The sequence below is a fragment of the Jannaschia sp. L-14R genome, assembly GCF_056857695.1.
The window spans coordinates 110368-166060 of record NZ_JBSXNP010000011.1; the positions used below are offsets into that span (position 1 = coordinate 110368).

The window sequence follows — 55693 nt, forward strand, 5'->3', positions numbered from 1 at the left end:
GTAAAGGTTTCCGGCCAGCAGCGGATGGCCATCGCGTCGAAGCCATGCTCCGCTTTCAGCCCGGTCAATGCCCCGGCCAGGCGCAGGGACCGGTCCAGTTCGCCCTTGTCCAATTGCGCGATCCCTCCCAGACCTTCGGCTTTGGCGGCATAGGGCGCGACGGCCGCATCGGGCAAAGCGCGGGCACGGTCGAACAGGTCCGGCAGGTCCAGTTCGGTGACCTGCGCGCCGGTCAGCGCCTTAAGCGCGGGCGCGTCATAGGCGCAGGTGTCAAAGCCATCGGGCCGCTCCCCGATCCGCCCGATCCGAAGATCGCGGTTGATCGCGACCGGAGCGGCATCGCTGGCATGACCACGCTTTGGCGCGACCTCCGGCCCCGACAACAGGGCGTCCAGGTCGACGGTATCGCCATAGGCCCAGGTGAAACGCCGGTCGTTCAGGCCCAGTGCATGCGAAAGCAGGTTCAGCCCGCAAAACGCATTCAGCCGCAACCGTCCGCCGGTCCGCGGCTCCGGCACGGCCCAGATCGCGACGCGTCCCTTGTGGGCCACTGCGGCGCGGGTTGCGAAGCCGGCGTCGGTGAAGGTGATCTGAAGGATCAGCAGGACATCGGCGTCGGCGGTTGACTTCAGCGCAGCCTCGTCAGGGCCCATCAGCAGCCTGCGCGGGCCGACAATCTCATGCCCCGACGCATCCAGCTGCGCCAGCACTGCTGCCAGCTTTTCCTCGGCATAGGGCACGTCGAACGTGGGCCGCCCCAGAGGCAGGAGTCCAATGCGCATCAGATGTCCCCGTATCCGTGCCGGAACCCGGCCGTCGGATCGATAAAGGCCGATCCGTCGCCGCCATAGCAAGCATGCCTGTGCCACGGTGTCGCCTGCGCATCGGTCAGCGCGTTCAGTTCGGCCATGTATGGGACCGAGTCGCGTGTCAGCCCCGCCTGCATGGCGTCCCAATCCGGATAGGCATTGAACGCATCCAGCCAGATCGCGCGCCCCGCAAGGAAGCCAGAGGCCCCGGCGGCATAGGCATAGTCCAGCACCGTCTTGAAGTCAGGCTTGCCCGCGCCCGCAGACAGCATGACCCAAGGCCGCGCGGCCAGTTTGCCCATCTCGTCGAACAGCGTCTGAACAGCGGCATCGCCCCCGGCGATGCCCTTGGCCGGAACCGGGCTTTCCAGCTTGAAGACGTCGACGCCGTAATCCGCACCCGCGAAGGCCTCGACCGAGGCCAGCACATGGTCGGAATGCTTGGTCGCCATCTCGGTGTATTCGGAGGTCTGTTCCGCGTCAGTCTCGACTGGATGGACCAGCAGTTCGAACAGGAACGGGATGTCGTATTTCGCGCAGGCTTCGCCCGTGCGTTTGACGAAATCGTGCTGCGCCTTGCGCACGTCGTCCGAAATATCAGGCCTGTACCATGCCAGCACCTTCACGGCATCGCCGCCCATCCGCTTGATCTTGCCCACGGACCAATCGTCGATCTCGGCCGAGAAACGGCCCTGCCCGGTGTCGCGGAACAGGCTGTCCTCCAACGTCACGATCAATCCCTTCCGCGGGTCGAATACCTGCCAGCCATGCGGGATCGCGTAATGCGGGTCCAGCAGCATCGCCGTGGACGAGGGCTGCAACGCCTCGAGCAGCATCGTCTTGACGCGGGCCACATCGTCCCAGTCGGGCTTGCCGTGATGCGCCTCGACCGGGGTCTTGATCGGCGGGCGCTGATCGACGGCGGTCATCTTGAAGCGTCCGGCGGCATCGGCCATGCGGCGGAATCCCAACTGCTTGCCGGGGGTAAGGTGCAGGGTCATTCGGTCTCCAGTTCGATATGCGTCGGATATTGGTCCCAGCCACCCGCACGCGTGCATTTCGTGGCGGCGACATGGTTGGCGAAAGTCGATGCGGCAGTCAGATCGCGGCCCCGGGCCAGCGCCAGCGTGAAGGCCCCGTGCCAGACATCACCCGCGCCCAGCGTATCGACGGAAGCGATCCGCTGGGCGGGAATATGCGGGCCATCGGCCCAGGACACGCCGTTCGGTCCATCAGTATAGGCAACACGGCCCGGAAGGCGCGCGGCGGCGTCGGCCAGGGCCTGGGGCATGGCGTCGATGCCGGTGAAATCGCGCAGGCCCGGGGCGCTGAACACGACGTGGCTGGCCAACGCGGCCAGGGACTCGGGCGTGTATTTCTCGCCGTCCAGCACCGCGGGCATCCCGGCGGCGCGGGCGGCGCGCAAGACGGCCTCGGTCGCCTGGGGCCAACGGCAATCGCAGAGCGTGGCGTCGAATGTCGGGACGTCGGGCGGGGTATCAGGCAGGTCGGCGCCCGGAAAGTTCACGATCATCCGCTCGCCCGCCGGGTCCACCATGACCGATGACAAGGGCGTGCGCCCGCCGCGCGCGAAGGCCGGGACGATGTTCTGACCGGCCAGAAGTCCCGCCAGTTCGTCGCCCGTTGCATCCGCGCCCATCCGCGTCATCAGCGTCACTTCGGCACCCAGTCGCGCGGCGGCGACGGCGGCATTCGCGGCGCAGCCCCCGCCGATCCGCTCGAACGAGGTGCTGCGGTGCTTGCCCTCGGACACGGGCAAGGCCGCAACCCGGTGGACGTAATCCATCACGGAGATGCCGCAGACCAGAAGGCGTATCATCGCTCCACCGCCAGTCCCGACGGCACGGCATCGGGCACGCCCAGACGGCCATACCGGCTCTCGCCCCCTTCCAGCGCGCCCATGAATGCGACCAGATCGGCCACTTCAGCGTCCGACAGAACGACGGGCCGGATGTCCAGTTTGGCCGATACGCGCGCCATTTCGCGCGCATCACTGCGGATCACGAAGTCGCCCGACGCCAGCCACGGCGCGTCGGGCAGATTGGCCAGTTCGGGTGTCCAGCGGGCCGTCGCCGCAACCGGATCGGCATGGTGGCGGATGATCCCGGCCAGCGTCGGATATGCTCCGTTGTGCCCATACGGCCCCGTCAGGGTGACATTGCGCAAAGACGGGGTGCGAAAGCGGTAAGCATCGTCCAGATCGTCGGTTTCGGCCATCCGCCCGACGTCGCGCGGCATCGGGTCGAAACGTCGCGTCCGACCGGGGCCGAAGGGCGGAAGGGCCAGCGCGTAGAAGTTCTGGTCCGTAAACAGCGGGCCGGAGTGGCAGGACGCGCAACCACCCTTGCCGAAGAACAGCATGCGGCCCCGATCCTGCGCCGGGGTCAGATTGCCCTGTCCCGCCAGCCACAGATCATAAGGCGCATCCAGCGAACGCCATTCGGCATTCATGAAATCAGCCAGGGCGATGGCAATATGCCGAATGTCGATATCTTCGGGGCGGTTCAGAGCGAAAGCCTCGACAAGCGCATCGCCATAGGCGGGGATCGTGCGCACCCGTTTCGCCAGAATCGGCCAGCCCCCGTCGATGCGGTCGGAGACGGCGCCGATCACCTCGTTTTCGCCGACATTGCCCGCCATCTCGAACTGTGCGGTCAGCGGGAACAGGGCCTGAACCGCCAGCAGGTTGGGCAGACCGACCGGCAGCCATTCCTCCGCCGGGCTGTCGTAGCCTGTGTCATAGGCATCCGAAACCGATACGCGCCCGTCGTGGAAAAAACTGGTGAATTCCGTCGCGCCGATGTTCCACAGCCCCGGCGCGTTGCGTGGCACCCGCTTGGCGATGGCCCCGTCGGCGACGGTGCGGCGCGTGCCGATCCCTTTCCCGCCCTCGCCGATGCCAAGGCTCAGCGCATCGGCCGAGAACGTGTCGGCGTGGTGACAGGTGGCGCAACTGATGTTGCGGTTGCCCGACAGGATCGGATCATAGAACAGCAACTGTCCGATGGCGGCGCGGTCTTCGGAATAGTCGTTGAACACCACCTCTTGCGCTGGCGCGGGCGACACGGCCAAGCTGAGGCCGAGGAGGATCGTATGAAATTTCATGCCGCGATCTTGGCCACCCTGTTGTCAGTGTCCAGCCCCGCGACCGCAGATATCGAAGCGGCCCGCGATCTGATGGAGGCCGGGGCCTTCGCCGAGGCGCGCGCCGCGCTCGAACCGGCGGCCCGCTCCGGCAATGCCGATGCAGAGGAGTTGATCGGCGTGATGTATGCGATGGGCCTGGGGGTGACGCGCGACCCGGTGCGCGCCTTCGACTGGTATCTGCGCGCGGCGATGAAGGGGCATCCCGGCGCGCAATCCGGCGTCGGCTGGTATTACGAAGTCGGCCTGGGCATGCCCGCGCCCGACCTTGTGCGCGCCTATATGTGGTACGCGCTCTCGGCCATCGGAGGCGACCCGGACGCCGCGATTTCGCAGGAGGAGGTGGTGAAGAAAATGACCCCTGAACAGATCGCAAAGGCGCTGGAACTGGTAGGGGACTACAAGGTCTGGATGTATCCGTTTCGGTGAACGGAATGACCCGCCCGTGTTACCTTCGGCCTGCCTTAGAAACCGGCCTGGGGACAATCACATGACGGATCTTCCCGACAGCCGCGCAAGACTGGCGGCCATCAGACGTCCGCCACGACCTCGCCCCTCATCTCTCCCGTCATCCGCGTCATGTCCTCCTTGTGGACCTTCCTGCGAACCTCGTCGATCTTCAGCTCCGCCGCGTCCCTCGTGATCTTGTCCGGCCATTCGGTGATCGCGGCACTGGTCCGTTCGCTGGTCCGGATCACCGTGACGCGACTTGCGCCCAGGCCCTTCAACGCGGGCAGGCGTTTTTCCTCGATCGCGCGCAGGGATACGTTGTAATCGGTCCCGTCTGCGATTTCCCATGTGGTGATTGTGATATAGCGCATATCGACCTCCATCGGTTATCGCCTGAGTCTACCACAAAAACGAACGGACAGCTTGGCCGCGTTCCACCCCCCTCTCGGTGTGCCCGCAAAGCCGCGTCGGGCCATGGCCTAACCTATAGGACAAACAGCACTATTGCTTCATCATGGCATGGAGACTTCGCCCTCCCAGGCCGAAACTGACGCACCGCGCTGGCCACGCGTCGATTCAAATGTACCGCTACCGGTCAAACCTTCATATTTGCCGCCAGCCTGGAGAATCTCCCAAACGCCAGTTTTTGCACCTTTTTCGACCTTGTAGGACGAGAGGACGAAGTCTGTAGCATCACCGTAACGACATATGCCCTCACCCCAGTCGCCATTGGCATCCCAGTATCCAGCCCCGTTGCATTCGGTCGGCTCCGGCAATGCGTCAGGATCATCTGACACGCGAACACCTTTTGTCGAACTCATCCAGTAGCCGGTCGTTTCACCTGTAGGCCAAGCTTTTACGTCTGCCAGCATGTAGTTATTGCCTGAAACCTTCTCGGCTGCCACCGCCGTCGCAATAGTGGATGCGCCGATTAGTGCTAAGATCAAAACCTTCATCGAGTATACTCCTACAAAAACTACAAGTCGGCGCACGCCAATGATTGGTCCCACAGGTGTGATCCGGCTGAAATGGTAATTCATAATCGGCCTGGCATCCATTGGATGATGGTCCGGAGCGGTTGGACAGCGGTATTAGGGAAAAGCGTCCATCTGATTTTGACCCGATTTGGCCGGGGTCGAAGAAGCCGACATTCCTGCAATCAAGGCATCCTGCGCGCTGAACTCGAAGCAGCCATCGCCGATCCAGGCCGCTTGCTCGCTCACCTGCACCACGAAGTGAAAAGGGCGATCCACTGATCGCCCCCTCGCAGTCCTGATCCGGTGCCTTCAAATCATTCCAGATCGCGCGCGCGACGGGCGCCGACGTTCTCCTCCGCCTCGGCGATTGCCGTGCGGAAGTTGGCCAGCATTTCCTCGCCGCCGTCCACGTTGCCCGCGAACCAGTCATAGACCGGGGCCGCCGCATCCTGGAAGGCCTGCTTCTGCTCGGGGCTGGGCACATAGAGATCGCCTCCACCGGCCACGAAATCCTCATAGGCCTGGATCGACTTGCGCTTGGGCGAGGCGAAGGTCGCCTGCTGCAACGCCGCAAATCCATCGACGACAACGCGCTTCATGTCGTCGTCCATCGCCTGGAACTTCTCGTTGTTCATCACCCAGATCGCCGCCATGTAGGCGTGCCCGTCCAGCGTCATGTATTGCAGCCCCGCATCCGGGAACTTCATACCCATGATGTCGGTGATGCCGTTCTTCGACCCTTCGACCACGCCGGTCTGCAGCGAAGTGAACAGCTCGGGCCACGGGATCGGCGTGGGCGAAGCACCCAGCGCGCGCACCAACTCCTGCGGCAGGTCGGCGACCACGGTGCGGATCTTCATGCCTTCCAGATCGGTGGGCATCTCGACCCGGCGCTGGGTATTGGCGAAGTTGCGCCAGCCGCCGGTGTTGCCCACCGTCATGATACGGATCGCGTCGCCCGAATCTTCCAGCGCCTTGGCCCGCAGCTGACTGGTCAGCGCGGTGTTGGTCAGCACTTCCTCGGCGATGCGGTCGTCGGACATCAGGTACGGCAGGTCAAAGATCTGCACATAGGGGAAGATGCCGGCCGCGCCGCCCGAAGTCGTCACGAAGACGTCGATGGACCCGTCGGCCACGCCCTGCAGGCATTCCGCGCCGTTCGAGCAAAGCTGCGTGCCGATGAACAATTCGACCGTGATGGCACCGTTCGACGCCGCCTCGACATAGTTCTTGAAGACGACCAGTCCGTCATAATCCTCGTCGTTTTCGTTGGAGTTGGCGGTTGCGCGGATGTTGATGGCGTGGGCATCGGCAAAGGCCACCGACGGCAGCGCGGTAATCGCGGCCAGCGCGCCCGCCTTGAATATGTTGATCAGTTTCATGAGGTCTCTCTCCCTTTTGGACCGGTTATTTATAAGAACCCGAAGAAGCGCGGCACTGCCAGAGATATGGCAGGCACATAGGTGATCAGGAAGATCACGAAGACTTCGACGGCCAGGAACGGCAGAATCGCGCGGGCGATGGTTTCCACCCGTTCGCCCGACACGGAACTGGCCACGAACAACACCAGCCCCATCGGGGGCGTCGCCAGCCCGACGGTCAGGTTGACCGACATGATGATGGCGAAATGCACCGGATCGACACCCAGCGACGTGAAGATCGGCCCCAGGATCGGGCCAAGGATGATGATCGCCGGACCCGCATCCAGAAACATGCCGACGATGAACAGCAACAGGTTGATCAGCAACAACAGGACCAGCGGGTTTTCCGACAGCGACAGGATGAGCGCGGCCAGCGCCTCGGGCGCGTGGGACAGGGACACGACCGTTTTGAACGCCATCGCCGCGCCGACCAGCAACAAGACCACCGACGACATGATCGCCGCCCGCGACAACACGTTCGGCAGATCGCGCCATGTCATTTCACGCAACAGGAACAGCGAGACGATGACGGCATAGGCAACGGCCACGGCGCTGGCCTCGGTCGGCGTGAAGGCTCCGCCCAGGATGCCGCCCAGAATGATCACCGGCGTCAGCAGCGGGAAGAAGGCCTTCAGGGACGCCTGTCCCTTTTCGCCCCATGTCGCGCGGCGCTTCAGGTCCGGGAAACCACCGGGGTTGCGGCGCGCCATGACATTGGTGACAACCATCAGTCCGACGCCGACCAGAACGCCGGGAACGATACCGGCAAGGAACAGCGCGGCGACCGATTGCTCCATCACATAGGCATAGATGATCATGATGCCCGATGGCGGAATGATCGGCCCGATGACCGAGGATGCGGCGGTCACGGCAGCGGCGAATTTGCGGGTATAGCCCTCCCTCTCCATCGCGGGGATCAGCATCGACCCCAGCGCGGATGTATCCGCCACCGCCGACCCGGACAGGCCCGCGAACAGCATCGACGACAGGATATTCACCTGTGCCAGACCGGCGCGGAAATGCCCGACCAGGGCCTGACTGAATTCGACCAGCCGCATGGTGATGCCGCCGCGGTTCATCATCTCGCCCGCCAGCAGGAAGAACGGGATCGCCATCAGGGGGAAGCTGTCCATGCCGTTATAGACGTTCCGATACAGAAGGACGAAATCCTTCTCCTGTCCGCTCAGCCACAAAAGGATGCCCGGCGCGGCCAGCAGGGCAAAAAACACCGGCAGGCCAATCATCAGCAGCACAAGAAACGCAGGCAGGAACCAGACCAGCATCTATTCGGCCCCTACCATTTCGGTCTCGGGGATGACCGGCAGATCGTCGTCCCTTCCGGCCAATGTGGCGATCTGCCGCAGGATCAGCTCCACCGTGACCGAGGTCAGCATTATGAACCCGACGAGCAGCGACGCCATCATCCAGCTGCGCGGCACCTTTTCCCAGCCATCGACGGTCGGATAATACAGCGACGAAGTTGCGAAACGGCCCGAAAAGCCCGTGACCTCGGACCACCCGATCCTGACGGCGAAGACCAGCACCAGAAGCGCCAGCAGCAACAGGATCAGGTTCAGCACCCCGCCGACAAAGCGCGGCAGGGCCAGTTGTATCATGTCGATGGCGACGAACCCGCCCCGGCGCAGCGCCGTCGGGGCCACGACCATCAACCACAGCATCAGAAAGCGCGCGGCTTCTTCCGGCCAGGGCAGCGGATTGTTCAGCACATAGCGCCAGAAGACCTGCACCAGTATGAACACGACCATCAACGCCATGCAGGCGATGCCGACCCAGCGGCCCACGGCCAGCGCACCGGCGTTGACCGCTCCCAGTGTGCGGATGATCGTCAGAAGTCCTCCCACGTGCCCTCCCATGCGACGTGTCCCTGCCATGACGGGCAAGCGTGACGCCCATGTGAACGCGCTGACGAGGCCTGCGTCAATCGCTCAGTCTCGGTTTTGTGTGTCCGCACATGGCCGCGTCTGCTCAGCGTATGCGCATTTCACTGTCCGCGTCGAAGACCATGATCCGCGATGGATCGATCGTCAGCCCGACCCGATCGCCTTCGTTCGATCGGATGTCGCCCCGTTCCTCGACGATGATCTTCTCGTCCGTGTCCGTCGTCATATAGGCGAAACTGACACCGCCCAGCGCTTCGGTCAGGTCGATGCCAAGGGTGTCTCCCGCAACCACGTTCAGATGTTCGGGACGCAGCCCGACGATCACGTCATGCCCCTCCGGCGGCAGTTTGACCTGCGGCGTCACCGAAGTTTTCAATCCCGGCACATCCACGGCGCCGCCCTTCACCGTGCCCTTCAGAAAGTTCATCGACGGCGAGCCGATGAACCCCGCGACGAAGCGGTTGTCGGGGTCGCGGTATAATTCCAGCGGCGCGCCGACCTGTTCGATCACGCCCGCACGCAGCACGACGATCTTGTCGGCCATCGTCATCGCCTCGACCTGGTCGTGGGTGACATAGATCATCGTGGCGCCGATTTCCTTGTGCAGGCGCGCGATCTCGACGCGCATCTCGACACGCAATTCCGCATCCAGGTTGGACAGCGGCTCGTCGAACAGGAACACCTCGGGCCCGCGCACGATGGCGCGCCCGATGGCGACGCGCTGGCGCTGACCGCCCGACAGGGCGGCGGGCTTGCGCTTGAGGTAATCGTCCAGCTTCAGAATGCGCGAGGCTTCGGCGACCTTGGACTTGATCTCGTCCTTCGGATGGCCGTTCATCTTCAGGCCGAAACCCATGTTCTCGCCCACGGTCATGTGCGGGTAGAGCGCGTAGGTCTGGAACACCATCGCCACGCCGCGCTGCGACGGGTCTTCGCGGGTCACGTCGCGCGGCCCGATCATGATCTGGCCTTCGGTCGTCTCCTCCAGCCCCGCGATCATCCGCAGCAGGGTGGACTTGCCGCAACCGGACGGCCCGACGAAGACGCAGAACTCGCCCTCGTTCACCGTCAGGTCGACCCCGTGGATCACCTGCACGTCGCCATAGCGCTTGACCACATCCGTTAATTCGACGCCTGCCATCCGATCTATCCCTCTGTCTGATCGGGGAAGCGCCAGTCGCGGACTTCCCCGGCAATTCTGTCCACCGCCTGCCGCAAGTGCGGCAGATGGCGTGTCAGATCTTCCAACGCGCCCCGGTCCGTCGACGATGTGACCGATACCGCGCCCAGAACGCGACCGCCCTGCGACAGGACCGGCATGGCGATGCAATGAATGCCCGGCTCATGCTCTTCACGGTCGAAGGCGTTCCCCTCAGAGCGAATCACATCCAGTTCGGCCCCCAGCGCATCGGCATCCGTCAGCGTATTGGGCGTGAACCGGTGCCAGCTTTGCTGGTTCAGCGCCGCATCTCGCTCGGCCTCGGGCAGAAATGCCAGCATCGCCTTGCCGACCCCCGTGCAATAGGCCGGGCCGATCTTGCCGGCTTCGGAATACATCGGCACCGGGCGGACCGCGTTGCGTTTGTCGACATACAGAACGTGGCCGCCGTCCAGTTGCGCCAGGTGCACCGTCTCGCCGACCGCGCGGCTCAGGCGATCCAGATGCGACCGCGCGATCGGGGCCAGACTCGACTGCGCCCAGGCCGCATGCGCCATCCGCACCAGCCGCAACCCCGGCACATAGGTGCCCCGTTCGGGGTCGAACCCCAGCATCCCCTGTTTGGTCAGGGTCTGCAGCAGACGGTACAGCGTTGCCTTGGGTAACGGTGACGCCTCCAACAGCTCCGTGAACCGGACCGGACGACCGAAGGCCGCCACGCGATCGAGAACGCCAAGGGCCTTGCCCACGGTCCCGTCGCTGCTGTCGCGACCTGTGACGGTGCTGGTGTCTGTCTGGATGTTCACGCCGCCGGACCTCCCTCCGCAAAGCTGTTGACAGCCTAGGCAGAACGCCGCACAGTTTTCAACATAAGAAACTTGGTTTCATTAAATGGAACCATCAGGACGCAATTCGGGAGGAATTCATGCGATCCATTCTGACGGCTCTTGCCGCTTCCACCATCATGACCGGCGTTGCTTTCGCCAACCCCCTGTCCGGCGATATGCGGATCGTATCCGACATGTCGAACCCTGCGCCCCGCGCGGTGATGGAGGGTCTTGTCGCCGACTTCGGCGAAATGCACCCCGACCTGAACATCGAACTGGAAGTCGTCGACCGCGACGGCTGGAAAGGTCAGATCCGCAATGCGCTGACCGCCAACCCGCCCGACGTCATCAACTGGTATGCCGCCAACCGCATGGGCCCCTATGTCAATGCCGGTCTGTTCGAAGACGTGTCGGACCTCTGGGGCGATATCGAGGGTCTGGACGCCGTCAAGGGCGCGCTGACCATCGACGACAAGCAATGGGGCGTGCCCTATACCTACTATAACTGGGGCCTCTATTACCGCGAGGATATCTTCGCCGAACTGGGTCTGGAAGAGCCGGAGACCTTCGAGCAGGAGATCGCGAACTGCCAGGTCATCATCGATTCGGGCCGCTCCTGCTATGCCATCGGCACCAAGTTCCTTTGGACCGCAGGCGGCTGGTTCGACTATATGAACATGCGGACCAACGGCTTCGACTTTCACATGCAACTGGCGCAGGGTGAGGTCGAATGGACCGATCAGCGCGTCCGCGATACCTTTGCCAACTGGCGCAAGCTGATCGACATGGGGGCCTTCCTGCCCGACCATCAGAACTACTCCTGGCAGGAGGCGCTGCCCTTCATGGTCAACGGCGAAGCCACTGCCTATCTGATCGGCAACTTTGCCGTGGCGCCGATGCGCGAAGCGGGCCTGACGGATGATCAGATCGACTTCTACCAGTTCCCGATCATCACGGAAGGCATTCCGCAGGGCGAGGATGCGCCGATCGACACGTTCCATATCCCTTCGGGGGCCTCGAACAAGGAAGCCGCGCGCGAATTCCTCAAGTTCGTGACCACCGCCGACGTCCAGACCAAGATCAATGCGGGCGATGCGCTGGGCCAGCTTCCGGTCAACGCGGCCTCCTCGGTCGATGACGACGAGTTCCTGAATCAGGGCTTCGAGATGCTGACCAACAATGCCAAGGGCGGCATCGCCCAGTTCTTCGACCGGGATTTCCCGGCGGAAATGGCGTCGGTCGGCATGGAAGGTCTGCAGGAGTTCATGGTGTTCCCCGACAACCTCGACGACATCCTGCAACGTCTGGAACAGGCCCGTCAGCGCATCTACGCGCAGTAAACGACGCAGGGCGGGGTTTCTGCCCCGCCTCTTGCACCCACCTCTCGCAGGGTGGGTGCATCCCACCAGCCGACGTATCCGCAAGCTGACAGGCTTCCGAATGTGCCGCAGACACCACGCCCCTGACCCGGAGGCATCCATATGACCAACGCTCCCGTCGTCCCCGACCTCCACCCCCCGGCGGCAAAGCGTGGCTGGTACAAGCGCAACGAGATCGCGATCACCCCGTGGCTGTTCCTGCTGCCGGGCATCCTGTTCTTCTCGGCCTATGTCATCATTCCGATCTTCCAGTCCTTTCAGGTCAGTCTCTATCGCTGGGACGGTCTGGGCGACCTGTCCGAACAGGGGCAGTTCATCGGCCTCGGCAACTACCGAGAGCTGGCGACCGACCGGAACTTCGAGATCAGCCTGTGGAACAACGTCCGCTGGCTGTTCCTCTATCTTCTGGCGATCCCGATGGGCCTCGCCATCGCGCTGTTCCTGAACCAGACCGTGACCGGCATCCGCCTATACAAATCGCTGTTCTTCTTCCCTTTCGTGATCAGCCAGGTCGTCGTCGGCCTCGTGTTCTCGTGGTTCTATCTGCCCAACGACGGCCTTCTGGCGGTCATGCTCGGCTGGATCGGCATTGAAGGCGTCAACATCCTCGGCAGCCCGGAGACGGCGACCTACGGCATCATTGCTGCGGGTCTCTGGCCGCAGACGGCATATTGCATGATCCTCTACCTCACCGGCCTCAACGCCATGGACCCCGAACAGATCGAGGCGGCCCGGCTGGACGGCGCGAAACGCTGGAAGATGCTGTGGTACATCATCATTCCGCAACTCAAGCCCGCCACCTTCATCGCCTTCGTCGTCACCATCATCGGCGCGCTGCGATCCTTCGACCTGATCTCGATCATGACCAACGGCGGCCCCTTCGGATCGACCCGCGTGCTGTCGTTCTACATGTTCGAGAAAGCCCTCGCCGAATTCGGCTTCCGCATGGGTTATGGCGCCGCCATCGCAGTTATCCTGTTCCTGATCATGCTGGTGTTCATCAGCTACTTCCTCTGGAGCATGTGGAAAGACGAAAGGGCCGCGCGATGACCCGCGCCCAGTTCGACACCCTCTGCGCCGCCCACCCCGGTGCCGTCCTGTCCGGTCCCGGCGAACTCGACGCGTGGAAGATCGGCGGCAAGATGTTCGCCTGCTTCGGGCACACCGATCAGCGTGCGACCAACGACGACCACGCCGTCGTGCGCTGCGCCGACACCGAAATGGCCCGGATGCTGATCGAGACGGGGGCCGCAGGCAAACCGGCCTACTTCCGCGGCGCGTGGGTCCGCCTCGACCTCGCGTCGCTGGACGAAAGCGAAGCCGCCCACCGCATCGCCGTCAGCTATGACACGATCCGCGCGGGCCTGACCAAGAAGATGCAGGCCACCCTGCCCGCAGCCGCCCGCCGCGACCTGGAGGCTCTGTAAATGTTCCCGACCCCGATCCAGAAATCCTCGCGCCAGTGGCAACTGACCTATCAGGCGCTGCTGCCCTTTGCGCTCATTCTGTGGCTGCTGCCGCTGATCGCCGTGATGCTGTTCTCGATCAAGCCCGACAGCGATTTCACCAACGGCAATTACTGGGGCGTCCCCGGCTCGTTCGACCTGTTCGAAAACTACGGCAAGGTTTTCTTCGACAGCGACATGCCGCGATATCTGTGGAATTCGCTGCTGATCACCGTGCCAACCGTCATCGGCACCATCGCCCTTTCCAGCATGACCGGCTTCGCGCTGGGCATCTACCGCTTCAAGGGCAACCTGTTCCTGTTCTTCCTGTTCATCGCGGGTAACTTCGTGCCCTTCCAGATCCTGATGGTACCGGTCCGCGACTTTACCATCGACCTCGGCCTCTATGACACCAAGACCGGGCTGATCCTGTTTCACATCGCCTTCCAGACCGGGTTCTGCACGCTCTTCATGCGCAACTTCATCCGCGCCCTGCCGTTTCCCCTGATCGAGGCAGCACGCGTCGAAGGCGTGTCGGAGTGGCGCATCTTCTGGTATGTCGTCATGCCGCTGATGAAGCCCGCCGTCGCCGCCCTCGCCGTCCTGATCTTCACCTTCATCTGGAATGACTACTTCTGGGCCATCGTCCTGACCCAGGGCCCCGACAGCCAGCCGGTCACGGCGGGCATCACCGCCTTCAACAGCCAGTTCCGCGCCGCCTATCATCTGATGAGCGCGGGCAGCATCGTCGCGGCCCTGCCGCCGGTGGCGATGTTCTTCCTGATGCAGAAACACTTCGTCGCGGGCCTCACGCTGGGCGCCGTCAAGTAACACCGACCGACCCGAGACTGCCCATGTCCCCTGATACTTTTTCTGACGCATTGCCTGCGTCGGCACTTCCCCTTGGTGCGTCCGCGCCCGAACCCGCCGAACCGGTCCGCACGTGGCGCATCGACGACCACGACCCGGAAACCGGTGCGCGTCAGACGATGGCCTTCGCCGCCGAAGGCGACCGGCTGCCGCAAGTCATCTACTGGGGACCGCCCCTGCCATCCGACGCGCCGCTTGAAACCCTCGCGCGGGCCGACCAGATCGACATCACCGGCGGTATGCTGGATGCGAACCCCGACCTGTCGCTCTGCCCCGAAGCGTCGCGGAGCTTCCCCGGCCAGCCCGGCATGATCCTGCGCGGCCACGATGGATCGCCCCTGCTGCCGCGCTTTACCTTTGCGTCCGACGATACCTCCGACGGCCTCACGCTCATCTACTCCGACGACGCCAACGGCCTGACGCTGACCTTCCGCTTCGTGCCCGACTCCTCGACCCGGATCATCACCTGCAAGACGATCCTCGAGGCCAGGAAGTCCATCCATCTGCACTGGCTGGCAGGCCCGGTCCTGCCTGCCCCGCAGCAATCATCGGAGATGATAGACGTCTCGGGCCGCTGGTGCGGCGAGTTCCAACTCAACCGCACCGCATGGTCCCCCGGCATGCGCTACCGCGAAAACCGCACCGGCCGTACCGGCCACGAACATTTTCCCGGCCTGCTGATCCCGTGTTTCGGTGCGACCAACACGCAGGGCGAGGCCTACGGCTTCCACTACGGCTGGTCCGGCGGTCACAGGATGATTGCCGAGGAGTTGCCCGACGGACGCCGCCAGATCCAATGGGGCCACGCCGCCCGGATGGAGACCCACGCCGGGAAGCGCTTCGAATCCGCCAGCCTCTACGTCACCTATTCCCAGACCGGCCTGAACGGCTGCGCGGTGTCGTTCCAGCGCCACCTGCGCGATCGCATCGTCACATGGCCCCGGCCCGCCACACCACGCCCGGTGCACTACAACTGCTGGGAAGCGATCTATTTCGACCACAAGCTGCCGATCCTGAAGGACATTGCCACCCGCGCCGCCAAACTGGGCGCGGAACGCTTTGTCCTCGACGACGGCTGGTTCGGCAACCGCGACGACGACACCCGCAGCCTGTCGGACTGGACGGTCGACCCGCGCAAATACCCCGATGGCCTCGGTCCGCTGATCGACCATGTGCAATCCGAGGGCATGACCTTCGGCATCTGGTTCGAGCCGGAGATGATCAACCCGGACAGCGACATCCACCGCGCCCACCCCGACTGGGCGCTCGGGTCAGAGGATCAGACCCTGGGCCGCCAGCAGAAGGCCCTGAACATGGCCCTGCCCGAGGTCCGCGACTTCATCTACGACCGCATGGCCGCGATCCTGTCGCAACACGACATCGACTACATCAAATGGGACCACAACCGCGTCCTGCCGATGCCCGACGCAGATCAGACGCGCGGCAGCTATGCCCTGATCGATCGTCTGCGCGCCGACTTTCCGCAGGTCGAGATCGAAAGCTGCGCCTCCGGTGGCGGCCGCATCGACTTCGGCATCCTGAAACGTACGCAGCGGATCTGGCTGTCGGACAGCAACGATGCTCTGGAGCGGATGCGCATCCAGCACGACGCCGCCCTGTTCCTGCCGATGGCCGTCAGTGGCAGCCACGTCGGCCCGCGCCGCTGCCACACGAGCGGCAGGACCCTCGACATTTCGGTCCGCGCCTGGGTCGCCGCCCAGCGTCACATGGGGTTCGAGATGGATCCCCGCGAACTGGACGACCGGGAAACCGCCGTCCTGACCGAGGTCACCGCATGGTGGAAGCGCAATCGCGACTGGATGCTGGACGCCGATATCCTGCGCCTCGACAGCCCGGACCCGACCGTTCTGGCCGAACAGCAGATGCCCCGCGACGGCCACCGCTTCGTCGTCTTCGCGGGCAAGGCAGGAACCTCCGCCCAGATCGCGCCCCGTCCCCTGCGCCTGACCGCGCTGGACCCGGACGCCCGCTACCGCGTCGAACTCATCAACCGCGCCAATGCCCCGGCCCTGTCGCGCGGCACCCCGATCCTCAAGAACGACGAGATCGAGGTGTCGGGCGCATGGCTGATGCATCACGGCATTGTCCTGCCCTGGAACTTCCCGGACACGATGTGGGTCATCGAAGGGCATCGGTTGTGACGGGCAGAGGCGCACATGGGTATGACCCATGTAATACCTTCGTATGCACCGTCGTAATATACCAAATGACAGGGATGAATTCATGACCCAGACAGCCACATATCCCGACCTGAACGGCGCCTCCGTCTTCATAACCGGGGGCGGATCCGGCATCGGCGCGGACCTGACCGAAGGCTTCCTGCGACAGGGCGCAAAGGTCGCCTTTATCGGACGGTCCGATGCGTCCGGGTTTGTCGAGAAGGTTGCGCAAGCTACGGGCAACAAACCGCTTTTCATTCAGGGCGACATTACCGACGTCGCCGCCCTGCGCGCCGCAATCGACACCGCCGCCGCCGCCCACGGCCCGATTACGCGGCTTGTCAACAACGCCGCCAACGACAAGCGTCACACCACTGAGCAGGTCGACGAGGACTTCTGGGACTGGTCGGTGGCGATCAACCTAAAAGCCTATTTCTTTGCCTGCCAGCATGCGATTTCATACATGAAATCAGTTGGCTACGGACACATCGTCAACTTTTCCTCGGTCTCCTACATGATGGGCAACGCCGGCTATCCGATCTACACCGCCGCAAACGCCGGCATCACAGGCATGACGCGATCCCTCGCGCGGGAATTCGGCCCTGACCGCATCCGCGTCAACGCCCTCGCCCCCGGCTGGGTCCTGACGCAGAAGCAGCTGGACCTCTGGGCCGATCCAGACAGCCTCGCCGCGCATCTGGAGCGACAGTGCCTCAAGGACTACCTGAAACCGGAGGACATTGTTAACCCTACGCTTTTTCTGTCCTCCGACGCGTCCCGCATGATGACGGGGCAGGCCATGGTCGTGGACGGCGGCGTCGTGGTAACAGGCTGATATGACCCGTTGGATCGCCGTTGACTGGGGCACGACCGCCCTTCGTATCACTCTCATGTCGGGCGACCGCCCGCTGGACACGCGCGCCAGCGGCGATGGCATGAATGCCTTGACCCGCGAGGCGTTCGAGCCGACGTTTATTTCCCTCGCGGACGATTGGATCGAAGGAAACATTCAGGTTTTCATCTGCGGCATGGCCGGTGCGCGACAGGGCTGGGCCGAAGCTGCCTACCGCACCGTTCCCTGCTCGCCACTGGATGGCGGATTGCTGCGGGTCGAGACCACCGACCCCCGTCTCGACGTTCGCATCGTGCCGGGTGTCCGGCAGGTGTCGCCGCACCCCGACGTCATGCGCGGGGAAGAGACTCAGATTGCAGGAATTTTACGCAATATCAGTGACCTGGACGGCGTCGCCTGCCTGCCTGGCACGCATACGAAATGGGCCCACATCAGCGCCGGAGAAATCGTCAGCTTCCGTACCGTGATGACCGGCGAACTCTTCGCAACCATTTCCAATCATTCTGTTTTACGTCATTCTCTGACGGGCCACGGCTGGGACGAAGACACCTTTCTCTCCGCCGTCTCCGATACCCTGTCCCGCCCCGAACATCTGACCGCCCGTCTGTTCGAATTGCGTGCAGCCGACCTGTTGCATGGGCAGGACGCCGCCATCGGGCGCTCCATCCTGTCAGGCCTCTTGATCGGATCGGAACTGGCAGCCACCAAACCATGGTGGCTGGGGCGCGACGTTGTGCTGACCGGATCGCCCAAGACCACTCGAGCTTATGAATGCGCCCTGAAATCCCAAGGGCTTACCCCTCGTATCCTGCCCGCCGACGAGATGACGCTCGCCGGTCTGACCGCCGCCAAGGAGCATCCATGACACGTCCCCTGATTGCCATCCTGCGCGGCATCACGCCCGATGACGCAATTGCCGCCTGCGCTGCCCTGATCGACGCCGGGATCACCATGATCGAGGTACCGCTGAATTCCCCCGAACCGCTGTCGTCCATCGCGGCCATGGCCGATGCCCATGGCGACCGCGCCCTGATCGGTGCGGGGACCGTGCTGACCCCGGCCGAGGTACAATCCGTCGCGGAAGCCGGGGGCAAGCTGATCGTGTCACCCAACGCCGATCCCGAAGTCATCGCAGCAACCCGCGCTGCCGATCTGCAAAGCTGGCCCGGCATCTTCACCCCGACCGAGGCCTTCGCGGCCCTCAAATCCGGTGCGACCGGGCTGAAGCTGTTTCCCGGTGCCATGGCCGGACCGTCGGGCCTTATGGCGATGCGCGCTGTTTTGCCCGCCGGAACAAAGGTTTATGCCGTCGGGGGCGCGGGGCCTGAAAATTTCGCAGAATGGCTGGGCGCCGGGGCAGACGGATTCGGTCTTGGCACCGCTTGCTATGTTCCGGGCCTGCCCATCGAGGATATCGCCAGCCGCGCGCATCGCATCGTGGCCGCCTATGACAAAGCCGCCGGGGCTGGCGTCCTGGTATGACCCCTGTTCGCATCCACGATGATCGCGTCTGTACCCTGGGCGAAGGGCCGCTCTGGCACCCGGAGCGCAATCAATTGTTCTGGTTTGATATTCTGGAAAATAGACTGCTGTCGCGCGACGACGGCACACCGCTCGACTGGACATGGGACGAAACCGTCTCCGCCGCCGGTTGGATAGACCGCGACACGTTGATGGTGGCGGGAGAATCCGCGCTATGGCAGTTCGACATCGCATCGGGCGACCGCAAAAAGATCGTACCGCTGGAAGCCGACCGCCCCGACACGCGATCCAACGATGGCCGCGCCGATCCTCTGGGGGGCTTCTGGATCGGCACGATGGGCCGGAATGCCGAACCGGGCGCGGGCGCGATCTATCGCTATTTCCGGGGCGAGGTTCGCAAGATCTACCAGGACGTGACAATCCCCAATTCGATCTGCTTCTCGCCCGATGGCGACACCGCTTATTTCGCCGACACGGCCAAGGGCGCGGTCTGGAAACAGCACATCGACCGCGCCGGATGGCCGTCGGGCAAGCCGGAGATATTTATTGATTTCTCGGGCGTGGGCATCGTCCCCGACGGCGCGGTCTGCGATGCGCAGGGCAACGTCTGGATCGCACAATGGGGCGGCTGGCGGGTAGCCTGCCACGGACCCGACGGGCGGTTCCGCATGGCGCTGTCGTGTGGCGCGGCCCATACAACATGCCCCGCGTTCGGTGGCGACAATCTGCGCCAGATGTTCGTCACCTCGGCTACAACGGGGTTGGAGGACGGCGCACTGGACCATCAACCCGGTGGTGGCTGCACATGGGTCGCCGACGTGCCCGTCAAGGGCTTGCCCGAGCATAGGGTGATCTTGTGAAACGCACGCTCGGCACTTGCTACTACCCGGAACACTGGCCCCGGACGCAATGGCCCGATGACGCCCGTCGGATGGCCGATCTGGGCCTGACGTGGGTGCGGATCGGAGAGTTCGCCTGGAGCCTGCTGGAGCCTTCGTTCGGCGATTACCGCTGGGATTGGCTGGACCGCGCCGTGGACGTGCTGACCGATGCCGGGCTGTCCGTTGTGCTGGGCACGCCTTCTGCCACGCCGCCCCGCTGGATGCTGGACCGACACCCCGACATGCTGGCCCATGATATCGAAGGGCGACCGCGCGGTTTCGGGTCGCGGCGGCATTATTGCTTCAGCCATGACGGCTACCGGGACGATGCGGCGCGGATGGCCGGACAGATGGCCGAACGCTATGGCGACCGGATCGCGGCCTGGCAGATCGACAATGAATACGGGTGCCATGATACGACAGTCAGTTATTCGCCTGCCGCGCGCGACGCTTTTCGCATATGGCTGAAAGACAGGTACGGGACCGTCCGGAACCTGAATGACGCATGGGGCAACATATTCTGGTCCATGCACTACGACAGCTTTGATCAGATCGGCCTTCCCAACCTGACCGTGACCGAACCGAATCCGGCGCACGCGCTGGCCTTCCGCCGCTTCAGCAGCGATCAGGTCATTCGCTGGAACGCCGCTCAGGCCGACGCCATCCGCGCCCATTCCGATGCGCCGGTTTCGCACAACTACATGGGGCGCGTGACTGACTTCGATCATTTCGAAACGGGTCGTCAGATGGAAATCGCGACCTGGGACAGCTATCCTCTCGGCTTCCTGCTGGACCGCGTGCCAGGCGGTGACACGGCCGCCTTTCTGCGCCAGGGCGACCCGGATTTTCAGGCGTTTCACCACGATCTCTATCGCAGCGTGGGAACTGGCCGCTGGTGGATCATGGAACAGCAGCCCGGTCCGGTGAACTGGGCGCCGTGGAACCCGGCACCCCTGCCCGGCATGGTGCGCCTGTGGTCGTGGGAGGCATTCGCCCATGGCGCAGAGGCAGTCTGCTGGTTCCGCTGGCGACAGTTTCCCCAGGCACAGGAGCAGCAACACGCCGGTCTTCTGCGTCCCGATAGCAGCGAAGCGCCCGGCTTTGCCGAGGCCGCTCAGGTCGCTCGCGAACTGGCCGATGCGCCCGACGTGGTGCCAGCGCAGGCCCCGGTCGCGCTGATCTTCGACTATGTTTCGCAATGGGCGTGGGAGGTGCAGCCGCAGGGTGTGGGCTTCGATCACTTCACCTTGTGTTTCGAGATGTATCGCGCGCTGCGGTCGCTGGGTCTGTCCGTCGATATATTACCGCCTGATACGGCCAGTCTGGACGGCTATGCCCTGACTTTGGTGCCGGGGTTATTGACGATCGGCGATCCCCTGCGCGCCGCAATCGACGCCGCCGAGGGCCTGGTGGTGACCGGGCCGCGCACCGATCTCAAAACGCCGGAGCTGGCAATACCGGTGCCGATGGGGCCCGATCTTCCGGGCTTGGCGGCGACGTCGACCATGGAGGAGACGTTTCCGCCCTTCGCGGAACGCCACCTGTGGAACGGCGGCAAGGTGACGCTCTGGCTTGAACATTTGGAAACCTCGGCGCAGGTCGTGGAGGCGACGACCGATGGGGTCCCGGTTCTGATCCGCAGCGGAAAACGCCTGCATCTGGCGGGTTGGCCCGACCTGTCTGCGGCCCGGCGTATCCTGCGGGATCTGGCGCATGAGGCCGGGCTGGACGTGCGCGACCTGCCGGACGGGTTGCGGATACGGGATACCGGAAACGAACGCTTCGTCTTCAACTACGCCGCCGAACCGCGCAGTTTCGATGACCACGATCTTGCGCCCGCTGGGGTGCTGCGTCTTACCCGTCCATCCTGAGGCCAAGTTCCAGCATCCGGTTCGCGAAGCCCCATTCGTTGTCATACCAGCCGAAGACCCGGACCAGACCGCCTTCGGCCACGCGCGTCTCGCCGCTGGCGTGAATGAAGCTCTCGGACCGGCCGCGCAGGTCCGAGGACACGAGCGGTTCGTCCTCGACACCGATAACGCCGCCCGCAGCCCGCAGCGCGCCGTTCACCTGATCCACCGTCGCAGGATGTCCCGGCAGAAACGAAAGATCCACGGCGGACACGCTGGCCACCGGCACACGCACCGACTGGCAGGGCACGCGCCCGGCCAGATGCGGCAGAACCTGATCGACCAGACGCCCGGCGCTGGTCGTTGTCGGCACCATCGAGAGCGCTGCGGCGCGGGATCGGGCCAGCGGACCACCCAGCGCCATGTCCACCGTCGGCTGGCTGCCGGTGTAGCAGTGGATTGTCGTCATCGACCCGGCCACCACACCGAACCTCGCGTCCAGAACGGCAAGCAGCGGGGCGACCGCGTTGGTGGTGCAGCTGGCGTTCGAGACGATGCGGTGGGCGAGGTCCAGCATCGCATCGTTCGCCCCCAGCACGATCGTCGCGTCGGCGACAGCCGAAGGCCCGGACATCAGCACCTTGCCCGCCCCGGCCAGCAATCCACGCTCGACTTCGGGGCGGGTGTCGGCGTGGCCGGTGCATTCCATCACCAGATCGACGCCGCCAAGCGACAGCGTTCGCAGGTCCGGTGTGCGGTGAAACGGGATCGCGTGACCGTCGATGACCAGTGCACCGTCCTGCGTTTCGACCGTGCCGTGCCAAGGACCGAAAACGCTGTCGTATCTGAACAGATACGCACAGGTATCCAGCGGCGCGATGTCGTTGATGCCGACCACTTCAATGCCCGTGCCGGCGCCCTTCAGATGCGCGCGCAGAATCGACCGTCCGATCCGTCCGAAGCCGTTGATGAAGACCTTCACGCCGCGCCGACCGCGCCCAGCCCTTCATCCAGCGCGCAAACGATGCGGTCGCAGTCCGCATCCGTCAGGATCAGGGGCGGCGACATGACAAGGTTCGTGCCCGACCAGCGGACCATGGCACCCGCCTTGTAGGTCGCCTCGAAAATGCGTCCGGCCCGGGCCGGATCCATCGTTTTGGCCTGCCGGTCGGACACGATCTCCAAAGCGCACATCAGACCTTCGCCCCTTACATCGCCGATAGCGTCATGCCGGGTCGCGAGATCCTGCAACCCGGCTTTCAACCGCGCGCCCTGATAGGCCGCCTTGTCCCAGAGCGTCAGACGCTCGGTCTCGTCGAGACAGGCAAGGGCAGCGGCGCAGCCGACGGGGTGGCCGGAGTAGGTATATCCGGTGCCGATCATCGCGCCGCCGTCGCCTTCGAAGACTTCGGCCAGCCGGTCGTTGGCCATGACCGCCCCCATCGGAAAATACCCCGATGTCATCGCCTTGGCCAGACACATCAGATCGGGTTTCACGCCCCAATGCCGCGCGCCGGAGACATCGCCCGTGCGCCCGAAACCGGTGATGACCTCGTCCGCGATCAGCAACACGCCGTGGCGGTCGCATATATCGCGCACGCCCGGCATGAACGACGGATGCGGTGCAATCACGCCACCCGCACCCAGCACCGGTTCCATGATGAAGGCCGCCACAGTCGATGGCACCTGCATCTCGATCTCGGCCTCCAGCGCACTCAGGCAAAGGGCCGCCAGCCGTTCGGGGTCGCTCTCGTCGAAGGGATTGCGATAGGCATAGGGCGCGGGGACATGGAAACAGCCGGGCAGCAGCGGCTCGTAGGGTTCGCGGAAGGCAGGGTTGCCGTTTACCGATGCGCCCCCCCAATGCGTGCCGTGATACCCTTTGCGCAGCGCGATGAACTTCGTCCGCGACGCCTCGCCCCGCAGACGATGATATTGCCGCGCCAGTTTCAGCGCCGTATCGACGCTGTCGGACCCGCCCGAGGTGAAGAAGGCGCGCGTCATGCCGTCGGGGCCGAACATTCCGGCCAGCCTGACCGAAAGCTCGATCGCCGCGTCGTTTGTCGTGCCTTTGAAGGCCGAATAATATGGCAACCGCGTCAGTTGGGCGGCGATGGCGTCCTTGATCGGCTGGCACGAATAGCCAAGGTTCACATTCCATAGCCCGCCAACCGCGTCGATTGTCGTATGCCCCTCCAGATCGGTGATCGACACACCGTCGGCCCCGATGATGATTTTAGGCGGGTTGGCCTGCATCTCGCCGGGATGGGCCATCGGATGCCACAGGTGGCGGGCGTTCATCCCGGTCAGGAAGTTATTATCGCGCATATGTGGTCTCCCGATTTCCATGGCCTCCGGCCGGTGTCACTGTCGACCGGTGCTACTGTCGAAGTTCTAAACCCTTCGACTTCCGTCCTGCACCATTCACTGCCTGTTGCAAGCTGTGACGCATCGGTTCTGTGCCGATCCGCGCAAATTCAAACATCAATCCTGGAGAAACCGATCTTTTCGGGCCATCGTCCCCGTTCTGCGCATGCAGGGGGCATCTGACGGGGATTCCCTAACGCACTATCGGTTTCAATATACGTCCCATTCGTCTTCCGCCCGAACCTCGCCGATTGCGGTCCAGTCAGCGCGGACGCGCGCGACGCGGGTATCCCCCCAGGTTCGAAAAATCAGGTCAAAGCCGGTCGGGCTGACATTGCCATGGGTCAGATCTGCGCGCTGGTTCGAACCTTCGTCCATGTCGAACATCGCAAGGCCGGTCAGAATGGCGGGCACTGATTTGAACGACTCGTCGAAGTCGATCCGAACACGCGCCTCGCGCGGACCGGTCCCCGTCCACATGGCACCGCCGTCCTCGAAATCCGAGAACATGACACGGCTGCCCTGCTGGACGCCGATCAGATGGTTGGCCAGTCTTCGCATGCTTTCGTACCCGTCCGGCCCGTTCGGGCCGAGTCCAGACTTACCGGCAAAGATGCAGAAATCACGCCCAAAAAAGCAAAGACCCCGGAAATATTCCGGGGTCTGCCGTATTTCCTATCACCGACAGGGCGATCAAAGATTAGCTTGTTTCGAGTCCAGCCCGATATGGCCACCCATCGCCACCATGTCCGCCAGCAGCTTGGCCGCAGAGTCGACGAAGTCGGGGGCAGCTTCCTTGTGGGCGACATGTGCTTCGGCAACCCAGTCGTCGTAGACCTTCTGCGTCACATCAGACACGTGAAGCGCGCGTTCGGCCAGCACGGTGACGCCCGCACCGATTTCGGCAAAGCCACCGGTCACGGCATAGGAGTCTTCGCCACTCGATGTCTCGATCGTCAGGATACCGGGGCGAAGCGACGTAATGGTCGGCGCGTGGTCAGCCATTGCGGTCATGTCCCCGTCGGCGCCGGGGATGCGAACGGCATTGACGTCTTTCGACGCCAGCCGCCGCTCGGGTGAGACGAGTTCGAACTGCATGGTTTACGCGGCCTCCGCTGCCATCTTCTCGGCCTTGGCCTTCACTTCCTCGATGCCGCCAACCATGTAGAAGGCGCCTTCGGGCAAGTGATCGTATTCGCCCGCGACCACGGCCTTGAAGCTTGCGATCGTCTCCTCCAGCGGAACCTGCTTGCCGTCGGCCCCGGTGAACACCTTGGCGACGTCGAACGGTTGCGACAGGAAACGTTCGATCTTGCGGGCACGGGCGACGGCCAGCTTATCTTCCTCGCTGAGTTCGTCCATGCCCAGAATCGCGATGATATCCTGCAGCGACTTGTAACGCTGAAGAACGCCCTGCACGTCACGGGCCACGTTGTAGTGTTCCTCGCCCACGATGGACGGGTCCATCAGACGCGAGGTGGAACCAAGCGGGTCAACTGCCGGATAGATGCCCTTTTCCGAGATCGCACGGTCCAGAACGGTGGTCGCATCCAGGTGCGCGAACGAGGTGGCGGGCGCGGGGTCGGTCAGGTCGTCCGCGGGCACGTAAACGGCCTGCACCGAGGTGATCGAACCCGCGTTTGTCGAGGCGATACGTTCCTGCATGGCACCCATGTCGGTGGCCAGCGTCGGTTGATAGCCCACGGCGGAGGGAATACGGCCCAGAAGCGCCGACACCTCGGAGCCCGCCTGCGTGAAGCGGAAGATGTTGTCGACGAAGAACAGCACGTCGGAGCCGGATTCGTCGCGGAATTGCTCGGCCAGGGTCAGGCCGGACAGGGCAACGCGCATCCGCGCACCCGGAGGTTCGTTCATCTGGCCATAGACCAGTGCGATCTTGGACTTCACCAGATCGTCGGGAACGATGACGCCGGATTCGATCATCTCGTGGTAAAGGTCGTTGCCTTCACGCGTCCGCTCACCCACGCCAGCGAACACCGACAGACCCGAGTGCACCTTGGCGATGTTGTTGATCAGTTCCATGATCAGAACCGTCTTGCCCACGCCGGCACCGCCGAAGAGGCCGATCTTGCCGCCCTTGGTATAGGGTGCCATGAGGTCGATGACCTTGATGCCCGTCACCAGGATTTCGGTCGCCGTGGACTGCTGGGCGAAAGTCGGGGCATCACCGTGGATCGCACGGGTTTCCTTGGTCTTGACCTCACCCTTTTCATCCACGGGATCGCCGGTCACGTTCATGATCCGGCCCAATGTGGCAGTGCCCACGGGAACGCGGATCTGATCGCCCGTGTCGGTCACTTCCTGACCGCGGACAAGGCCTTCGGTCGCATCCATCGCGATGGTGCGGACCGTATTTTCGCCCAGATGCTGCGCGACCTCGAGGACAAGGCGGCTGCCGTGGTTCTCAGTCGTGAGCGCGTTCAAAATCTGCGGAAGCTCGTCGTCGAACTGGACGTCCACGACGGCGCCGATGACCTGGGTGATTTTTCCGACTGCGTTTGCCATGTCGTCTGTCTCCGGTTTCTGTCGAGGTGCCGCGGCACCCCCGTACTCAAAGCGCCTCGGCGCCCGAAATGATTTCAATCAGCTCGCTGGTGATAACAGCCTGGCGCGAGCGGTTGTATTCGATGGTCAGCTTGTCGATCATCTCGCCCGCGTTCCGCGTCGCGTTGTCCATGGCGGACGTCCGCGCGCCCTGTTCGGACGCCCCGTTTTCCAGCAGAGCCGCGAAGATCTGCGTGGCGACGCCGCGCGGCAGCAGATCGGCGAGGATCGCCTCTTCGCTGGGCTCGTAGTCGTAAAGGGTCGAGACTTCGTCGCCACTGTCTTCGAACTTGGCGGGGATGATCTGCTGTGCCGTCGGCGTCTGTGCGATGACCGACTGGAACGACGCATAAAAAATCGTCGCCACGTCGAATTCTTCCGCTTCGAACCGCTTGAGCACATCGGACGCGATGCCAACGGCATCGGAGTAACCAATCCGCTTGACGTCGGACAGGTCGACATGACCCACCGAATATTGGCCATACTCTCGCTTGAGCGACTCACGACCCTTCTTGCCGACCGTCAGGATCTTGACGGTCTTGCCCTCACCCAGAAGTTTCTGGGCATGAGTCTTCGCCAGCTTGGCGATATTGGCGTTGAAGCCGCCGCACAGACCGCGTTCGGATGTCATGACGATCAACAGGTGCGTCTTGTCGGACCCCGTCCCGGACAGAAGCCGGGGCGCGGTATCAGACCCGCCGACAGACGCGGCCAATCCACTCAGAACGGCATTGAACCGTTCGGTATAGGGGCGCGACGCCTCGGCGGCATCCTGTGCCCGCCGCAGTTTCGCGGCGGCCACCATCTGCATGGCCTTGGTGATCTTGCGCGTGGATTTCACGCTCGCGATCCGGTTTTTAAGGTCCTTGAGATTGGGCATATCTGGCGCTTACCCGAAGGTCTTTGCGTAATCGTCGATAGCCGCCTTGATACGGTCTTCGGCATCGCCTTTGATTTTCGGATCTTCCTTGGAGATGAAGTCCAGCACATCCTTTGCCGGGCCGCGCAAATGTGCCAGCAGGCCGGCTTCCCAGCGTCCGACATCCTTGACCCCGACCTTATCGAGATAGCCCTTGGTGCCTGCATAGATAACGCAGACAATTTCAGCATTTGACAGCGGCGAATACTGCGGCTGCTTCATCAGTTCGGTCAGGCGCGCGCCCCGGTTCAGCAACTGCTGCGTCGAGGCGTCGAGATCGGAGCCGAACTGCGCGAAGGCAGCCATTTCGCGGTATTGGGCCAGCGAGAGCTTCACCGGACCGGCAACCGACTTCATCGCGTTCGTTTGCGCCGACGACCCGACGCGCGACACCGACAGACCGGTGTTCACAGCGGGACGGATGCCTTGGTAGAAAAGTTCCGTTTCCAGGAAGATCTGGCCGTCAGTGATCGAGATCACGTTGGTCGGAATGAACGCCGACACGTCGCCGCCTTGCGTTTCGATGATCGGCAGGGCCGTAAGGGAGCCATTGCCCGCCTCGTCGCCCAGCTTGCACGACCGCTCCAGCAGGCGCGAGTGGAGGTAGAACACGTCGCCCGGATAGGCTTCACGTCCGGGCGGACGGCGCAGGAGCAGCGACATCTGACGATAGGACACGGCCTGTTTGGACAGGTCATCGTAGACGATCAGGGCGTGACGACCATTGTCGCGGAAAAACTCGGCCATCGCGGTCGCCGCGTAGGGTGCGAGGAACTGCATGGGCGCGGGATCGGAGGCGGTGGCCGCGACGACGATGGAATAGTCGATGGCGCCGGTCTCTTCGAGACGCTTGACCAGCTGGGCCACGGTCGACCGTTTCTGGCCGATGGCGACATAGACGCAATACAGCTTCTTCGATTCGTCGTCGCCCGCGGCCTTGTTGTAGGACGCCTGGTTCAGGATCGCATCCAGCGCCACGGCAGTCTTGCCGGTCTGGCGGTCGCCGATGATCAGCTCTCGCTGACCGCGACCGATCGGGATCATGGCATCGACGGACTTCAGGCCGGTCGCCATCGGCTCATGAACCGATTTCCGTGGAATGATGCCCGGTGCCTTGACGTCGGCGACGCGACGCTCGGACGCGTTGATCGGACCCTTGCCGTCCAGCGGGTTACCCAGACCGTCGACGACGCGTCCCAGCAGTTCGTTCCCGGCCGGCACGTCCACGATCGAGTTCGTGCGCTTGACAGTGTCGCCTTCCTTGATGTCCCGGTCCGAGCCGAAGATCACCACGCCGACGTTGTCGGATTCCAGGTTCAGGGCCATGCCCTGAATGCCGCCGGGAAATTCGACCATCTCGCCGGCCTGGACGTTGTCCAGACCGTAGACGCGGGCAATGCCGTCCCCGACGGACAGCACGCGACCGACTTCGGCGACTTCGGCGTCCTGTCCGAAATTCTTGATCTGATCTTTGAGGATCGCGGAAATTTCCGCTGCCTGGATCGCCATTACCGAACCTCTTTCATCGTATTCTGGAGTGCGTTGAGCTTCGCGCGGATCGACGTATCGATCATTCGCGAGCCGATCTTGACCACGAGACCGCCAATCAGGCCGTCGTCGATGGTGACATCTAGTTTCACGTCCTTGCCGGTCGACTCTTTCAGGGCCATCGACAGCTTGTCGGACTGGGTTTTTGTCAGGGCCTTGGGCGACCGGACTTCGGCGGTGACTTCGCCGCGATTGTCCGACAGCATGCCTTTCAGGACGGCGACCATCTGCGGCACGACGAACAGGCGACGCTTGCCGGCCATCAGCCTGAGAGTGTTGGACAGAACGGTGCCGAGACCCATCTGCGACGCCAGCGCCCCAAGGGCTTTACCCTGGTCCTCGCGGGTGATCACCGGCGAGGTCAGGACATCGCGCAGATCCTGCGAAGCGCGTATCGCCTCGTCCAGCGCCGTCACGTCGGCTTCAAGTTTCTTCAGATCGCCGCTGTCACGGCTTAGGTCGAAGACGGCCTGCGCGTAACGCACGGCGATCCCCATGGAAATCGAAGCTGGTTCGGACACGTCCACCCTTTCGACAGTCTCTCGGGCGTCATCGGCAAACCCCGAGGCAACCCACGTCAGACCTGTCCCCGAGAGGAGCAGATCACGAAATCGCGCTTCCTCTAACAGAGGGGTTCGCACCCTGCAACAGCGCCGAAGGGCCATAGCCCCCTTCTTTTGAATGCCATCACCGGCGAGGCGCATGACCTTCAGCCAGTCTGCAAAGTTTCCCTAAAGTAAGGTTTCCATACTCGCGGCCTGACAGATCACGGATCAGGCCAAAAGAAGGCTGTCGTCCCTCATGAACGTCACGCCGCCGAGGATCCCGAATGCCGACCGAAGCCCTGATCGCGATGCTGCTGTTCCGGATCGTCGGCTCGCCCAAACCAGGACTTTTTGGTGATTCCGCCCGATATTTTGCGCTGAACCTGGGGGTGGCCCTTCTTGTCCTGGCCGACCTGAGCCACTGATTCAATCTGTCGCCCACGACGGTTTCCAATGCGGCCAGAAGGGCGTCACCCGGTGAACGGGCGACGTCGCGACAAATAAACAGGCAAGTTCCGCCCGCATCGGGTCGCGTCAGCCGCTTCGCCCCGACGCGACAGGCTCCGGCACGCCTTCCAGCACGCGCAGGGGACGTCGCACACGGGCCGCAAGGCCGGGCCGGGGCCGCGCAGGCACCTGCTTGGAGACTTCCAGCAGGATAACTCCGCCGCCACCCGACCGCGATAACCGCTGACCCAGACGTTCGATGAAACCCGTAATGCGCAGCCAGAACTTGCCTTCGCTCGGCGGCCCGAACAGGGCGGCGGCATGGCGTTCGGGCACCAGCCCCGCGCGTTTCACCTGTGCCTCCAGCTGACCAAGCGAATAGGGTCGCCCGAAGCCGAATGGCGTCTTGTCCCGCCGCGCCCAGAGGCCGGACCGATTTGGCACGATGAATACCGCCCGCCCGCCCGGACCCAGCACGCGGCAACATTCGTCCAGAACGGCAGTCGGGTTTTCCGACGTCTCCAACCCATGTAACAGGACCAGCTTGTCCACGGCACCGGTTTCCAGCGGCCAGAGCGTCTCCTCGACCAGAACCGAGACATTCACCATGCCCGCAGGCCAGTGCATCACACCCTGCGGCGCGGGCATCAGCCCGACAACGCGCCGCGCGTCCGCCAGATAGGGCCGCAGCAGCGGCACCGCGAATCCGAACCCTACGACGGTCTGGCCCTTGGCTTCGGGCCACATCGCCAACAGCCGGTCGCGCACTGCCTTCTGCGCGGCGCGTCCCAGCCGGGTGCGGTAGTAGAACTGCCGCAGATCGAGAACGTCGAGATGCATAAGACCGTTGCCCTTCAAGCCGCAGATGTCATGCTAGCCGTGCCAGCGGAGAATTGCATGACTCTTATCGACACCCTGATCACCGTTCCCTGTCTGTCGGACAATTATGCCTATCTGATCCGCTCCGGCGATCGCGTGGCCGTGGTCGACGTACCCGAGGCCGCGCCGATCATTGCCGCACTGACCCGGAATGGCCTGAGTCTGACCGACATCCTGTTGACGCACCACCACTGGGACCACATCGACGGCGTGCCCGATCTGGTTGCCGCAACCGGCGCGCAGGTCTGGGGAGCCGCATCGGACGCGCACCGCCTGCCGCCGCTGGATCACGCACTTTCGCCTGGCGACACGATGACCCTCGGCGATGCGCAGGCCCGGATCATCGACGTCTCGGGCCATACCATTGGCCATATCGCCTATCTGTTCGACGGCCTCGCCTTCACCGGCGACAGCCTGATGGCGGGTGGCTGTGGACGCCTGTTCGAAGGCACGCCCGATCAAATGCATGCCAGCCTGTCGCAGTTCGCGGCTCTGCCGGGCGACACGCTGATCGCCTCGGGTCACGAGTACACTGACACCAACCTGCGCTTCGCCCTGTCCCTTGAACCGGATAATCCTGCCATTATCTCTCGAAAAGCCGAGGTGGAGCGGCTTCGCGCGGCAAACCGGCCCAGCGTGCCGTCCACCCTCGACACCGAGCGCAACACAAACCCGTTCCTGCGCGCGCATGAGGCTTCGCTGAAGGCCGCGACCGGAACCACCGGACAATCGGACGAAAACACCTTTGCCGCGGCCCGCTGTGCCAAAGATGCCTTTTGACGGTCAACAAGGCGACAAAGTTGTCGCTCTGCTATCACCACAGGTCACGGATCGGCGACAAAACAATAAAAAGACTTGAAGCCGTGAAGATGACAACCAAAACTTAAAGAAACGCGGCCTACAGTCCCGTGGACCGCATACAGGCAGGAGAACATCATGCCATCGTTCTCGAATACCCTTGAACAAGCCATTCACGCCGCATTGGCGCAGGCCAATGCCCGTCGCCATGAACTAGCGACGCTCGAACATCTTCTGTTGGTTCTGATTGACGAACCTGATGCCGCCCGCGTCATGCAGGCCTGCGGCGTCAATCTGGACGAGCTCCGTCAGACGGTCGAGGATTTCATCGAAGACGATCTGTCTACGCTGGTCACCGACGTCGAAGGCTCCGAAGCGGTCCCCACCGCCGCCTTTCAGCGCGTCATCCAGCGCGCCGCGATCCATGTTCAGTCGTCCGGCCGGACCGAGGTGACGGGCGCGAACGTGCTTGTCGCCATCTTTGCGGAGCGGGAATCCAACGCCGCCTATTTTCTGCAAGAGCAGGATATGACCCGCTATGATGCGGTGAATTTCATCGCCCACGGCGTTGCCAAGGATCCGGAGTTCGGGGATCACCGCCCGGTGCAGGGGTCCGATGACGACGACAGCTTCGGCGACACCGAGCAAGCGGGTCCGAACCCGTCCGAGAACCGCGAAAGTGCGCTGGCGAAATATACCGTCGATCTGAACAAGAAATCCGTAAAGGGCGATATCGACCCCCTTATCGGACGCGAATTGGAAGTCGAGCGCGCGATTCAGGTTTTGTGCCGTCGCCGCAAGAACAATCCGCTGCTGGTGGGCGACCCCGGCGTGGGCAAGACCGCCATCGCCGAGGGCCTGGCCCGCAAGATCGTGCTGGGTGAAGTACCTGCCGTTCTGTCGGGTGCGACGATCTATTCGCTCGACATGGGCGCACTCCTGGCCGGAACCCGCTATCGCGGCGATTTCGAGGAGCGCCTGAAGGCCGTCGTGACGGAGCTTGAGGAACATCCCGACGCGGTGCTGTTCATCGACGAGATTCACACCGTTATCGGTGCCGGTGCAACCTCCGGCGGCGCGATGGATGCCTCCAATCTGCTGAAGCCTGCGCTGGCGGGTGGCAAGCTGCGGACAATGGGATCGACGACCTACAAGGAATTTCGTCAGCACTTTGAAAAGGACCGCGCGCTTGCGCGTCGGTTCCAGAAGATCGACGTCAACGAGCCGTCTGTCGAAGACACCGTGAAGATCCTGAAGGGCGTCAAAACCTATTTCGAGGATCACCACTCGATCAAATACACCGCCGATGCGATCAAGACCGCGGTCGAATTGTCGGCGCGTTACATCAATGATCGCAAGTTGCCCGACAAGGCCATCGACGTCATCGACGAGGCCGGGGCCGCGCAGGCGCTGGTGCCCGAAAGCAAGCGTCGCAAGACCATCGGCACGAAAGAGATCGAGGATGTCGTGGCCAAGATCGCCCGCATCCCGCCGAAAAACGTGTCCAAGAACGACGCCGAAGTGTTGCGCGATCTGGAAGGCTCGCTCAAACGCGTGGTGTTCGGTCAGGACGCCGCGATCGAGGCGTTGTCGTCGGCGATCAAGCTGGCCCGTGCAGGCCTGCGCGAGCCGGAGAAGCCGATCGGCAACTATTTGTTCGCGGGTCCGACCGGCGTCGGCAAGACCGAGGTCGCCAAGCAGCTTGCCGATACCCTCGGCGTGGAAATGCTGCGCTTCGACATGTCGGAATACATGGAAAAGCACGCCGTCTCGCGTCTGATCGGTGCGCCTCCGGGCTATGTCGGGTTCGATCAGGGTGGTCTGCTGACCGACGGAATCGACCAGCATCCGCATTGCGTTCTGCTGCTCGACGAGATCGAAAAGGCGCACCCGGATGTGTTCAATATCCTGCTGCAGGTCATGGACCATGGCAAGCTGACCGATCACAACGGTCGGGCGGTGGATTTCCGGAACGTGGTTCTGATCATGACGTCGAACGCCGGTGCCTCCGACGCTGCCCGCGAGCCGCTGGGCTTTGGCCGACACAGACGCGAGGGCGAGGATACCGCCGCGATCGAACGCACGTTCACACCGGAATTCCGCAACCGTCTGGATGCAGTCATCAGCTTCGGCGCGCTGCCCAAGGATACGATCCTGCAGGTGGTCGAAAAGTTCGTGCTGCAACTGGAGGCCCAGCTTCTGGATCGCAACGTTTCGATCGAGCTGACCAAAGCGGCGGCCGAATGGATCGCCGACAAGGGCTACGACGACAAGATGGGCGCGCGTCCCCTGGGTCGCGTGATCCAGGAATACGTCAAGAAACCGCTGGCCGAGGAACTTCTGTTCGGCAAGCTGGCGAAAGGCGGGCTGGTAAAGGTCGGCGTCAAGAACGGTGCTCTCGATCTGCGGATCGAGGAGCCGGGTGCCCCCCGGATCAGCAAGAAGAAGCCTCCTCTTCTGACCGCAGACTGATACGGATAAATGATCAAAGGCCCCTGCATGGCGCGGGGGCCTTTTGCGTTTCGGGTCTGCGCCTGACAACATTTGATTGCCCCAAGGGCTGCGGTCACCGGCCTGTCCGGAAATCCCATAGGATATTCATGCCCCGTCTCGCCTGCATTCTGGTCTTCATATCCGCCATCCTTGCGATGGCGCGATCAAGATCATGTCCTGTGCGCGGTTATCCGGCGCTGACGGGCAGGCGATTCGCGGGACCGGGCAACACGACACGAATGCTCGTCCTTTTCTGTTTTGCGACCCCGACACTGGCACAAGACCTGCAACTGCGGCTGCCGCTTGACTGCACGTTGGGCGACGACTGCTTTGTCCAGCAATATGTCGACGCCGACCCCGGACCCGGCGCCCGGGATTTTACCGGCGGGCCGCTGACGTATGATGGCCACAAGGGTACCGATATCCGTGTTGCCGATGACGAAACCATGAAGGCAGGCATTCCAATCCTGGCCCCGGCGGCGGGTCGGGTCATCGGCGTCCGCGACGGCACGCCGGACGGCACCCGCGTCGCAGGACAGGACTGTGGCAACGGTGTCGTGATCGACCATGGCGGCGGATGGCAGACGCAATTGTGCCATCTGGCCAACGGTTCGGTCACAACGGCAAGGGGCAATACCGTGACAGAGGGCCAGCCGCTCGCCCTTATGGGCCGGACCGGACAGACAGAATTTCCCCATGTCCATATCGCCGTTCGCCGGGACGGCGCGGTCGTCGATCCGTTCGTTGAGGCCCTCTGGCTAGAGGCGCCGATCTACGAAGCCGGAGGCCTTCTGGCGGCGGGATTCTCCGATGCAATCCCGGAATACGATGCCGTCAAGGCCGGAACTGCCGACGCAGCTAACCTGCCCGTCGATGCGCCTGCATTGGTATTATGGGGGTCGATCTACGGCAGTCAGGCAGGCGATGTTCTGCGCCTGACCATTCGCGGTCCGCGCGGCAAAGAGATCCTGTCGCAAGACGTCGCGCTGGATCGCACACAAGCGCAGGCGTTCCGCGCCGTCGGGCGTCGCCTGAACGCAACACGTTGGCAGGGCGGACGCTATATCGGACTGGTCGTTCTGTTCCGCGGTGAGGCCGAACTGGACCGTATCGAAACGCAGGTCATGCTGGACTAAGGGTCACCCTGGCGCACCGGATTTGATTGCGCCCTTGGGCACTGGCATTTCGATGTCACCGTCTGCCGCTTGCCATGCTTCAAACCCACCGACCAGATGTGCGACCTTGAATCCCATATCCTGCAATGTCGCCGCCGCTAGGGCGGACCGCCAGCCCATCGCGCAGTGAAGGACAAACGGTCCCGGCCCGGCAAAGACTTCGCGATGATAAGGCGAGGTCGGGTCCCACCAGAATTCCAGCATGCCGCGCGGCGCGTGGATCGATCCGGGGATGAACCCCTTGGCCCGTTCGCGCACGTCACGGATGTCGACCACCACCGCGTCCGGCGTGGCTATCAGGCGCGCGACGTCCCATTCCTCGATCCGGGCACGGGCCTCGGAGACCAGTTGTTCGACGGTTTTCATGGCTGCCACGTTGACGCCCCGCCGCGCCGGGGGCAAGCCTTGGCGTGAAACGAAAGGACATCATATGGAATGCATCGCGCTTGTCACCGGCGGGGCGCAGGGCATCGGCCTTGCCTGCGCCGAAGCCCTTGCCGAAGACGGATACCGCATCGTACTGGCCGACGTGAAGGACAGCGTTCACGACGCGGCGGCCAGCCTGGGCGGCACCGGGTTCATTTGCGATATGGGCGATCCGGAGCAGATCGCCGCGCTCTTCGACAAGGTCGAGGCCGAGGTGGGGCCGGTCCACACGCTGGTCAACAATGCGGGCATCGCGATTGCAGGCGACTTCCTGACGATGCCGTTGAGCGATTTCCAACGTGTTATCGACATTAATCTGACCGGCGTGTTCCTTGCCACCCAACGGGCCGCGCGCACCATGGTCGAGCGCAAGATAGAAGGCGCGATCGTTAATATGTCGTCAATCAATGCGCAGGTCGCGATCCCCGCGATCGCCGGATATTGCGCATCGAAGGGCGGCGTGATGCAGTTGACCAAGGTGGCGGCGCTGGCGCTGGCCCCGCACAACATTCGGGTCAACGCAGTGGGACCGGGCAGCATCGACACCGACATGATGGCCGCCGTGAACGCTGACCCCGCAGCCTTCGACCGGGCGATGTCGCGCACCCCTCTCAAGCGGCCCGGCACGGCGCGTGAAATCGGCGATGTGGTCGCCTTTCTGGCCAGCGCGAAGGCAAGCTATATTACCGGCGAGACTATCTATGTCGACGGCGGTCGCCTTCCCCTCAACTACACGGTGTAATCATGACTATCGCACGCAGCCATACGACCCAGCGGATGAGCCAGATCGTCCGGCACGGCGACACGATCTATCTGGCCGGACAAGTGGGTGACGGTGCATCCGTGGCCGATCAGACGCGATCTTGCCTAAACAAGGTCGATGCCCTGCTGGCCGAGGCAGGGTCCGACCGCGATCATCTGTTGCAGGTAATTATCTGGATGGCCGACATGGCCGATTTCCATGAAATGAATGCAGTCTGGGATGATTGGGTGCCCGCAGGTCAGGCCCCCGCCCGTGCGACCGGCGAAGCTCGACTGGCAACGCTCCAGTTCAAAGTGGAAATCATCGTGATTGCCGCCGCCAAATCGTAATCCGCAGGTTCGGCGCAATCTCGCTCCGCACATTCACAAATGGCAGCGGCACGGAACTCCCGTGCTGCGCCACCGTTGTCCCCGCGAGTCTGCAAATACCAAGGAGACGACAATGAACACCCCAGAAATTCCGGCACAATCCCAAGATTCGATGCCTGCGGACGAGTATAAGATGGACCCTGCTCCTGACTATGCCCCGCGCCACCCCGGCGTTGGCAAGCTTCGCGACAAGGTGGCCTTGATCACCGGCGGTGACAGCGGTATCGGGCGCGCCATCTCGGTCCTGTTCGCGCGCGAAGGTGCGAAAATCGCCATCGCCTATCTGGAAGAGGATCGCGATGCGAAGGAAACCAAGCGTCTGGTCGAGGAAGAGGGCGGAACCTGCCTTCTGATCTCTGGCGATCTGGGCACAAAGGATCATTGCGAGGCCACTGTCAAAGCGGTGATTGACGAATACGGCCAGTTGGACGTGCTCATCAACAACGGTGCGCAGCAGTGGCTGGACGAGGATTTCGCCGATCTGGCCGAGGACAAGATCGACCGGATGATCGCGTCCAATATAAAGGCCTATATGTTCACAACCCAGGCCGCGCTGCCGTATCTGAAGAAAGGTGCGGCGATCATCAACACGTCTTCGATCAACGCTTTCGCGGGTAAGGGAAGTCTCATCACCTACTCAATGACGCGTGGCGCGTCATTGGCCTTCAGCCGGTCGCTAGCGGGCAATCTGGCCGACAAGGGTATCCGCGTGAATTCCGTTGCACCCGGTCCGATCTGGACGCCGTTCATCCCCGGCACCTTGCCTGCTGACAAGGTCGAGAATTTCGGCACCGACACACCGTTGGGGCGCGCGGGCCAACCGTGGGAGGTGGCGACGGCCTATCTGTTCCTCGCGTCATCGGACGGCAGCTATTATACCGGCCAGACGCTGCACCCGAACGGCGGCAAGGTGGTCGGTGCCTGATCCGGCCCTAGTTTCGACAAGACCCGAGGCGTTCCGACAGGGGCGTCTCTCTTTTTTGCACTAGGAGCCTGACTTGTCCCTTCCCGCCTGGCCCGCCGCACCTGTCATCTATCAGATTTATCCTCGTTCCTACATGGACACGACCGGCAGCGGCACCGGCGATCTGAACGGCGTCGTTCAGCGGTTGGATCATGCAGCAGCGTTGGGCGTAGATGCGGTCTGGCTCTCGCCCTTTTATCCATCCCCTTTGCACGACGGCGGCTATGACATAGCAGATCATTTGAATGTCGATCCCCATTTGGGCACACTTGACGATTTCGACCATCTTGTATCGCGCGCGCACGACCTGGGACTGCGGCTTATAATTGATCAAGTGTTCAATCATACGTCGACGGACGCGCCGTGGTTCATACGGTCGGTCGCAGGAGATCCGAAGTATAGAGACTACTATGTCTGGGCCGACCCCAAGCCGGACGGCACACAGCCGAACAACTGGCTGTCGCAATTTGGCCCACCCGCGTGGACATGGAACCACATTCGCCGTCAGTACTACTTTCACAATTTCACGTCTGCCCAACCCAGTCTGAACCTGCGGAACAGGGACGTGCAATGCGAACTACGAGCCATCATGCAATTTTGGCGCGACCGGGGCGTCGACGGCTTCCGCATTGATGCCGTGACATCGCTGCTGTTCGAATCTTCACTGAAGGACAATCCGCCCGCAACGCCTGAAGAGCAGGAGAAGATGGCTGGTGAGAGTTTCGTGCCCTATACCTATCAGAACCACGCCCATGATCTGCTTCCCGGCGACGGGTTGGTCTTTGTCGAGAATCTGCGCGACTGGGCGGGGGACGACGCCTTTCTGATTGGCGAGGTCACGTCGGGCAATCAATCCGTCGAACTTGCCTGCGGATTGACAAAACCGGAACGTATGAATGCGGCTTACACCACCGATCTGCCCGAGAACAATGCCTCGGCTGCGGCCTATGCCGATATCCTGACCCGTGCCAGCAGCCCCTGCAATATTGGATGGTGGCTGACATCGCATGACCAGGCTCGCCATGCGGGCAAGTCCGGCGACGGATCGGCGCGGGATGTTCGGTTTCTTGCAACGGTTCTTGCCACCGCGCCCGGCCCGGTTCTGATTTTTCAGGGTGAGGAGTTGGGACTGACCCAGCCCGACTTGCCCAAGGATGCCGTTACCGATCCTCTCGATCTGCTGTACTGGCCCGATGGTCCGGGCCGCGAAGGCGCGCGCGTCCCGATTCCCTGGACTGAAGGCCGCAATCGCGGATTCACGACCGGAACGCCATGGCTTCCGATGAAGTGGCCCGATGGCACATCGGTCGCGGTCCAGCATATCGACGAGGCAAGCAACCTGCGCTTCTATCGCCGTGTCTTTGCATTCAGGCGCGACGATCTGGGTGATCTGACATTGCAGGGTTGGTCAAAGGAGGGCGAGGTCATCACGCTTGAATATCCGGGTGCGACGGTGAAGCTCAACTTCGGCACGACATCAGTCGATGCGCCGAACGGGGCTGATTTCACATCGTCTGACATGGATGACGGCACCCTACCCGGTCGGACGGCAGCCGTCTGGCTGAAGTCGGTGGACTGATCCCGTCAAAGTCCGATTTCTTCCATCCGTTATAGGAAAGGCGCGACCCCGGAAGGTCGCGCCCTGCTTTACATATATGTGAACCCTAGCTGACCGAGCTTCCAAGGTCGCGTTTGTCGGCTTCGTCCGCGGCAGCATCCTTGATACGGTCGGCCGCGGACTTTGCCTTGTCTTCCGCCGCAGATACGGCCTCGTTACCGGACGGTGTGCCGGACTTGATATCTTCCAGCGTTTCCGTCGCGACAGCCTTGGCTTCACGGGCGGCGGCTTCGGCCACGGCGCGCAGTTTGGCGGCTTCAGCGCGATACACGCGCTCTGCTTCGGACAGGGCGCGATCACGATAGACGCCAAGATATTCGTCTTCCTTGCGGGTTCGCGGCAGGGCCGCCCCCATCATTGCGCCGATACCGAACGCGACAAGGGCACCGATCAATGGCTGCTGGTTATAGGCATCCTTGCCGGATGCGGCATAATCACGGGCACGGGCTTCCAGGCGACGCTCGGCATCCCATGCGGCCTCGCGGGCGGCGATTACACGGTCACGTGCTGTATCGGTCATATTTTCGGTTCCCTCCATAAGGCGTTCGCGCAGGCTTTTGCCGCCGTCCGCCGCTGTGGTTTCAGAGCTATGCATCCAGGATGAAATGGAATCGCGGACATCGCTGGCCATTCCTCTGATGCGTTCCAGATAGCTGGACTCCGTCTCTCCTCTGGCCCGGATGACGGGGTCATATACATCGCCTTCGGCTGTAGCGACGCGTGTGTCGAAGCCTTCCGTCGAAGACTCCGCATGGCGAAATCCCCGAACCTGCTGATAGTCACGGTGGTCATAGCCAACTTCTGGTTCGTGACGTTCAAGATGCATATCATGCGGTTCGTCATCGAATGTGGATTGCGGACGCACCGGCATAGGGCGTTCGCGTATCCTCGTGTGTTTCCTGGCCGGACCGGCAATCAGCCACGCAAGACCCACGCCGGTGACGGCCAGGGCAAGCGGGTTGTCGCGCGCTTGCTTCAATGCGGTTCCCGCGAACTCACCACCGTTATCCCGTAACATACCGGATACACGGTCCACGATGACTTCAGGCGAAAATTGCCGTTGCAGGCTTTCAAGGGAACGCGCCAGTTCAACACGTTCCAGCTCGATCTCACGTTCGATCTGGTCTGTAGAACGATCATCGGTCATCACATCGTCTCCTTAACCGCATCAGCGTCGCGCTTCAGGTTCTTGACCGTTCGCGACGGGGCCAGACTGGTCAATTTGAGGTCATTGACCCCCTTCATGACCATTCCGAGCGCAATCAGAGCAAGTGTTCCGCCCACGATCAAAGCCGACCATCCGGCATCGAGACCCAGTTCGGTGATGGCGGCGACCAACGCGGCTGCCAATACGTTCAGCGCAACCAGTGCGATGACCATCGCACCGACCAGAAGGCCGATGGCAACGCCAGCGCGGTTGATGTTTGTGGATACTTCGGCGCGGGCAAGGTCGAATTCCTTGCGGATCAGCGACGAGACATGGGCCAGCACATCCGAAATCAGACTTGCCGGTCCCTTTGGGGATTGGCTGTGCTGGTTCATGAGCGGTAACCACGGTCGATCGGACGGTCATAGGGCGTATTGCTCACACCTGCGGTCGGCGACTCGAACCGGACATCGGCTGTCGACCGTTCCGACGCCTTGAGCATCCGCGCGGCGGCGAAACCCAGAAGTGCGGCACCACCCAAGACGACAGCAGGATTGCGGCGTGCAAACGATGTCAGATCATCGGCAAGCGAACCCAGATCCTGTCGGCGGATCATGTCGGCAGCCTGACTCAGGTTCGAAGCCAGATAATCGGCGGCCTGCGCCTGATAACTGTCATCGCCGAACTGGCGTCCTGCATCGCGAATCTGTTCCGCTGTACGCTCGATGTTGTCGGTCGCATAGTCCTTGGCATCCTCCACCCTTTCGTCGGCGGCGGAACGGGCCTGATCGGCCAGTTTGGAGGCCTCGGACTTGGCTTTCGACTTCAAATCGGACGCTTTGCTCGTGGCGGCAGACTTGGCATCAGAGGCCATTTCGGAAGCAGTAGCATCGCTATGCTGTTGCCCTGTAGACGACGGGGGGGGCGTAGTCTTGTTAACGGACATGATAGTCTCCTGTCGTTTGTGAATGTTCAGAATTGATCTGGTTGTGTTCAGGCGATGAAGCTGATGACAGCCAGCGCTACAACGACGACACCGATGATGTAGAAAATGCTGTTCATTGTGGTCTCTCCGGTTTCATGGCCCGCCAAGCTCTAAGGGCGGAAATTCGCAGATCGCTCTTGCTATCTGGCTTCACAACGCCGCGAGCGGCGAACCTGTTCCCGCCACCTCGGATTCGCTGTTTCTGCCGCTCTTGCCGGGGCGGCGAATAAGAACATATACAGAACATATGGCAAAAACGACGATTCAGGACAAACTGGCTCTGCTGTCGGATGCAGCCAAATACGACGCCAGTTGCGCGTCATCGGGAACATCCAGACGCGGGGTCGCGCGATGGCAAGGGGCTGGGCTAGACTACGGGGTCGGGCATTTGTCATGCCTATGCGCGGGACGGCCGATGTATCTCTCTGCTCAAGATTTTAATGACGAATTATTCTGTCTACGACTGCGCCTATTGCGTAAATCGCGTCTCATCGAATGTCCCTCGCGCCCGGTTTACCGTGGACGAGGTGGTCTGGCTGACGACCGAATTCTATCGGCGCAATTACATCGAAGGGTTGTTTCTGTCCTCCGGCGTTTTGCGGTCCTCGGATTATACGATGGAAGAAATGGTTCGTATCGCTGAAAAGCTCCTGGCACAGGGCTTCCGGGGATACATTCACCTCAAGACTATCCCCGGAGCGATCGCGCTGCACGCTCTGACGGGTGACGGCAGCAGGGTTTTGAAAGGCGATTATATATTTGACAAACCCAGCTTGCCGAGGTAGTTTGATCTCAACAAGTTAGAGGTTTTCGTAATGTCCGTTCTTTCCGCCCCTTACATGCACGACGAAGCTGCCGCCTTCGCCCACGTCGAAGCGATACTTTGGGCCGATGGTCCGGTCTGCCCGCACTGCGGCGTGGTCGATAGCGCGTACCCTCTGGTTGGCGTACGCAGCAAGGCCAGCAAGAAGAACCCAGAAGGCGTTGAACGCCACGGTCTGTGGAAGTGCCGCGAGTGCCGCAAGCAGTTCACCGTCCGCAAAGGCACCATCTTCGAGGAAAGCCACCTGCCGCTGCACCTGTGGCTGCAAGCCATCCACCTGATGGTGTCCTGCAAGAAGGGCATCAGCAGCCACCAGCTTCACCGCGTTCTGGGCATCACCTATAAGAGCGCTTGGTTCCTGACCCACCGCATCCGCGAATGTATGCGCGACGGTGCGCTGGCTGGCTTTGGTGGTGACGGCGGTGTTGTCGAGGTTGACGAAACCTTCATCGGCAAAGAGCCGGGCGTCACTAAGGCGAAAAACGCCCGTGGCGGCTCTCACAAGATGAAGATGCTGACCCTCGTGGATCGCACCACCAAGCGCGCCAAGAGCATCGTTGTGGACGACCTCAAGAAGTCCACGCTGATCCCGATCCTGCAAGAGAACATCGCCCGCGAAGCCTATGTCATGACCGACGAAGCCAGTCAGTATCAGGGCATCGGCGCTGGCAAGGTGTTCGACGCTCACGGTTGGACCAATCACAGCGCTGGCGAGTATGTGAACCTTGAGGACCGCGAAATCCACACCAACACGGTCGAAGGCTTCTACAGCATCTTCAAGCGCGGCATGAAGGGCGTCTATCAGCACTGTGGTAAGCAGCATCTGCACCGCTATGCTGCTGAGTTTGACTTCCGCTATAATAATCGTACTGCGAATGGCGTAGATGATTCCCAATGGGCCAAAAACATGCTAACTTCAGTCACTGGTAAAAGGCTCACATATAAATTGTCTGATTGCTAATGGCAGCCCCCGGAGAAACTGATCTAACATTTACCATTTACGGCCTCGAAATCCACGGGGCCGAAGTGGATGCTGTTGTCTTTGCGGACAAGCTTAAGCGGCTTGTTTCTGGCCTCAGAAAGCTAGACGGATTTTACAATGCCAAAGGGCAGCACAAGTTCATGATTCACGATCTCGAATTTGCCAGTGCAACAGTTCTTCTTAGAGAGAAGAGTATGAAAGCACGGGCAGTCCGGAAATCTCCTTCACACCGTTTTGCGGAAATTGGTGCTGCGGCAAGTGCGGGGCAGTCTTTCCGGGTGGAAAATGCGGCTGACGAATACGCGCTTGGCGTTTACAAAAGCCTATCAAGCGGAGCGGGGAAGTCTTTTTCGTATGGTGTTGTAAGTGCCAGTGAGGTGCAGCCTGTCCGGCTTGATCAAGTACTAGAAGATAGGGTCGGTCATATAATCGCATCGGCTATAAATGCCGCAAGTCAGGCACCGCTTAAATTCTTCAAAGGAACGGCGATCTCGACTTATGATGGCGTCATGAAGCTTGTAGATATAAGGGGGCTATTTCCTGAGGCAAAACTAATTCTGTCTGCTGGCGGAAAAGAAGTGAGCTGCGTTGTTCAAAAGGAAAATGTTGAAGCCCTCCGAGCCTCACTAGGTGAACGTGCACTCGTGACTGGTCGCGCGCACCATAACGGGCGAAGTATGATCCCCGAGCGTATTGATGTGACTAGCATCAAGTTGATAGACAAAGATTCACCGTCGGTCATATCTCTTAAGGGCGCGCTCCTGGGCCTTGACCCATCCGCGATCCAGGAGGCGGGATAGTGGCAGCTAACGCACTCCTTTGGGACACGTGCGTCGTGTATCGTTGGTTCAATGGGATTCCACCAGAATACGTTGATCACATTGAGAAATATCTTGAAGATTCTGCTAGCGGTAAGTGCGACATCTATATCTCAACCGTGACCCTTGCTGAGTTAAGGCCAAGTACTGTTCACAAGACCGGAATGTCTCCCAGCCAAGTTTTGTCCGCAATGAGTAAGTCATTTTTGCTGGTCGATACAACTCCTGACATAATGTCACTCGCTGGATACCTGAGGGACCAGAAATTTCGACAGATTGCTGTGCCGGAAAGCAAGTCCGCCTCTCGAAATCTAAGCCTGGGTGATTCTATTCATCTTGCTACCGCCGTTGCATTGCGAGAGGAATTTGGGGTTCAAGATCTTTCGCTACATTCCTTCGACCAAGGCAAAAGCCGGGATGGCGAGACGGGGAAAAAGACAGTTCCTATTGTCGGATTCGAGAGTTGGTGCCGAGATTGCAGTAGTGACGAAGAGATTCAGAAAGTAATAAGCCTTCCACGAAAGAAGCCGGAGCATCCTCTATGCCCACTACCAAAGACAAAAGCCAACTAGACCGCTTCAAGGAAGCCGCCCGCCAACTAGAGACGGACGATGACGAAGAACGGTTTGAGGAACGGCTCAAGAAGCTTGTGCAGCAGAAGCAGTCTGAGAAAACCAAAAAAGATGATGGATGATGTCGCCCTTGAGATCGGGCGGGTTGTAATCGGCGGCGCACTTTTTGCTGGCTGGTTCGCTGCTGGCATCAAGGCGGCAGACAGTGGTCACAATGTGCTGGCGTGGATTATCGGCTTAACCCCACCAGTTCTCTTCGTTCTAGGGTTGGCGGGTGCCTTCAGGTAATCGCTGGTTTGTCAAATATACAATCGCCTTTTGAAACGTCGCGGCGGGATGGAGCGGACAAGAGACGGCCGCCTGCTTCTGGTCACGCTCCACCCCAGCTGTCTGCTGCGTCTGCCCGAGTCACAGGCCCGGGACCGCGCCACGGAGGATTTCCGCAACGATTTGGTGCATGCAGTGGAAATGCTGCGTGTACGGGCGGGATGATCTGACTTCGCGCATCGGCTGAATCTTGCTTCCGCTATCTCTTTTTGCTGCGTAAATATCTGGCAGAACGCTCTTATTTGCACATCTAGGCGACAGCGTCGTCACTTCGCTGGGCGTCCCTAGGTAGGCTTGCTAAATGATAGCCGGAACTTTGGCTGCAAAAACAGGTTAGACTAATACAATATTCAAATGCTCAAGGATGCGTCGCGTGACCTCTATTTCAGTTGTCGTTGCTTCGCGCAGATACCTGTCGACCTCAGGTCGGCTGGATAGGTGTTCCGCATGCAAGCGGGTCAGATCAGGGAATGTGGCCAAATGCAGTATTATCAGATGACAGGTTTCATGGGTATGACCGACCAACCCGCCGAAGCGGTGGGCGATTTCAAATTGCCTGATCCTGACCAGTCCGCCCTGTATCTGGATTTCGACGGCACACTCGTAGAAATTGCCGAACGTCCCGACGACATCGATGTGACCGCTAGCATTACCGGCATTCTGGACCGCGCGATGGATCGGCTGGACGGTCGCGTCGCCCTGGTCTCGGGCCGGTCCATTGCGGACCTTCAGAAATTCCTTCCCGACTTCAAGGGCGCACTGATCGGCACTCATGGGGCCGAAATGCATATCGACGGTGTCCATTCCAAACTGGTCGAGTTCGATGAGGATACGGTTCGCCGACTTTGCCGGTTGGTCGACGACTTCGCCAAACTTTGCCCGTCGTTTCTGGTCGAACACAAGCCCTCCGGCGTTGTGCTGCATTATCGACAGGCTGAAGAATGCGGTGCACTTGCATTGCGGTTCATGGAAAGCCTGGCGATGGCCGCCGACGGGTTCCGGCTGCAACCCGCACTGATGGCCTATGAGTTGAAGCCCGAATGCGTCGGCAAGGACATCGCGCTTACCCGGTTGATGGATCGTCTGCCATTCCGGGGGAAAACGCCGATCTATGCCGGTGATGATCTGACGGACGAGCCGGCTTTGCAACTGGTCGAACATCGGAAAGGCTATGCCATCAAGATCGGCGAAGCCGAAACCGTTGCATCTCATCGCTTGCCCGACCCCAAATCGCTGTTGCTAAAACTGGAGGATTGGCTTGTCTGAACTCGTGATCGACGACGCGCCATTTTCGGACAGTCCGGTCGGGACAGGACGGCTCATCGTCGTCTCCAACCGCATACCCAAAAGCAACGAAGTCCCCGCAGGCGGACTGGTCAATGCCATGCACGAAGCCCTGACAGGGGCCGGTGGGTTATGGATCGGGGCAGCCGATCCGAGCGAACAGGCGCTGGACGGTCTGACAAGGATCGGCAGCGGCGACTATGACCGGGCAACCTTTGCGATTACCGAGGCAGAGCATATCGGCTACTACCTTGGCTATTCGAATTCGGTTCTCTGGCCCCTTTTCCACCATCGCCCCGATCTACTGGATATTTCCGAAAGCGAATTCGAGGCTTATGCCGCCGTCAACCGCCGTGTGGCGCGAGCCATCGCCTCTACCGTGAAACCGGACGATCTGATCTGGATTCAGGACTATCATTTCCTGATGGTAGCGCAGGAATTGCGGGCCCTCGGCATCGCCAACCGCATCGGCCTGTTCCTTCATATCCCCTTTCCCAACCCGACGGATGTGATGGCCCTGCCGCAGGTCGCGGCACTGTCCTCATGGTTGGCCGCGCATGATATCGTCGGCCTTCAGACCATGCGCGACGTGACTTCGGCAAATGAGGTCCTGCGTCACGACCCCAAGGCTCAGGTCCTTCGCGGCGGCAAATGGCTGCGCGAGAACCGGACATTCTCCGTGCTCAGCTTTCCGATCGGCATCGACGCCGAGAAGTTCGCAAAAACGGCTGAGGCCGCGCGCAAGCCAGACCTGCAACTTGCTGACGATGCTCCGCTTCTGATCGGTGTCGACCGTCTGGATTATTCCAAGGGCCTTGTTCAGCGCTTCGAGGCCTTCGACGATTATCTTTCACGCCGCGCCAAGGGCGACCCGCGCCCGACATTTCTGCAAATTGCCCCACCGTCGCGCGAAGATGTCGCCGCATATCAGGAAATCCGAGAGGAGCTAGAGCGCACAGCCGGATCCATCAACGGTGCTCATGCCGACCTGGACTGGACGCCTTTGCGTTATGTTCGCCGCCACGTCGACCGCGATCTTATCGCCGGTCTATATCGCCGCGCGGACGCCGCTCTGGTGACGCCGCTTGCCGATGGCATGAATATCGTCGCCAAGGAATTCGTGGCGGCGCAGGATGCGGAGGATCCAGGCGTTCTGATCCTGTCGCATTTCGCCGGTGCCGCCGAACAAATGGACGCGGCCCTGCTGATCAATCCTTTCGACAAACGCAGCTTTTCCGATGCCATAGACCGAGCTATCCATATGCCGCTGGAAGAACGTCGTGAACGTCACCAGACCCTGCGCGAAGGCGTGTTTGAAAAAGATATTCGCTGGTGGACCGACTCTTTCCTTGCCCGCTTGTCGCAGGTCAGACCTTAGCGCGGATGGCGCGCCAGATCAGTCTTGGGGCGTCAGCGACTTGGCAAATTCGGCGGCACGGTCCAAAGATTCCGTCGCCGCAGCCCAATCAGGCGCCCAGATTTGTGCCATGTGCATCAAGTTTTCTGTCACCGTAAGGTGAATGTCCGCGCCAGCTTCTTCTGCCCGCGCAAACAGCAACCTCGAATCGTCCAGCAGAACCTCGTGCGCGCCGACTTCGATCCATGTCGGCGGTAGCAAGGACAGATCATCCAGAAGTGGCGAAACCTGCGGGTCTGTTGTGGAGCGATCCCCAAAACACAGTTTTGCCAGATACTTGTCACACCTGTCGTCAAAGTCAGGGGCATCCTTGTCCGCCTGGGCACGCGTCTTGCTCAATCCACTGCGATCGGTATTCGGTGAAAACAGAAGAAGACCCGCGATCGGCCTGCCTTTTCGGGCCAGATCCAGTGCCGTGACCAGGGCCAGGTGCCCGCCTGCGTTATCGCCCGCCAAAATCGGTGCCGACCCGGACGGAACGGCCGCCAGCGCCGCGTCCAGTTGCGCCGGCCATTGATGGTCGGGGGCCAGTGGATAATGCGGAAGATGCACGACGAAACCGTGTGTATCACTGATATATCGGGCGATCCCGGCATGCGTGTCAGGCCCGCCGAATACATAGCCGCCACCATGAAACCAGATAATCCGAGGCAGGTTGCCACCCCCCGTTTCGGGACGGAAGTTCCGGGTGGCATCGTCCAGTCCGGCCGATGTTCCCAATACGCGATGGCGAAAGTTCTCGCGCATCTCGTCCGGGCTCTGACCCAGCGGAAAAGCTTTGATCCGGGCCAGAATGTCCTCGCGGGAAGCAGGGCCAGAGGGTTCCATCAGATGCCCCCCGTCTGAACCGCGCGCCCGTCCACATGTCCGTTCGATCCGGTCACACAATACGCGCGCTTCGACATCATACCAGCGATCATAATGCCTCTTCCCCGGTTCGTCTTATCATAATGCCATCGGTCAATTCGATCTTGATGAATGCAGCCGCATTGCCGTCAAACAACACACCTTCCCGCAAATAGTCCCGGCTTATAGCCAAGAAAAGCTCAGGATGGTGGATTTCGCCGTGTCATAGGCCACTTCGTCAGGCCAGGGCTGCGTTCCGCAGGCATTATTTTAAAGGAACAACCTGAAATATCGTTTGCTATCGGCACCTAACGCTATCTGCCGTGCGGATGGGCACGGGCATAGGTTTCCATCAGGTGTACCGTATCGACAGCCGTATAGGCCTGCGTCGTGGACAGGCTGGCGTGGCCCAGAAGCTCCTGAATTGAGCGAAGATCGCCACCTGCCTCCAACAGATGCGTGGCGAAGGAATGACGCAGCGCATGCGGCGTGGCCGACGTGGGCAAACCCAGTTGCATTCTGGCCTGCGCCATCACGCCCGCAACGATTCGCCCGTTCAGGGGCCCGCCCCGCGCCCCCCGAAACAGCGGGCCATCATCGGCCAGATCGAAAGGACAGGCCGCAATATATCGTTCAACAGCGTCGCGCGCAGCAGGCAGAACGGGCACCAATCGTTCCTTGCCGCCTTTGCCCTTGATCCGCAAAATATCGGCCAGCGGCGCATCGCCTCCCGTCAGACCCAGCCCTTCGGAAATGCGCAGGCCGCAGCCGTACAGCACCGTCACGACCGCCACATCCCGCGCCGCGATCCAGGGCGTGTCATGCTGCATCCCGACTGTCTCGATCAGGTCTTTTGCCGCATCTTTCGCCAAGGGGCGGGGCAGCGGTTTGCGGAATTTCGGCGCGCGTGTCGACAGGATCGCGGTCGGATCAAACCCTTCCCGTTCGGACAACCAGCGCGCAAAGGATTTTACCGCCGACAAATGCCGCGCGACCGACCGTCCGCCGGTGCCACGCAACCGCTGATCGGCCATCCAGGCGCGCATATCCGCCGTCCGCAAACGCCCGATCTCGGCCAAGCCCATAGGTCCGCCGCGATGTCCCGCCTGAAATGCCAGAAACGCCGTGACATCGCGTGCATAGGCCGTCAGCGTATTCTCCGCCGCCCCGTCCAGCGCCCGCATGTGGTCGCCCCACGCCTGCAACGCGTCGCGCGCGCCGGGACTGATTTCCAGCGTCATACGGGCCTCAGCCCAAGCATCGCCGCACGACACGCTCGAACGCGGCGGTGAAAAAGGTCAGCAGCTCGGTGCCCTGATTGGCGCGAAACTGGTGCGGATCTTCCGACCCGAAGGCCAACATTCCGGGCAGGCGCCCGTCGCCCAGATCCAGCTTCAGCAAGGCTTCGGAGCGGACCCAATCGGAATCGCCGCCAAACACCTTTTCGGATGCGGGCGCGCATTGACGAAGCGTTACCTGCCGCACCGGAACATCGCGGCCCTGAGTGATATAGGTTTCCACGAATCCTTCACGCACCGGCGAGATGACCAGATGCGGCACTTCGCCCGGTTCAGCGGATTCCAGCACCAGCCGCACACGGTCGACACGCACGATATCGGCCAACTCGCCCGGCAGCAGATCCAGCAACCCCGGCAGGTTTTCCGCTTCCAGCAGTTTCAGGACGCAGCGGTGAATCTGGTTCGTCCCGGCAAGGTTTTCATATGCGGCGGCGATCACACTGCGATGCGTATCTTCCAGACGATCCAGCCGCGCCTCCAGTCGTTCCATCGCAATACCGCGCAGATCGACGATGTTCTTGCCCATCTGCCGCTCGTTCGCAGCGATCAGTGCCCGCATCAAATCGCGGTCTTCCAATATCATGTCGGGGTCTGTCAGGACGCGGTCACGCCAATCGTGACCCACGGCGCGCGCGGTCTGGTCTGCCATCTGCTCTCTCTCCGGTCTTTGCCGATTGCATTTCAGATAGCACAGAGAATTCGGGCCGGGGGCGACAAAATCGCACCCGGCCCGCTGTTTTGCAGTCGGTGTGACCCGAAGGCCCGCAACCCTCCCGATCAGACGATCTTGATGCCCGCCTTTTCGGCATCCTTCAGGAATTGTGCCAATCCGTTGTCGGTCAATGGGTGCTCGATCATCTTCCTGATGACGCCCGGAGGGGCAGTCGCGACGTCGGCGCCCATCAGCGCAGCGTCCTTCATGTGGTTCGCGCTGCGGATCGATGCGGCAAGAATTTCCGTTTCGAAGCCATAGTTGTCATAGATCGTGCGGATATCCCCGATCAGGTCCATGCCGTCGATATTGATATCGTCCAGACGGCCAATGAACGGACTGATGAAGGTGGCCCCCGCCTTGGCGGCCAGCAACGCCTGGTTGGCGCTGAAGCACAGGGTCACGTTCACCTTGGTGCCTTCGTCGGACAGCGTCTTGCAGGTCTTCAGTCCGGCCCATGTCAGGGGTACCTTGACACAGATGTTGTCGGCGATCTTGGCCAGATGGCGACCTTCGGCCAGCATCTGATCGGCCTCGGTGGCGACGACTTCGGCGCTGACCGGGCCATCGACCAGATCACAGATTTCCTTGGTGACCTCCAAGATGTCGCGGCCCGACTTGGCGATCAGCGACGGGTTGGTGGTCACGCCATCGACCATACCCAGGTCGTTCAACTCCCGGATGGCGTCGATATCAGCGGTATCTACGAAGAATTTCATGGCGTCCTCGGCGTATGAATGGTTCGCTTTCCTGTACCGCTAACTGCTTCCAAGGACCAGCCCATGGACCTCACACTCTGGCTGACATTCGCCGCCGCCTCGACCGCCCTTCTGCTGATCCCCGGCCCCACCGTCCTTCTGGTGATGAGCTATGCGCTCAGCCAGGGACGCCGCGTTGCCGTTGCCTCGGCCACAGGGGTTGCCTTGGGCGACATAAGTGCGATGACCGCCTCGCTGGCGGGTCTGGGCGCATTGATTCTGGCATCGGCCGCGTTTTTTACAGTGCTGAAATGGGTCGGCGCGGCCTATCTGATCTGGATGGGCTGGCGACTGTTCCGATCCGCCGGTGGCGCCATGCTCGGCCGCATCGGCGAAACCCGCAGCATTCCCGCGCGGGAAGTGTTCTGCCACGCCGCACTGGTCACCGCGCTGAACCCGAAATCCATCGTTTTCTTTATTGCCTTCGTCCCGCAGTTCCTGCGCCCGGAAGCCCCGCTGATCCCGCAATTTGCCATTCTGACCGCGACATTCGTGGCCCTCGCGTTGCTGAACGCGCTGGCCTATGCGCTACTGGCGGACCGGTTGCGGACGGGCTTGAAGCGGCCTTCGGTGCTGCGGCGCATAACGCAGGGCGGCGGCATAGCCTTGATGGCGATGGGCGTGGTGACGGCGTTGACCAGGCGCACGGCCTGATCGCGTCCCCGGAACCCGACGCTGCCTCTGGCATCGGCGCGCGCGAGGCGCGATATGACCCCCATGTCCCGCCTCCACCCCCCCGGCGCGCCCGTTGCGGTGCTGACCACGCAACCGCTGGACCGCGCGCTGGATTATCGCGCGCCGCCGAATGGTGTGCAGGATGGGGCCTTCGTCGAGGTTCCGCTAGGCCCGCGCAAGGTTCTGGGTGTGGTCTGGGGGGACGCCGCCGGGGATTGGCCGGTCGAAAAACTGCGCCCCATTGCCCGAATTCTGGATGTGCCGCCAATGGGTGAAGCGTTCCGCGATTTCTTGGAAAAGTCCGCCGCTTATACCCTGACCCCCCTGCCCGCGATGTTGCGCCTTGGCCTGCGCGCGCCGGGCTTGGGCGAAACGCCGGGCAAACGCCGTGTCTATGCGATTGGTACCGGCGCGCCGGATCGCGTGACGCCCGCTCGACTCAAAGTGATCGACGTCCTGCGCGACCGGCCCGGCGACCTCTTCGCGCTGTCGGAACTCGCCGGGATGGCCGAGGTTTCGACCAGTGTCGTTAAGGGCCTCGTCGCATCCGGGGCGGTGCTGGAACAGGACATGCCGCGCGATGCGGACTTCCCGCCACTGGACCCGAAACGCCCCGGCAAACCGCTGGCTCCCGATCAGCAGCAGGCGGCGGATACGCTGCAGGCCGCCATTGCGTCCGGCGGATATGGGACCACGCTGCTCAAAGGCGTAACCGGCTCGGGCAAGACCGAGGTCTATCTGGAGGCTGTCGCAGAATGTCTGTCGCACGGGCGGCAAGTCCTTGTTCTGCTGCCTGAAATTGCACTGACCGCCGAATTTCTGACCCGTGTCAAAGCGCGTTTCGGTGCGCACCCGGCTGAATGGCACTCCGGCGTCACGCAGTCCGAACGACGGCGCTGCTGGGCCAAGGTCGCCAGCGGCCAGGCCCGGCTGGTCGTGGGCGCACGGTCGTCGCTTTTCCTGCCGTTCCAGGACCTTGGCCTGATCGTCGTCGATGAAGAACACGACACCTCCTACAAACAGGAAGACGGCGTGCTTTATTCGGCCCGCGACATGGCCGTCTTGCGCGCGTCCTGCGAAGGGGCACAGGTCGTGCTGGCCACGGCGACCCCGTCCTTGGAAAGCTGGGCAAATGCGGAACTGGGCAAATACAAGCGCCTGGATCTGACCTCACGTTTCGGCGATGCAGTCCTGCCCAAACTGAGGACCGTCGACATGCGCGACGAGGATCTGCCGGGCGGACGCTGGGTTTCGCCCACCCTGAAGCGCGAAATCGAGACCCGGATCATCGCGGGCGAGCAAAGCCTCATCTTTCTGAACCGGCGCGGCTATGCCCCGGTCACGCTCTGCCGTGCCTGCGGCCAACAGGTTGCCTGCCATCAATGCGATGCGCGGATGGTCGAACACCGCTTCCTGAAACGCCTGATGTGCCACCAATGCGGCGAAACCGCGCCGATGCCGCCAGCCTGCCCAAGCTGCGGCGTGGAAGGCAAGCTGGCTGCCGTCGGTCCCGGTGTCGAGCGCATGGCCGAGGAGGTAACGGCGCTGTTCCCCGAAGCCCGTATCGCCATTCTGTCGTCGGACCTGTTCGGCTCCGCCCGCGCGCTGAAGGCCAAGGTCGAGGAGATCGCGCGGGGCGGCGCGGATATCATCGTCGGCACGCAACTGGTGGCAAAGGGACACAACTTTCCGCATCTCACCCTGGTCGGCGTGATCGACGCGGACCTCGGCCTGCAAGGCAGCGATCTGCGCGCCGCCGAACGCACATTTCAACTGATGCGACAGGTTTCCGGACGGGCGGGTCGCGCTGACAAGCCGGGCGAGGCCCTGCTGCAGACCTATCAACCCGAACATCCGGTAATTCGCGCGATCCTGTCGGGCGACGAGGAGAGTTTCCTGCGCGAAGAGGCCGACCAGCGTCGCGCCGCCGGTGTTCCGCCCTATGGCCGGATGGCCGGGATCGTGATCTCCGACCCGGACGCCGCCACCGCCTTCGACGTCGGCAATGCGCTGGCCCGTCGTTCGCAACCGTTGGAAAGCGTCGGCGCGGAAATCTATGGCCCTGCGCCCGCGCCGATTGCGCGCATCCGGGGTCGGCACCGCGTCCGCCTTCTGGTCAAGGCCCCGCGCCAAGCCCCGATCCAGCCCGCGCTGGCCGCCTGGGTCGCGCAAATCGACCTGCCCCGCTCGACCCGGCTGAGCATCGACATCGACCCGCAGAGCTTTCTGTAACGGACCGGAATTGCCCCCGCCATGACGTGCGCGTAGAACGTACCGGACCACGGGGGAGTGACCCAGATGAACGCCGCGCCGACACCTCAACCGGGGATCATGGAGATCGAGCTGTATCAAGGCGGCGCGTCGAAGGTCGACGGCGTGACCGACATCCTGAAGCTGTCGTCGAACGAAAACCCCTACGGTGCCCCGGAAAGCGCGCGGATTGCCGCCGCCGAGGCCGCGCAGGTCATGCATCTTTATCCGAACACCGACCACGCATCCCTGCGGGCAGCCATCGCCGAAGTGCACGACCTCGACCCCGACCGTATCGTCTGCGGTGTCGGCAGCGACGAAATCATCCATTTGCTGTGTCAGGCCTATGTTGGTCCCGGCGACGAGGTGCTGCACACCGAGCATGGTTTCCTGATGTATGCGATCAGCGCGCGGGCGGCCGGGGCCACACCCGTCAAGGTGCCGGAGCGGGACCGCACGGTCGATGTCGACGCGCTGCTGGCCGGGGTGACCGAAGCCACACGCCTTGTTTTTATCGCCAACCCTGCGAACCCCACAGGCACGCTGCTGAACGGACAGGACGTGGTGCGGCTGGCCGATGGGCTGCCGGACGGGTGCCTGCTGGTTCTCGACGGTGCCTATGCCGAATTCGCTGATGACTTCGACGGCGGGCTGGGGCTGGCGCAGCACCGCGAGAATGTCTTTGCGACACGGACATTCTCCAAACTTTACGGTCTGGGCGGACTGCGGGTCGGCTGGGGCTATGGTTCACGCGCCGTCGTCGACGTGCTGAACCGCATTCGAGGACCGTTCAACCTCTCGAACCTGGCGCTGGCAGCGGCCGAGGCCGCGGTGCGCGACCGCGATTTTGCCGCCCGATGCGTTGCCGACAACACGGTGCAGCGGGCGCGGTTGCGCAAGGGGCTTGCCGGTCTGAACCTGCCCTCCGACCCGTCTGCGGCAAATTTCGTCCTAGCAAGGTTCGCAGACGAGGCGGAGGCCACCTCCTGCGATGCCTTCCTGAAATCGCGTGGCGTGATCGTGCGGCACCCGAAGAGCTATGGTTTTCCGGATTGCCTTCGGATCACCGTAGGGGACGCGGCAGGCGTGGACCGTTTGCTCGAAGGGATCGCGGCATGGCGCGAACAGTGATCTACGAACGTGTCGCCCTGATCGGTCTGGGCCTGATCGCCGGATCGATGGGCCTGCGAATGAAACGCGACGGATTAGCTGGCGAAATCGTCGGGACTGCACGGTCGGCCAAGACACGCGATATGGCCGTAGGCCTCGGCCTGT

59 protein-coding genes and 1 pseudogene (2 of these 60 running past the window's edge) are annotated in these 55693 nt (G+C 62.1%); 30 read left to right on the top strand and 30 right to left on the bottom strand.

Annotated elements, in window-relative coordinates; genetic code table 11:
• The 4 genes in view from AC13C2_RS13195 to AC13C2_RS13210 are tightly spaced (each overlapping or abutting the next) and all read right to left on the bottom strand, a layout consistent with a single transcriptional unit that may run on beyond the window.
• A protein-coding gene (locus AC13C2_RS13195; protein ID WP_424337984.1) for an L-fucose/L-arabinose isomerase family protein crosses the window boundary here: on the bottom strand, positions 1-782 show its 5' portion. It extends 544 nt beyond the left edge of the window; only the first 782 of its 1326 coding nucleotides appear in the window; it begins with the start codon at positions 780-782; its stop codon lies beyond the left edge, outside the window.
• The gene (locus AC13C2_RS13200; protein ID WP_482887085.1) at positions 782-1810 is read right to left on the bottom strand and encodes a tagatose 1,6-diphosphate aldolase; all 1029 of its coding nucleotides are present in this window, start codon (positions 1808-1810) and stop codon (positions 782-784) included. The genes AC13C2_RS13195 and AC13C2_RS13200 overlap by 1 nt, the downstream gene beginning before the upstream one ends.
• Complete coding sequence (locus AC13C2_RS13205) at positions 1807-2649, bottom strand: PfkB family carbohydrate kinase (protein WP_482887086.1); 843 nt, start codon at positions 2647-2649, stop codon at positions 1807-1809. Before AC13C2_RS13205 ends, AC13C2_RS13200 begins: the two co-directional genes overlap by 4 nt.
• On the bottom strand, positions 2646-3935 hold the full coding sequence (locus AC13C2_RS13210) for a cytochrome-c peroxidase (RefSeq protein WP_482887087.1): 1290 nt from the start codon (positions 3933-3935) through the stop codon (positions 2646-2648). Before AC13C2_RS13210 ends, AC13C2_RS13205 begins: the two co-directional genes overlap by 4 nt.
• On the opposite strand from AC13C2_RS13210, the gene AC13C2_RS13215 reads away from it, so the two are divergent.
• Positions 3924-4403 (top strand): tetratricopeptide repeat protein, encoded by a 480-nt coding sequence (locus tag AC13C2_RS13215; protein ID WP_092761233.1) that lies wholly within the window; start codon positions 3924-3926, stop codon positions 4401-4403. The two genes, AC13C2_RS13210 and AC13C2_RS13215, sit on opposite strands and share 12 nt — an antisense overlap.
• 101 nt (positions 4404-4504) lie before the next feature.
• Here the strand turns inward: AC13C2_RS13215 and AC13C2_RS13220 are convergent, their stop codons facing one another.
• The 8 genes from AC13C2_RS13220 to AC13C2_RS13255 all read right to left on the bottom strand — a co-directional run bounded on the left by AC13C2_RS13220 (position 4505) and on the right by AC13C2_RS13255 (position 10688).
• Entirely contained in the window at positions 4505-4795 is a 291-nt protein-coding gene (locus AC13C2_RS13220; RefSeq protein WP_139204658.1) for a hypothetical protein, read from the bottom strand.
• Positions 4796-4936: 141 nt separating this feature from the next.
• Entirely contained in the window at positions 4937-5464 is a 528-nt protein-coding gene (locus AC13C2_RS13225) for a hypothetical protein (RefSeq protein ID WP_482887088.1), read from the bottom strand.
• A 51-nt stretch (positions 5465-5515) separates the two neighbouring features.
• Complete coding sequence (locus AC13C2_RS13230; RefSeq protein ID WP_339640178.1) at positions 5516-5677, bottom strand: hypothetical protein; 162 nt, start codon at positions 5675-5677, stop codon at positions 5516-5518.
• A 38-nt stretch (positions 5678-5715) separates the two neighbouring features.
• The gene (locus AC13C2_RS13235) at positions 5716-6783 is read right to left on the bottom strand and encodes a TRAP transporter substrate-binding protein (RefSeq protein ID WP_092760394.1); all 1068 of its coding nucleotides are present in this window, start codon (positions 6781-6783) and stop codon (positions 5716-5718) included.
• A gap of 29 nt (positions 6784-6812) precedes the next feature.
• Positions 6813-8105 carry a TRAP transporter large permease gene (locus tag AC13C2_RS13240; RefSeq protein WP_092760392.1) on the bottom strand — a complete coding sequence of 431 codons (1293 nt, stop codon included), beginning with the start codon at positions 8103-8105 and terminating at the stop codon, positions 6813-6815.
• Complete coding sequence (locus AC13C2_RS13245; protein ID WP_092761231.1) at positions 8106-8684, bottom strand: TRAP transporter small permease; 579 nt, start codon at positions 8682-8684, stop codon at positions 8106-8108.
• A gap of 124 nt (positions 8685-8808) precedes the next feature.
• Complete coding sequence (locus tag AC13C2_RS13250; RefSeq protein ID WP_424337838.1) at positions 8809-9864, bottom strand: ABC transporter ATP-binding protein; 1056 nt, start codon at positions 9862-9864, stop codon at positions 8809-8811.
• A gap of 5 nt (positions 9865-9869) precedes the next feature.
• The gene (locus tag AC13C2_RS13255) at positions 9870-10688 is read right to left on the bottom strand and encodes an IclR family transcriptional regulator (protein WP_482887089.1); all 819 of its coding nucleotides are present in this window, start codon (positions 10686-10688) and stop codon (positions 9870-9872) included.
• A 119-nt stretch (positions 10689-10807) separates the two neighbouring features.
• Between AC13C2_RS13255 and AC13C2_RS13260 the strand changes: the two genes are divergently transcribed.
• The 10 genes from AC13C2_RS13260 to AC13C2_RS13305 all read left to right on the top strand — a co-directional run bounded on the left by AC13C2_RS13260 (position 10808) and on the right by AC13C2_RS13305 (position 21670).
• Entirely contained in the window at positions 10808-12049 is a 1242-nt protein-coding gene (locus AC13C2_RS13260) for an ABC transporter substrate-binding protein (protein WP_175495774.1), read from the top strand.
• A gap of 141 nt (positions 12050-12190) precedes the next feature.
• Entirely contained in the window at positions 12191-13138 is a 948-nt protein-coding gene (locus tag AC13C2_RS13265) for a carbohydrate ABC transporter permease (protein WP_092760388.1), read from the top strand.
• On the top strand, positions 13111-13515 hold the full coding sequence (locus tag AC13C2_RS13270) for an MmcQ/YjbR family DNA-binding protein (RefSeq protein ID WP_482887090.1): 405 nt from the start codon (positions 13111-13113) through the stop codon (positions 13513-13515). Before AC13C2_RS13265 ends, AC13C2_RS13270 begins: the two co-directional genes overlap by 28 nt.
• Positions 13516-14364 (top strand): carbohydrate ABC transporter permease, encoded by an 849-nt coding sequence (locus AC13C2_RS13275; RefSeq protein ID WP_092760384.1) that lies wholly within the window; start codon positions 13516-13518, stop codon positions 14362-14364.
• A gap of 158 nt (positions 14365-14522) precedes the next feature.
• Positions 14523-16565, top strand: coding sequence for an alpha-galactosidase (locus AC13C2_RS13280; protein ID WP_482887610.1), 2043 nt, complete (start codon positions 14523-14525; stop codon positions 16563-16565).
• 82 nt (positions 16566-16647) lie between these two features.
• A complete protein-coding gene (locus tag AC13C2_RS13285) occupies positions 16648-17418 on the top strand; it encodes an SDR family NAD(P)-dependent oxidoreductase (RefSeq protein ID WP_339640187.1) in 771 nt (256 codons plus the stop codon).
• A gap of 1 nt (position 17419) precedes the next feature.
• Positions 17420-18301, top strand: a complete 882-nt coding sequence (locus AC13C2_RS13290) for a 2-dehydro-3-deoxygalactonokinase (RefSeq protein WP_482887091.1) — start codon at positions 17420-17422, stop codon at positions 18299-18301.
• On the top strand, positions 18298-18918 hold the full coding sequence (locus AC13C2_RS13295) for a 2-dehydro-3-deoxy-6-phosphogalactonate aldolase (RefSeq protein WP_482887092.1): 621 nt from the start codon (positions 18298-18300) through the stop codon (positions 18916-18918). The genes AC13C2_RS13290 and AC13C2_RS13295 overlap by 4 nt, the downstream gene beginning before the upstream one ends.
• Positions 18915-19778, top strand: a complete 864-nt coding sequence (locus tag AC13C2_RS13300; RefSeq protein WP_482887093.1) for an SMP-30/gluconolactonase/LRE family protein — start codon at positions 18915-18917, stop codon at positions 19776-19778. Before AC13C2_RS13295 ends, AC13C2_RS13300 begins: the two co-directional genes overlap by 4 nt.
• The gene (locus AC13C2_RS13305) at positions 19775-21670 is read left to right on the top strand and encodes a beta-galactosidase (RefSeq protein ID WP_482887094.1); all 1896 of its coding nucleotides are present in this window, start codon (positions 19775-19777) and stop codon (positions 21668-21670) included. Before AC13C2_RS13300 ends, AC13C2_RS13305 begins: the two co-directional genes overlap by 4 nt.
• On the opposite strand, the gene AC13C2_RS13310 is transcribed toward AC13C2_RS13305, so the two are convergent.
• From AC13C2_RS13310 to AC13C2_RS13345, 8 genes are all read right to left on the bottom strand, one after another.
• Positions 21654-22631 carry a type I glyceraldehyde-3-phosphate dehydrogenase gene (locus AC13C2_RS13310; protein ID WP_482887095.1) on the bottom strand — a complete coding sequence of 326 codons (978 nt, stop codon included), beginning with the start codon at positions 22629-22631 and terminating at the stop codon, positions 21654-21656. The genes AC13C2_RS13305 and AC13C2_RS13310 overlap by 17 nt on opposite strands.
• Positions 22628-23977 carry an aminotransferase class III-fold pyridoxal phosphate-dependent enzyme gene (locus tag AC13C2_RS13315; RefSeq protein ID WP_482887096.1) on the bottom strand — a complete coding sequence of 450 codons (1350 nt, stop codon included), beginning with the start codon at positions 23975-23977 and terminating at the stop codon, positions 22628-22630. Before AC13C2_RS13315 ends, AC13C2_RS13310 begins: the two co-directional genes overlap by 4 nt.
• A gap of 249 nt (positions 23978-24226) precedes the next feature.
• The gene (locus tag AC13C2_RS13320; RefSeq protein WP_092760366.1) at positions 24227-24577 is read right to left on the bottom strand and encodes an H-type lectin domain-containing protein; all 351 of its coding nucleotides are present in this window, start codon (positions 24575-24577) and stop codon (positions 24227-24229) included.
• Positions 24578-24709: 132 nt separating this feature from the next.
• Positions 24710-25114, bottom strand: coding sequence for a F0F1 ATP synthase subunit epsilon (locus tag AC13C2_RS13325; protein WP_092760364.1), 405 nt, complete (start codon positions 25112-25114; stop codon positions 24710-24712).
• Between the two features lie 3 nt (positions 25115-25117).
• Complete coding sequence (atpD, locus tag AC13C2_RS13330) at positions 25118-26542, bottom strand: F0F1 ATP synthase subunit beta (protein WP_482887097.1); 1425 nt, start codon at positions 26540-26542, stop codon at positions 25118-25120.
• A gap of 46 nt (positions 26543-26588) precedes the next feature.
• Positions 26589-27461, bottom strand: a complete 873-nt coding sequence (locus tag AC13C2_RS13335; RefSeq protein WP_092760360.1) for a F0F1 ATP synthase subunit gamma — start codon at positions 27459-27461, stop codon at positions 26589-26591.
• Between the two features lie 9 nt (positions 27462-27470).
• Positions 27471-29009 (bottom strand): F0F1 ATP synthase subunit alpha, encoded by a 1539-nt coding sequence (atpA, locus tag AC13C2_RS13340; protein WP_092760358.1) that lies wholly within the window; start codon positions 29007-29009, stop codon positions 27471-27473.
• Positions 29009-29569, bottom strand: coding sequence for a F0F1 ATP synthase subunit delta (locus AC13C2_RS13345; RefSeq protein ID WP_092760356.1), 561 nt, complete (start codon positions 29567-29569; stop codon positions 29009-29011). The genes atpA and AC13C2_RS13345 overlap by 1 nt, the downstream gene beginning before the upstream one ends.
• Positions 29570-29877: 308 nt before the next feature.
• Between AC13C2_RS13345 and AC13C2_RS13350 the strand changes: the two genes are divergently transcribed.
• Positions 29878-30018 carry a hypothetical protein gene (locus AC13C2_RS13350; protein ID WP_339640205.1) on the top strand — a complete coding sequence of 47 codons (141 nt, stop codon included), beginning with the start codon at positions 29878-29880 and terminating at the stop codon, positions 30016-30018.
• A gap of 109 nt (positions 30019-30127) precedes the next feature.
• Here the strand turns inward: AC13C2_RS13350 and AC13C2_RS13355 are convergent, their stop codons facing one another.
• Entirely contained in the window at positions 30128-30880 is a 753-nt protein-coding gene (locus AC13C2_RS13355; protein WP_092760354.1) for a class I SAM-dependent methyltransferase, read from the bottom strand.
• Positions 30881-30937: 57 nt separating this feature from the next.
• On the opposite strand from AC13C2_RS13355, the gene gloB reads away from it, so the two are divergent.
• The 3 genes from gloB (at position 30938) to AC13C2_RS13370 (ending at position 35346) form a co-directional block, all read left to right on the top strand.
• The gene (gene gloB, locus AC13C2_RS13360) at positions 30938-31699 is read left to right on the top strand and encodes a hydroxyacylglutathione hydrolase (protein ID WP_482887098.1); all 762 of its coding nucleotides are present in this window, start codon (positions 30938-30940) and stop codon (positions 31697-31699) included.
• A 156-nt stretch (positions 31700-31855) separates the two neighbouring features.
• On the top strand, positions 31856-34189 hold the full coding sequence (gene clpA, locus AC13C2_RS13365) for an ATP-dependent Clp protease ATP-binding subunit ClpA (protein WP_092760350.1): 2334 nt from the start codon (positions 31856-31858) through the stop codon (positions 34187-34189).
• A 128-nt stretch (positions 34190-34317) separates the two neighbouring features.
• Positions 34318-35346 carry a M23 family metallopeptidase gene (locus tag AC13C2_RS13370; RefSeq protein ID WP_482887099.1) on the top strand — a complete coding sequence of 343 codons (1029 nt, stop codon included), beginning with the start codon at positions 34318-34320 and terminating at the stop codon, positions 35344-35346.
• 3 nt (positions 35347-35349) lie between these two features.
• Here the strand turns inward: AC13C2_RS13370 and AC13C2_RS13375 are convergent, their stop codons facing one another.
• Positions 35350-35751, bottom strand: coding sequence for a rhodanese-like domain-containing protein (locus AC13C2_RS13375; protein WP_092761221.1), 402 nt, complete (start codon positions 35749-35751; stop codon positions 35350-35352).
• On the opposite strand from AC13C2_RS13375, the gene AC13C2_RS13380 reads away from it, so the two are divergent.
• The 4 genes from AC13C2_RS13380 (at position 35750) to AC13C2_RS13395 (ending at position 39485) form a co-directional block, all read left to right on the top strand.
• Entirely contained in the window at positions 35750-36553 is an 804-nt protein-coding gene (locus AC13C2_RS13380; RefSeq protein WP_482887100.1) for an SDR family NAD(P)-dependent oxidoreductase, read from the top strand. The two genes, AC13C2_RS13375 and AC13C2_RS13380, sit on opposite strands and share 2 nt — an antisense overlap.
• Positions 36554-36555: 2 nt before the next feature.
• Entirely contained in the window at positions 36556-36903 is a 348-nt protein-coding gene (locus AC13C2_RS13385) for a RidA family protein (protein ID WP_423787103.1), read from the top strand.
• A gap of 112 nt (positions 36904-37015) precedes the next feature.
• On the top strand, positions 37016-37867 hold the full coding sequence (locus AC13C2_RS13390; RefSeq protein WP_339640211.1) for an SDR family oxidoreductase: 852 nt from the start codon (positions 37016-37018) through the stop codon (positions 37865-37867).
• A 73-nt stretch (positions 37868-37940) separates the two neighbouring features.
• Positions 37941-39485: an alpha-amylase family glycosyl hydrolase gene (locus tag AC13C2_RS13395; protein WP_482887101.1), complete on the top strand. Its 1545-nt coding sequence runs from the start codon at positions 37941-37943 to the stop codon at positions 39483-39485.
• Positions 39486-39570: 85 nt separating this feature from the next.
• Here AC13C2_RS13395 and AC13C2_RS13400 read toward each other — a convergent pair whose 3' ends face one another.
• The 4 genes from AC13C2_RS13400 to AC13C2_RS13415 are packed head-to-tail and all read right to left on the bottom strand — an operon-like array spanning position 39571 to position 41763.
• Complete coding sequence (locus AC13C2_RS13400) at positions 39571-40671, bottom strand: DUF3618 domain-containing protein (protein ID WP_482887102.1); 1101 nt, start codon at positions 40669-40671, stop codon at positions 39571-39573.
• Positions 40671-41066 carry a phage holin family protein gene (locus tag AC13C2_RS13405; RefSeq protein ID WP_092760339.1) on the bottom strand — a complete coding sequence of 132 codons (396 nt, stop codon included), beginning with the start codon at positions 41064-41066 and terminating at the stop codon, positions 40671-40673. Before AC13C2_RS13405 ends, AC13C2_RS13400 begins: the two co-directional genes overlap by 1 nt.
• Entirely contained in the window at positions 41063-41617 is a 555-nt protein-coding gene (locus AC13C2_RS13410; RefSeq protein WP_482887103.1) for a hypothetical protein, read from the bottom strand. The genes AC13C2_RS13405 and AC13C2_RS13410 overlap by 4 nt, the downstream gene beginning before the upstream one ends.
• Positions 41618-41664: 47 nt before the next feature.
• Positions 41665-41763: an LPXTG cell wall anchor domain-containing protein gene (locus tag AC13C2_RS13415; RefSeq protein ID WP_139204655.1), complete on the bottom strand. Its 99-nt coding sequence runs from the start codon at positions 41761-41763 to the stop codon at positions 41665-41667.
• 140 nt (positions 41764-41903) lie between these two features.
• Between AC13C2_RS13415 and AC13C2_RS13420 the strand changes: the two are divergent.
• The 7 genes and pseudogenes from AC13C2_RS13420 to AC13C2_RS13450 all read left to right on the top strand — a co-directional run.
• Positions 41904-42357 (top strand): annotated as a pseudogene (locus AC13C2_RS13420) (radical SAM protein); the annotation flags it as partial.
• Positions 42358-42471: 114 nt separating this feature from the next.
• A complete protein-coding gene (locus tag AC13C2_RS13425; RefSeq protein ID WP_482887104.1) occupies positions 42472-43440 on the top strand; it encodes an IS1595 family transposase in 969 nt (322 codons plus the stop codon).
• Positions 43440-44261 (top strand): hypothetical protein, encoded by an 822-nt coding sequence (locus AC13C2_RS13430; protein ID WP_482887105.1) that lies wholly within the window; start codon positions 43440-43442, stop codon positions 44259-44261. The genes AC13C2_RS13425 and AC13C2_RS13430 overlap by 1 nt, the downstream gene beginning before the upstream one ends.
• A gap of 559 nt (positions 44262-44820) precedes the next feature.
• Complete coding sequence (locus AC13C2_RS13435; protein ID WP_482887106.1) at positions 44821-44973, top strand: hypothetical protein; 153 nt, start codon at positions 44821-44823, stop codon at positions 44971-44973.
• On the top strand, positions 44963-45139 hold the full coding sequence (locus AC13C2_RS13440; protein ID WP_482887107.1) for a hypothetical protein: 177 nt from the start codon (positions 44963-44965) through the stop codon (positions 45137-45139). Before AC13C2_RS13435 ends, AC13C2_RS13440 begins: the two co-directional genes overlap by 11 nt.
• Before the next feature lie 552 nt (positions 45140-45691).
• The gene (gene otsB / locus AC13C2_RS13445) at positions 45692-46444 is read left to right on the top strand and encodes a trehalose-phosphatase (RefSeq protein WP_482887108.1); all 753 of its coding nucleotides are present in this window, start codon (positions 45692-45694) and stop codon (positions 46442-46444) included.
• A complete protein-coding gene (locus AC13C2_RS13450) occupies positions 46437-47840 on the top strand; it encodes an alpha,alpha-trehalose-phosphate synthase (UDP-forming) (RefSeq protein WP_245737499.1) in 1404 nt (467 codons plus the stop codon). The genes otsB and AC13C2_RS13450 overlap by 8 nt, the downstream gene beginning before the upstream one ends.
• 18 nt (positions 47841-47858) lie before the next feature.
• On the opposite strand, the gene AC13C2_RS13455 is transcribed toward AC13C2_RS13450, so the two are convergent.
• The 4 genes from AC13C2_RS13455 to fsa form a co-directional block, all read right to left on the bottom strand.
• Complete coding sequence (locus tag AC13C2_RS13455) at positions 47859-48707, bottom strand: alpha/beta hydrolase (RefSeq protein WP_482887109.1); 849 nt, start codon at positions 48705-48707, stop codon at positions 47859-47861.
• 332 nt (positions 48708-49039) lie between these two features.
• Entirely contained in the window at positions 49040-49966 is a 927-nt protein-coding gene (locus AC13C2_RS13460; RefSeq protein WP_482887110.1) for a tyrosine recombinase XerC, read from the bottom strand.
• A 7-nt stretch (positions 49967-49973) separates the two neighbouring features.
• The gene (locus AC13C2_RS13465; protein WP_092760329.1) at positions 49974-50672 is read right to left on the bottom strand and encodes a DUF484 family protein; all 699 of its coding nucleotides are present in this window, start codon (positions 50670-50672) and stop codon (positions 49974-49976) included.
• A gap of 128 nt (positions 50673-50800) precedes the next feature.
• On the bottom strand, positions 50801-51454 hold the full coding sequence (gene fsa / locus AC13C2_RS13470; protein WP_092760327.1) for a fructose-6-phosphate aldolase: 654 nt from the start codon (positions 51452-51454) through the stop codon (positions 50801-50803).
• A gap of 63 nt (positions 51455-51517) precedes the next feature.
• Here fsa and AC13C2_RS13475 point away from each other — a divergent pair, with 63 nt between their 5' ends.
• The 4 genes from AC13C2_RS13475 to AC13C2_RS13490 form a co-directional block, all read left to right on the top strand.
• Complete coding sequence (locus tag AC13C2_RS13475; protein ID WP_482887111.1) at positions 51518-52147, top strand: LysE family translocator; 630 nt, start codon at positions 51518-51520, stop codon at positions 52145-52147.
• Between the two features lie 63 nt (positions 52148-52210).
• On the top strand, positions 52211-54400 hold the full coding sequence (locus tag AC13C2_RS13480) for a primosomal protein N' (RefSeq protein WP_482887112.1): 2190 nt from the start codon (positions 52211-52213) through the stop codon (positions 54398-54400).
• 66 nt (positions 54401-54466) lie between these two features.
• Positions 54467-55549, top strand: a complete 1083-nt coding sequence (hisC, locus tag AC13C2_RS13485; protein ID WP_482887611.1) for a histidinol-phosphate transaminase — start codon at positions 54467-54469, stop codon at positions 55547-55549.
• Positions 55534-55693: the beginning of a prephenate/arogenate dehydrogenase family protein gene (locus AC13C2_RS13490; protein ID WP_482887113.1), read on the top strand. Its footprint extends 761 nt past the window's final position; the window shows 160 of its 921 coding nt (coding positions 1-160); it begins with the start codon at positions 55534-55536; the stop codon falls past the right edge of the window. Before hisC ends, AC13C2_RS13490 begins: the two co-directional genes overlap by 16 nt.

What these genes read in the sequence shown, in the direction of transcription:
- AC13C2_RS13200 (WP_482887085.1), bottom strand. Translation starts at nt 1,810, where the DNA reads ATGACCCTGCACCTTACCCCCGGCAAGCAGTTGGGATTCCGCCGCATG.
- AC13C2_RS13205 (WP_482887086.1), bottom strand. Translation starts at nt 2,649, where the DNA reads ATGATACGCCTTCTGGTCTGCGGCATCTCCGTGATGGATTACGTCCAC.
- AC13C2_RS13215 (WP_092761233.1), top strand. Translation starts at nt 3,924, where the DNA reads ATGAAATTTCATGCCGCGATCTTGGCCACCCTGTTGTCAGTGTCCAGC.
- AC13C2_RS13210 (WP_482887087.1), bottom strand. Translation starts at nt 3,935, where the DNA reads ATGAAATTTCATACGATCCTCCTCGGCCTCAGCTTGGCCGTGTCGCCC.
- AC13C2_RS13220 (WP_139204658.1), bottom strand. Translation starts at nt 4,795, where the DNA reads ATGCGCTATATCACAATCACCACATGGGAAATCGCAGACGGGACCGAT.
- AC13C2_RS13225 (WP_482887088.1), bottom strand. Translation starts at nt 5,464, where the DNA reads ATGAATTACCATTTCAGCCGGATCACACCTGTGGGACCAATCATTGGC.
- AC13C2_RS13235 (WP_092760394.1), bottom strand. Translation starts at nt 6,783, where the DNA reads ATGAAACTGATCAACATATTCAAGGCGGGCGCGCTGGCCGCGATTACC.
- AC13C2_RS13240 (WP_092760392.1), bottom strand. Translation starts at nt 8,105, where the DNA reads ATGCTGGTCTGGTTCCTGCCTGCGTTTCTTGTGCTGCTGATGATTGGC.
- AC13C2_RS13250 (WP_424337838.1), bottom strand. Translation starts at nt 9,864, where the DNA reads ATGGCAGGCGTCGAATTAACGGATGTGGTCAAGCGCTATGGCGACGTG.
- AC13C2_RS13260 (WP_175495774.1), top strand. Translation starts at nt 10,808, where the DNA reads ATGCGATCCATTCTGACGGCTCTTGCCGCTTCCACCATCATGACCGGC.
- AC13C2_RS13265 (WP_092760388.1), top strand. Translation starts at nt 12,191, where the DNA reads ATGACCAACGCTCCCGTCGTCCCCGACCTCCACCCCCCGGCGGCAAAG.
- AC13C2_RS13275 (WP_092760384.1), top strand. Translation starts at nt 13,516, where the DNA reads ATGTTCCCGACCCCGATCCAGAAATCCTCGCGCCAGTGGCAACTGACC.
- AC13C2_RS13280 (WP_482887610.1), top strand. Translation starts at nt 14,523, where the DNA reads ATGGCCTTCGCCGCCGAAGGCGACCGGCTGCCGCAAGTCATCTACTGG.
- AC13C2_RS13285 (WP_339640187.1), top strand. Translation starts at nt 16,648, where the DNA reads ATGACCCAGACAGCCACATATCCCGACCTGAACGGCGCCTCCGTCTTC.
- AC13C2_RS13290 (WP_482887091.1), top strand. Translation starts at nt 17,420, where the DNA reads ATGACCCGTTGGATCGCCGTTGACTGGGGCACGACCGCCCTTCGTATC.
- AC13C2_RS13295 (WP_482887092.1), top strand. Translation starts at nt 18,298, where the DNA reads ATGACACGTCCCCTGATTGCCATCCTGCGCGGCATCACGCCCGATGAC.
- AC13C2_RS13300 (WP_482887093.1), top strand. Translation starts at nt 18,915, where the DNA reads ATGACCCCTGTTCGCATCCACGATGATCGCGTCTGTACCCTGGGCGAA.
- AC13C2_RS13315 (WP_482887096.1), bottom strand. Translation starts at nt 23,977, where the DNA reads ATGCGCGATAATAACTTCCTGACCGGGATGAACGCCCGCCACCTGTGG.
- AC13C2_RS13320 (WP_092760366.1), bottom strand. Translation starts at nt 24,577, where the DNA reads ATGCGAAGACTGGCCAACCATCTGATCGGCGTCCAGCAGGGCAGCCGT.
- AC13C2_RS13325 (WP_092760364.1), bottom strand. Translation starts at nt 25,114, where the DNA reads ATGCAGTTCGAACTCGTCTCACCCGAGCGGCGGCTGGCGTCGAAAGAC.
- atpD (WP_482887097.1), bottom strand. Translation starts at nt 26,542, where the DNA reads ATGGCAAACGCAGTCGGAAAAATCACCCAGGTCATCGGCGCCGTCGTG.
- AC13C2_RS13335 (WP_092760360.1), bottom strand. Translation starts at nt 27,461, where the DNA reads ATGCCCAATCTCAAGGACCTTAAAAACCGGATCGCGAGCGTGAAATCC.
- atpA (WP_092760358.1), bottom strand. Translation starts at nt 29,009, where the DNA reads ATGGCGATCCAGGCAGCGGAAATTTCCGCGATCCTCAAAGATCAGATC.
- AC13C2_RS13350 (WP_339640205.1), top strand. Translation starts at nt 29,878, where the DNA reads ATGCCGACCGAAGCCCTGATCGCGATGCTGCTGTTCCGGATCGTCGGC.
- AC13C2_RS13355 (WP_092760354.1), bottom strand. Translation starts at nt 30,880, where the DNA reads ATGCATCTCGACGTTCTCGATCTGCGGCAGTTCTACTACCGCACCCGG.
- gloB (WP_482887098.1), top strand. Translation starts at nt 30,938, where the DNA reads ATGACTCTTATCGACACCCTGATCACCGTTCCCTGTCTGTCGGACAAT.
- clpA (WP_092760350.1), top strand. Translation starts at nt 31,856, where the DNA reads ATGCCATCGTTCTCGAATACCCTTGAACAAGCCATTCACGCCGCATTG.
- AC13C2_RS13370 (WP_482887099.1), top strand. Translation starts at nt 34,318, where the DNA reads ATGCCCCGTCTCGCCTGCATTCTGGTCTTCATATCCGCCATCCTTGCG.
- AC13C2_RS13380 (WP_482887100.1), top strand. Translation starts at nt 35,750, where the DNA reads ATGGCTGCCACGTTGACGCCCCGCCGCGCCGGGGGCAAGCCTTGGCGT.
- AC13C2_RS13375 (WP_092761221.1), bottom strand. Translation starts at nt 35,751, where the DNA reads ATGAAAACCGTCGAACAACTGGTCTCCGAGGCCCGTGCCCGGATCGAG.
- AC13C2_RS13385 (WP_423787103.1), top strand. Translation starts at nt 36,556, where the DNA reads ATGACTATCGCACGCAGCCATACGACCCAGCGGATGAGCCAGATCGTC.
- AC13C2_RS13390 (WP_339640211.1), top strand. Translation starts at nt 37,016, where the DNA reads ATGAACACCCCAGAAATTCCGGCACAATCCCAAGATTCGATGCCTGCG.
- AC13C2_RS13400 (WP_482887102.1), bottom strand. Translation starts at nt 40,671, where the DNA reads ATGACCGATGATCGTTCTACAGACCAGATCGAACGTGAGATCGAGCTG.
- AC13C2_RS13405 (WP_092760339.1), bottom strand. Translation starts at nt 41,066, where the DNA reads ATGAACCAGCACAGCCAATCCCCAAAGGGACCGGCAAGTCTGATTTCG.
- AC13C2_RS13410 (WP_482887103.1), bottom strand. Translation starts at nt 41,617, where the DNA reads ATGTCCGTTAACAAGACTACGCCCCCCCCGTCGTCTACAGGGCAACAG.
- AC13C2_RS13425 (WP_482887104.1), top strand. Translation starts at nt 42,472, where the DNA reads ATGTCCGTTCTTTCCGCCCCTTACATGCACGACGAAGCTGCCGCCTTC.
- AC13C2_RS13430 (WP_482887105.1), top strand. Translation starts at nt 43,440, where the DNA reads ATGGCAGCCCCCGGAGAAACTGATCTAACATTTACCATTTACGGCCTC.
- AC13C2_RS13435 (WP_482887106.1), top strand. Translation starts at nt 44,821, where the DNA reads ATGCCCACTACCAAAGACAAAAGCCAACTAGACCGCTTCAAGGAAGCC.
- AC13C2_RS13440 (WP_482887107.1), top strand. Translation starts at nt 44,963, where the DNA reads ATGATGGATGATGTCGCCCTTGAGATCGGGCGGGTTGTAATCGGCGGC.
- otsB (WP_482887108.1), top strand. Translation starts at nt 45,692, where the DNA reads ATGACCGACCAACCCGCCGAAGCGGTGGGCGATTTCAAATTGCCTGAT.
- AC13C2_RS13455 (WP_482887109.1), bottom strand. Translation starts at nt 48,707, where the DNA reads ATGGAACCCTCTGGCCCTGCTTCCCGCGAGGACATTCTGGCCCGGATC.
- AC13C2_RS13460 (WP_482887110.1), bottom strand. Translation starts at nt 49,966, where the DNA reads ATGACGCTGGAAATCAGTCCCGGCGCGCGCGACGCGTTGCAGGCGTGG.
- AC13C2_RS13465 (WP_092760329.1), bottom strand. Translation starts at nt 50,672, where the DNA reads ATGGCAGACCAGACCGCGCGCGCCGTGGGTCACGATTGGCGTGACCGC.
- fsa (WP_092760327.1), bottom strand. Translation starts at nt 51,454, where the DNA reads ATGAAATTCTTCGTAGATACCGCTGATATCGACGCCATCCGGGAGTTG.
- AC13C2_RS13475 (WP_482887111.1), top strand. Translation starts at nt 51,518, where the DNA reads ATGGACCTCACACTCTGGCTGACATTCGCCGCCGCCTCGACCGCCCTT.
- AC13C2_RS13480 (WP_482887112.1), top strand. Translation starts at nt 52,211, where the DNA reads ATGTCCCGCCTCCACCCCCCCGGCGCGCCCGTTGCGGTGCTGACCACG.
- hisC (WP_482887611.1), top strand. Translation starts at nt 54,467, where the DNA reads ATGAACGCCGCGCCGACACCTCAACCGGGGATCATGGAGATCGAGCTG.